Raw genomic sequence first — 46,012 nt, 5'->3', positions numbered from 1 at the left:
GTCATCACTCCTGATGGAGAATTCTATTTTATTAAAGAGCTCGTGGGAAGAATACGAAATCTAAAAATAGAAATTTACCCTAATGACCATAACCCACCTCATTTTCACGTGAAATCAAGTGATAATTCAATTAATGCTGTTTTCAGGTTAGATAATTGCCAATTAATAAAAGGTGATTTAAAAAGTAAGGATAGAAAAAGAATTGAAAAATTTTTTGAAGATGAGACCACCAAAGATTTGATGAAAGAAATGTGGAATAAATCAAAGACTGACGACAGAAAACTGAACTAAAGGCCAGAAGGCAATAACTTATAGCCGAGATATTTAGAATAAAAACAACACAATCTACACTCTACACCCCCGTATAATTCGCCGGGGTAATCTGCTTCAACTCCGTTTTAATGGCATCCGAAACCTCCAAGGTCTCAATAAAATCCGCAATGGACTTTTGGGTGATTTTTTCATTGGTTCGGGTTAAGCCCTTTAGGGCTTCGTAGGGATTGGGATAGCCTTCGCGACGCAAAATCGTCTGGATGGCTTCGGCCACCACGGCCCAATTGTCCTCTAAATCCTGCTCAAATTTGGCTTGGTTCAACACCAATTTGTTCAACCCTTTTAAAGTAGATTGGAATCCTACCAAAGTATGCGCAAAGGGAACGCCCACATTTCGCAATACAGTGCTATCCGTTAAGTCCCGCTGCAATCTGGAAATGGGCAGTTTGGCGGACAAATGCTCAAAAACAGCGTTCGCCAGGCCCAAATTTCCCTCGGAATTCTCAAAATCGATGGGGTTTACCTTGTGCGGCATGGCCGATGAACCCACTTCCCCTTTTTTGATTTTCTGCTTAAAATACTCCATGGAAATATAGGTCCAAAAGTCCCTATCCAAGTCAATAAGGATGGTATTGATGCGCTTTAAGGCGTCAAAAAGGGCCGCCATGTGGTCATAGTGCTCAATCTGGGTGGTGGGGAAGGAGTGGTGCAAGCCCAATTTCTCCTGTACAAATTGCTTTCCAAAAGCTTTCCAATCCGTTTGGGGATAGGCCACTTTATGGGCATTGTAATTTCCGGTGGCGCCACCAAATTTGGCTGCGCTGGGTATATCATTCAATAAATTGAACTGCTCCTTGAACCGTTCCACAAAAACGGCAATCTCCTTGCCCAAACGGGTGGGGGAGGCGGGTTGCCCGTGCGTCCGTGCCAACATGGGAATGTTCTCCCATGCCGCGGCCAGTTCCTTCAACTTTTCGAATACCTCAAAATACGAAGGCACATATACATCGTTCATCGCCTCTTTGATGGAAAGGGGGATGGCGGTGTTGTTGATGTCCTGCGAGGTCAATCCAAAATGGATAAATTCCTTGTGTTTTTCCAATCCCAAGGCATCAAATTGTTGTTTGATGAAATACTCAACCGCCTTTACATCGTGGTTCGTGACCTTTTCAATCTCTTTGATGGCCTGCGCATCTTTCGAAGTAAACTCTTGATAGATTTTCTGAAGTTCAGGGAATTTTTTTGTGTCAAAATCGGCCAATTGTGGCAGTGGAATTTCACAAAGCGCGATGAAATATTCAATTTCCACCTGAACTCGGTACTTGATGAGGGCCTCTTCGGAAAAATAATCCTTCAGGCTTTTGGTCTTGCTTCTATACCTGCCATCAATGGGTGAAATGGCGTTGAGTTGTGTTAGGGACATTTCTACGAACAATTTTGAAAGTTGCAAAGATACTTAAACCCATGGAGTTTAGCGGCCTATTTGGGCTAACTTGTCCAGTGTTTTTTTGGCCCGGTTTTGATACCCGGTGGTCCCCGATGCATAGGTGTCCTCCAAAATCAGTCGTAATTGTGGGTGCACCCAGTCAAATTTTAGCCCCAAATAGTACAGACTGGTCATGGAAAAGACCTTGGGGGCCATGTTCATGTCACTGATAAGCCAATCAAAACAGGCGGTCATTATTTTTTCCAATTGTTCGTCTGAGACTACCTTTTGAAAGGCTGGGTCTTTCTTTTTGAAATAGGCCACGCACACCATTTCACAGACACAGGCCACGGCTCGGATGGTAGCTTCGGATTTTAAGCTGCCCAATAGTTCTGTAAATTCGTTGAAAAAAGGTAACAAGTAGTCCAGTTTCTTTTGCATCAGATGTCGAAACGTCCAACTAGCGTTGAAGGTGCCTTCCTGTTCTTCCAGCAAAATTGCTTCGAGGAGTTCGCCCACCAAGTCAGGGTACTTTACCAATTTGTTGACGAGTTGGTCCACATCGGCTTTGGAAAGTCTTCCCGATTTCAGGGAAATATGCAGTTCTTCTTTGGTCACAATGGCGTATCTTTATAGGAAATCTTGAGTGATGAAAATAGTGAAAAAAATAGCAATTGCATTGTTGGTCATCTTTGTCTGCATGCAGTTTATCAGACCTGCCAAAAACCAAGCGGAAGGTAATTATGTCGCGGCTTTTGAATCGGAGACCCAACCCAGTACCGAAGTGAAAACCATTTTAAAAAGTGCTTGCTACGATTGCCATAGTGCCAATACCATTTATCCTTGGTACAACAATATCGCCCCGGTTTCGTATTGGTTGGCCGACCATGTTGAGGAAGGCAAGGAACATTTGAACTTTTCGGATTGGGAAAACTATACCGTAAAAAAGAAAGACCACAAGTTGGAGGAACTGGTTGAAGAAGTGGAGGAAGGTAAAATGCCTTTGAAGGAATACACTTGGACCCACCACGCTGCACGATTGGACGAATCCCAGAAAACTGCGTTGATGGATTGGGCCAAAGCGGCTAGGACCAGTTACGAATCAGCTCTTCAACAAGAATAGGGACGCCTTTTGCAGCTGTTTCTGCCCGTACCGTAAGATTGTCAAAATCTGATTGGCGCACGGTGGGCTTGGGGTCCACAAAATGAATTGGAATTTGTTTTGGGGCATAGTGGATCAGTCCAGCGGCGGGATACACCTGCATGGAGGTGCCGATAATGATTAAAATATCGGCTTGTTGGGTAATGCGGGCCGCGGTTTCCATCATGGGCACCATTTCTCCGAACCAAACGATATGGGGCCGCAATTGATGCCCATTTTCATCCAAATCACCCAAGACCAAATCGGTTGTCCAATCCAAAATATAAGTCTCATCCCGGATGCTACGCACCTTGAACAACTCGCCATGGAGATGCACCACATGAGAGCTTCCTGCCTTTTCGTGGAGATTGTCCACGTTTTGGGTGACAATGCTTACGTCAAAGTGTTGCTCCAAGTTGGCGAGGGCCAAATGTCCCGCATTGGGGCGAACCTCCAATAATTGTCGTCTGCGTTGGTTGTAAAACTCCAATACCAATTCCGGGTTTTTGGCAAAACCATGGGGCGAAGCCACTTCCATGACATCATGGCCTTCCCAAAGTCCGTCAGCATCCCTGAAGGTTTTTAGGCCGCTTTCGGCACTCATTCCGGCCCCGGTAAGTACGACTATTTTTGGTTTGGGCATTTTAAATAAATATTTTCAAACTATAGGTTCGATTTTTTAAAAGGAGATAATTATTTCGTACAATTCAATTTTTGCAACCAACAATAGGTTGTTTACTTGGAATATTGATTAAAAAAGTCTTCAACATCTCTAAGGTCATGTACGCCTAATATCCAGCAAACTTCGGACAAATCTGAAAAGTCCAATCCACCTGCCGAAATAGCCTCGTTGTTGTAACGCCCTTCTTTTCCATTATAGGTGTTGGACAAATCAATGGCATGCTCCCAAATTTCAATCACTCTAGGATTGGTCATATTCTTGTTCCAACTGGTGTGCTCAGCATCCCTAAACCCTGGAGTTCCGTTTCCCACCGCATTACCATCAGGAATCTTTATGTAATCTGAATTCTTTTTAACGAATTCAAGGCTTTCGGGAGAAGTAGATTCTTCATTCCAATTACTATGTTGAACTACATGAATGCGTTCCTGTGTACTAATTTCAGGAAAATCAGCATGAACCGCCTTAATTAGTTCTGCAGTAAAATCTGATTGACCGGCTTCCGCTATCCATATATCCCCTTGTTTATCAAAGGTTGACTTGATTATGGTTTTGACACGTTCAACGGCTCGTTTTGTGTTAGTATGGGCATCGGTCCAGTTGTCGCCAAAAGCGAGTTGAAATAAGCTGTTTGGTGGAACATACAGCCCATCTTGAATGCCATAAGTGCCAGCAACTGCGTGGTAATTTAGGCCATTGAAACTTGAATCGGCCAATAATGTGGCAAAAGCAGCAATGGTATGAAGATCATCAACATCGGTTTTGCAATCAAATTGCGCCAATAATAAGTCCTTTTTTATATCGAAACTTTCCCTTTCTGAATTGCCATTATCCACAAATTTATTTGTGAAAGAAAGGAAAAGAGCAATAATGCCAATGAATGTGGGTATTTTTAAAACCATCATCCTTTTTTTTATTGTTTCCAATTTTCCCATGATTTCCCCTATTACTTGATTTAGCCCCAAGATAGCAAATCCATTTTTTAAGAATCCACGTTTTTAAATTTTCCTATCTTGTTTTTATGTTTAACGATGACTTGCTCACTTATCTGGAAACCTACCTCACCGAAGAACGGAAACAGCGTTTTTTGGAGGTGTTGAAGCACAGGACCAAGCTGCTTACCGTGGCCATTGAGGATGTGTTCCAGATGCACAACACCAGTGCCATTATTAGGAGCTGTGATGTTTTTGGCATCCAAGACGTCCATGTGGTGGAAGACCGTTTTGGAAAACGGTTGGACAAAAATATTGCAATGGGGGCAGAGCAGTGGGTGGATGTGCATCGGTATCGGACTACGTCCGAATGCATAGACCAATTGAAAAGCGACGGCTACAAAATCATGGCCACCACGCCCCATGACGGTTCCCAATTGTTGCATGACTTTTATCCCAAGACCAAAACCGCACTCTTCTTTGGCACCGAAAAAGAGGGACTGAGTGAAGAAGTGATGCAAAAGGCCGATGGGTTTCTCAAGATTCCCATGGTGGGCTTTTCGGAAAGCTTGAATGTTTCGGTCTCTGCGGCCATCATTATCCAAGATTTGGCCCAAAAAGTGAGGGATTCCTCATTGGATTGGCAGTTATCCGATATTGAAATTTTGGAAAAGCGATTGGACTGGACCAAAAAGTCGATTAAAAATGTGAAGGGCATTATCAAAAGGTATTTGTCCGATTAAACTTTTTTGTATTTTTAGCTGTTAACCAATCACTTACGATCATGACAACACTACTCTACATTTTGGCAGGCCTTGTGCTGCTAATCCTTATTTTGGCCCTTATAGCGCCAAAAACGTACAATGTTTCCCGCTCTATTGAAATTGCCAAACCCAAGTCCACGGTTTTTACGTATTTGAGGTCGCTTAAAAAACAGGGTGAATGGTCGCCTTGGGGCAAACGTGATCCCAATATGGAACAAAAATTCACGGGCACGGATGGTGAGGTCGGCTCCATGAACTACTGGAACGGCAACAAGGAAGTAGGCGAGGGAGAGCAGGAAATCACCAAAATTGTGGAGGGAGAACGCATAGAATCTGAACTTCGATTTTTAAAGCCATGGAAATCCACTTCGGATGCCTATATCACCACTGAAGATGTGGATGCGAATACCACGAAAGTAACATGGGGCTTTTCAGGAAAAAACAAGTTTCCCATGAGTATTATGATGTTGTTCATGAGCATGGACAAAGCTGTTGGGAAAGATTTTGAAGAAGGCCTTTCCAACCTCAAAAAGCAACTGGAAAAATAGGTTTTTGGGTTACTCCACCAGTTCCAAAAGGGCAATATCAAAGTCATTTTCCAAAATGACCTTGCCGTTGGCAACGGTCACTTCGGTTTCGGAGTAGGTATCATATAGTTTGGTGCCATCCCCAAAGAATCCCTTTACCCAAAGTGATTTTTTACCTTTAGGTAAATCAAGTCCAACCACCACTTTGTCTCGATATTTGCCATTATCATACGTTCTGGAGAATACATAGGGCGATTTGGCCAGCCTTTTGTGCTTTCCGGCCCCAATGGCAGGGTGGTTTCTTCGGAATTGTCCCAATTTTTGCCAGTGTTTATGGATTTTTTGGATTTCAGGGACACTGTCCAGTTCTTCCCAGTTCATAAAAGAGCGTAAGGTGGCATCGCCCTGGGTGCCTTCAATAATGAGACTTCGTGAGGTTTCATCGCCATAATACACCTGGGAGGCCCCGGGTGTCAACAAAAGTACATTGGCGGTGCGATAGGGTTTTTTCCGTTCCGGGTCAAAAGGAGCACCGTCATCATGGGAGGTTAAATAGTTCAGCACACTTTTGTCCTTTAATTTGGTATGAAGGAGCCCACTGTATTTTTTGAAAATGCTCTCATAACTTTTGTTGGCATCGGTCTTCAACTCAAAATTGATAAGACTTTTAAAGCCGTAATCGAAGAAATCCACTTTTTTGTCCCCAAAATCAAAATTGCGCCCTCCGGAAATGCCGTAATTGTACACTTCCCCGACCATATAAAAGGGATTGTCGTCCAAAATATGCTTCTGGTGTTTTTTCTTCCAGGTTTCAAAGGCGTAGTTGGCTTCTTTGTGCAGCTCTTCCCATGCGTCCTCGTTGACGTGCTTTACAGTATCCACCCGAAATCCATCCACACCATAATCATTGATGTAGTCCGTTAACCATTTGATGATGTAATATCGGGGTGCCCTGGGATATCCGGTTCGTTCAAAGAAAAGTTGCAGTTCATCCAACTCCTTGCTCAACCGACCCTCTTCTTTCCATTTGGCCAATAACGCATCAGGGAGTTCCACATTCTCATCGGATTCGGTAAGAATATCGGGCAGGTTTTCCACCAAAGTACAAGCGGTGGTATTTTCATAGGTGGTGAACTCGCATGTGGGGCCGGTCCGCACCCAATTTTCGGGCCATACCGGGTCTTTTTCCGTTACTGGGCCTGTATGGTTGAGCACTACATCCAAAAGAATTCGAATGCCTTTGGCATGAGCGGCCTTTACCAAGTTTTCCAAATCGGCCCGTGTGCCAAAATTGGGGTCAAGCGAAGTCCAATCCTTGGTCCAATACCCGTGATAGGCGTAGGTGTTTCCGGTACCTTCATCCGTGGCGCCATGCACTTGTTCCACCAATGGGGTGAGCCAAATGGCATTTATGCCCAAATCCGTAAAATAGCCGTCTTCAATTTTTTGGGTGACGCCAAGTAGGTCACCGCCTTCAAATCCCCGGAGTACTCCAGTTTCCTCGGTTCTTTCAAAATGAAGATCGTTATTGGGATTTCCGTTGTTGAAGCGGTCCGTCAAGAGAAAATAGATGTTGGCACCCTCCCAAACAAAGGGCACTTTCTTTTTGGGCACTTCTTGTTCAACTACCTGCTCTGCTGTTTGCTGCTTTTTTTTAACTTCCTTGCAGCCAATAAAAAAGGGTAGGAAAGACATGAGAACAAGTAGTTTTTTCATGTTTTGGGATTTTGTTTAAAGCTATAAAATGAATACGGAATTCTAAAATTTATTTAGAGCTTCACAACATCAACCCAAAAAAAAGAAAAACCATTAAGATTTAATTTCGATTGAGCACTTTATACTCCTCATAACAGCTAGAGATGGCATCCAAAATCTGGAGATCATTGGCGGTGGCGATAAAGGATTTGGAATAATTACAGTTGTTGAGGATGTCCTCAATATCCACTTTCTCCAACTGAAGCAGTTCGGTAAGGGTTTCGCGGTCAAATTTGGATGCGAGTAGGTTCTTGATCTCGTCATCCTCTTTCATTTGCCGCAATTTGCGCATTTGTTTGGGTTTCTTGCCAAAGAGGTTCCGCAAGAGATCCGCCGGATTCAGAATGGCCCCCAACACCTTCGTTACCGCACTGGGACTTTTGCTCCCGGCTTCATAACTGGTGTTGAGTCCGGAAATACTATATTGGTATGCGGTGTTGACGGGAAGGTTCTTCACATCAATTTCCAGATACCCGGTAAGTTGATACGGGCTTACGATCACCTCTTCCAACGCATAGGCCAGCTCGGTCAAGGCTATTTTGGTGTCCTTGATCTTGAACATATCATTGGTGACCCGCACTTTTTGTGATTTAAAACCCAAATAACTCAGGTATAGCGTATCGTTGACCGCGGCTTCTATGGTAAATTTCCCATTTTGGTCCGTAATGGTTCCTATCACCTGATTCAGGTTGATGACGTGCACACTTTCCAAAGGAAAATCTGTCTGCGCATTCACCACTGTAACGGTCAGCTCTTCCAAAGCGGGTCTTTCATCCTCATTTTGGGCCAAGCATAACAAAGGGATAATGGAAAAAAATGTAAGTAGAATTCTTCTCATGCAATCTTTGTAGGTATAAAAGTACTAAACAAAGAAAAATAAACAGGAGACCCTTGGCTTTTAATATAGAATTAACTAATAAAACCCTTGTCTTTTTTTGCCTCCTTTTTTACCGTAACCTCCCTTTTTGCCCCCTTTGAACGATTTATTTCCGCCACTTTTTCGGCTGCCGCGATTTCTGTCACGCTTGCGGCCACCTCCTTTACCTGAACCTCCGGGATTTTTGGACACTTCAACATTGATAAAGCGGCCATCCACCTTAAATTCAGAAAAGGTCTGAAGGATAAGATCGGTAAGTTGCGCATCTGAGTTGAAGAAGGAGAAACTATCCTTGGTATCCACATTGTAAATATCCTCTTTTTCAAGGTTTAGGGTATCTCTGAGAAAATCTTTCAGCGACATCCAATCATAACCGTCCCTTTCCCCAATGTTGATAAAATAGCGAACGGAACCACTGTTGCCTGTATCAGCACCTCCTTTTTGTCCACGTTCACTTGTACCACTGTCAGAAGTGTTCAAGTCCTTGGTCTTGCTGTAGTAATTGGTAAACTGTGTAAACTCAACAGAAACCATTTTTTTAATCAGCTCATCGCGATCAATCCCTTCCAGCACATCATTGATGGCCGGCAAATAGGGATCGATTTCCTTGTTGATTTTGGTATCTTTGATCCTATTGGCCAAGTGGTACAATTGAATCTCACAGATTTCAATGCCCGAGGGTATCTTTTTGGCAACAAATTCCTGCTTGACGATTTTTTCAATGGTCTTGATTTTCCGTAGCTCGGAACGGGTAACAATGACCATGGAAATTCCGGATTTTCCAGCTCTCCCTGTTCGTCCGCTTCGGTGGGTGTAGGTTTCTATCTCATCGGGAAGTTGGTAGTTGATTACGTGTGTGATATCATCCACATCGATGCCTCGTGCGGCAACATCCGTGGCCACCAACATCTGCACTTGTTTTTTCCGAAAGGCATTCATTACCAGATCACGCTGATTTTGGCTCAAATCCCCGTGCAATGCCCCGGCATTGTAACCATCCTCGATCAATTTTTCAGCGACACGTTGGGTATCACGTTTGGTTCTACAAAAGACCACCGAAAAAATACCCGGATTGGCATCTGCTAAACGCTTTAGGGCAGCATAGCGATCACGGCCACCCACCACATAATATTCGTGTTGTACCGTGGAAGCTCCAGCGTTCTTGGTCCCAACTGTAATTTCAACGGGTTGGTGCATGAACTTTTTGGCTATGGTAGCCACCTCCTTGGGCATGGTTGCCGAAAACAACCACGTCAGTTTTTCTTTGGGGGTGTTGGACAAGATATCTTTGATATCCTCAAAGAAGCCCATGTTCAACATTTCATCGGCTTCATCCAAAACGCAATAATCAATTTTGGAAATATCCACCATCTTTCGGCCAATCATATCCTTCATCCGTCCTGGCGTAGCCACAACAATTTGTGCACCTCTCTTGATTTGTTTGGCCTGCTCGGTAATACTGGCGCCACCATAAATGGCCACAGTATTCAGTCCTTTTACATATTTGGAATAGAGCTTGAGTTCGTTGGTGATTTGCAGACAGAGTTCACGGGTCGGAGAGAGAATCAATCCTTGGGTGGTTCTGCTGTCAGCTTGTATTTTTTGGATCATGGGAAAACCAAAAGCGGCGGTTTTTCCGGTTCCTGTTTGTGCCAAGGCCACCAAATCGGTGTCTTGTTCCAATAAAATTGGGATTGATTTTTCCTGTACTTCTGATGGGGTTTCAAATCCAAGATCGGAAATAGCATCCAATAGGGGTTTATCCAACCCCAAGGCTTCAAATTTTGTCATAGCGGTGTATACCTTAAATCGCAAATATGTTGTGTTGCATAGAGCGATTCCTGTATAACCTTTGAGCCCATCGCAACACCTTGCCCATACCGGCGGCGTTAATAAAGCGGCAAATGTACGCTAAATTTATACGGTGGCTACTATAAAGTCTTGTTTTTTAAAAAGTTTACCAATTTTTCGATAGCCCTGCCACGATGGCTTATGGCATTTTTGGTTTCTGGTGGGAGTTCCCCAAATGTTTGGGTAAACCCTTCGGGTTTAAAAATGGGGTCATAGCCAAACCCACCTGAACCATGCTCCTTTGTAGTGATGGTACCTTCCACAATGCCGTTAAACCTATGGCTCTGTCCCTGAAGGTTTAGGTGGATGACGGTCTTGAAATGGGCATTTCGATTCTTTTCCCCTTCCATTTCCTTAAGCAGCTTGGCCATGTTTTCCTTGGCATTTTTCTGTTCTCCGGCATATCGGGCCGAGTACACCCCGGGATTTCCGTTCAACACATCCACCAAAAGCCCGGTATCATCCGAAAAACAATCCAAACCATAGGTTTGGGTCACAAAATCGGCCTTGATTTTAGCGTTTTCCTCCAAAGTCTTTCCTGTTTCCGGGATTTCATCATAACACTGAATGTCTTTCAAAGACAAAAGCTCGATGGATTCGGGCAAAAGCTGCTGGACTTCCTTTAGTTTATGGTCGTTATGGGTGGCAAATACAAGTTTCAAGTGGAAAGGGGTTCTATTTGAGTTTCAAAAATAGTAATTTCGAGGAGCAAACGTTACACTATGAAATTTTGGATGCCACCAGTTTTTGTGATGATAATTTTTGGAGGATTAATGTATGCACTGGCAAAGTTCCTTCCCGTTGGGGATTTTGATTTTTTCGGAAGAAGAGAGCTGGCCTATTTTCTTTTTGGGTTGGGTTTTTTGGTCATTTTGGTGTCATTGATCCAGTTTGGTAGACAACACACCACCACGGATCCGCTTCGTTTGGAAAAGGCAAATAGTCTGGTCACAAATGGCATTTATAAATACTCTCGGAACCCCATGTATTTGGGCATGCTGTTGTTTTTATTGGCTTTCGGACTCATGTTGGGGAATGCCTTTAACACACTATTGGCTGTTGGTTTTGTGTATTGGATGAACCATTTTCAGATTAAACCGGAGGAAGAGGTGCTCTTGGAGAAGTTTGGCCAGGAGTATAGTGTCTATTGCAAGTTGACCCGAAGGTGGTTTTGATGGTTGGAAGTCCGAAGTCGGAAGTCGGAAGTTAGTTATTGAGTTATTCGGTTGTTTTGTTATTCGGTTTTTGTCAAAAGAGATGTTGGAAAAGAGAACATAGACCTTTAGTTATTCAGTTATTGGCAACGGACTATTGGATTATTGAACTTTAAACTTGAAACTTGAGTTTTGAACTTGTACTATAAGCCTAATTGCAAAATGATGCTTTTTGGGTGCTATTTGAAACAATTTCAAAGGGATTTTTGATTTATCCATAAATGTGTAAGGTTTTTGATAAGTTCCGATTATAAGGATAGAATTTATGTTTAATTTTGTCCCTTAATTTTTTGAAGATGTCCATGGTGGAAACAGGGCGCAAATATGTGTTTGATTTTGACAGTACCCTTACCAGGGTAGAGGCGTTGGATGTGTTGGCGGAAATGACCCTCCAGGGAAATCCCAAAAGAGAGGAGATTGTAGCTGAAATTCAACACATTACCAATTTGGGGATTGATGGGGATATATCCTTTACGGAATCCTTGGAAAGGAGAATCCGATTGTTGAACGCCAATAAAAGCGATTTGGAAAATTTGGTGGTGGAACTCCGACAAAAGATTTCTAAATCCATCGCTTCAAACAAGGACTTCTTCCATGAATTTTCCGAAGATATTTATGTGATTTCCTGTGGTTTTAAGGAATTTATTGACCCTATTGTTGCGGAATACAATATTCCTTCGGACCGCGTATATGCCAATACATTTACCTTTGATGAAACGGGAAACATCACCGGTTTTGATGAGGCCAACGTGTTGGCTTCCCATAACGGGAAAATTGAGTGCTTAAAACGACTTGACTTGGACGGCGAGGTTCAGGTCATAGGGGATGGCTACAGCGATTATGTGATGCGCGAAGCCGGAATTGCCCACAAGTTTTTTGCTTACACTGAAAATGTGCACCGTGAAAAGGCTGCGAACAACGCCGACCATGTTGCACCTAACCTAGATGAATTTTTATTTGTGAACGATTTGCCAAGAAACCTATCCTATCCCAAGAATAGAATCAAGATCCTTTTACTTGAGAATGTACACCCGGCCGCTTTTGAGAACCTATCCGAAGAAGGCTTTTCTGTTGAACTTGTAAAACACAGTCTCCCCGAAGAAGAACTCATTGAGCGTATCAAAGGGGTGCATGTTTTGGGAATCCGTTCCAAGACCCAAGTGACCCAAAAAGTATTGGATGCCGCCAATAAATTGATGGTAGTAGGTGCGTTTTGTATTGGAACTACCCAGATTGATTTGGAATACAGCAAGAAAAAAGGGGTAGTGGTCTTCAATGCACCATACAGCAATACCCGTTCCGTGGTAGAGCTTGCCATAGGTCAGATTATCATGCTTATGCGTAATATCTTTACCAGAAGCACGGAAATCCATAACGGCGAATGGAACAAGACGGCAGCCAATTCCCGGGAGGTGCGTGGAAAAAACTTGGGTATTGTAGGCTACGGAAATATTGGAAAGCAAATGTCCGTTTTGGCCGAAGCCATGGGCATGCGGGTCTATTATTACGATGTTGCCGACCAGCTGGCCCTGGGTAATGCGGTTAAATGCAACACTTTGGAAGACTTGCTGTCCATTTCTGATGTGGTTACCCTGCATGTGGATGATAACAAGGCCAACAAAAACTTTATCAGTGAGCGGGAAATCAACCAAATGAAGGATGGGGCCATGCTCATTAACCTGTCCAGAGGTTTTGTGGTGGACATTGATGCGTTGGCGGAAGCCCTGAAAAATGGAAAACTGGGTGGAGCTGCCATTGACGTGTACCCGTCAGAGCCACGAAGCAATGGCGAATTTTCAACTCCATTACAAGGATTGCCCAATGTTATTCTAACCCCACATATTGGGGGAAGCACAGAAGAGGCCCAGCGCGATATTGCGGATTTTGTTCCCAATAAGATCATGGATTACATCAATTCAGGAAATACGGTGGATGCCGTGAATTTCCCAAATATCCGACTGCCCAAACAGAACAAGGCGCACCGTTTCTTGCACATCCATAAAAATGTTCCGGGAATCATGGCCAAGATCAATGAGGTGCTCGCCAAATACGGCTTAAACATTTCAGGGCAGTACCTGTCCACAGACCCAGATGTGGGCTATGTGATCACAGATTTGGACAAGGAGTACGACAAAGAAGTGGTCAAGGCACTGAAAAATGTGGAAAACACCATTAAGTTTAGGGTACTTTATTAATTGCAAGAGACTAGAAACCAGGAACTAGAAACCGTCCATCAAACAAAAGTACAAGTTCAAACTTCCGACTTCCCTGCCTGCGGCAGGCAGACGACTTCTGACTTCCAATGACTCAGTAGGCAGTAAGCAGTAAGCAGTAACTGAATAACCCATTACAAGAGACAGGAGTATGTCTTGATTCTTGAATCTTTAAGCGGAGCGGTCTATTGTCTCATCTAACTTATTGATGATGATACGGTTCGTTCCGTAAAATGGTGAAGCCACGATAAAGCTGTTCCACCAAGAACACACGTACCATTTGATGTGAAAAGGTCATTTTGGACAAACTGATTTTTCCATTGGCCCTTGCATACACCGATTCGCTGAAACCATACGGACCACCGATTACCAAAACAAGGTTTTTGATGCCGCTGTTCATCCTTTTTTGGAGGAATTGGGAAAATTCCAGCGAAGTATATTGCTTTCCCCGTTCATCAAGAAGAATCAGGACATCGGAGGATTGAAGTTGACCTAAAATCAGTTCTCCTTCTTTTTCCTTTTGTTGTGCTTCAGAAAGATTTTTACTGTTCTTTATATCAGGGATAATGTGGAACTGGAACTTTATGTAATGCTGCAACCGTTTCTCATAAATCGATATAAGTTGTTCTAGCTCAACACTATCCGTTTTTCCAATGGCAATCAATGTAATCTGCATGTCCAAAAATACTGTTTAAAGTGAAATACAACCCCATAGATATTGTAGAGAAGGAGCAATGTTTTTACTATTTTCGTTAAAACCCCAATGGGATGATATCCGAAAAACAATTCCAAAACGAACTTGATTTGATCATTGCCAACGCCATCAGGGAGGATGTGGGCGATGGTGATCATAGCTCATTGGCCTGTATTCCTTCAACGGCTACCGGAAAGGCAAAATTGTTGGTCAAGGACAAAGGTATTATTGCCGGTGTTGCATTTGCCAAGCAAGTGTTCCACAAAGTCGACCCAAAGCTGAAGGTTGAAGTGTTGATGGCAGACGGCAGCCCGGTGGAGCATGGAGACATTGTTTTTTATGTGGAAGGAAGCTCGCAAAGCATTTTAAAAGCGGAACGATTGGTACTGAATGCCATGCAGCGCATGAGTGCCATTGCCACCAAGACCCAACACTACGTGGCGCTTTTGGCGGGCACAGGCACCAAGATTTTGGATACCCGAAAGACCACTCCAGGAATTAGGGCTTTGGAGAAATGGGCTGTGAAGATTGGAGGAGGGGAGAACCACCGATTTGCACTGTACGACATGATCATGCTCAAGGACAACCATATTGACTTTGCTGGGGGCATCACCAAAGCCATTCAAAAAACACAACAATACCTAAAAGACCACCAAAAAGACCTGAAAATCATTGTAGAGGCCCGGAATTTGGATGAGGTTCAAGAAATTCTGCAATCCAAGGGAGTGTACCGTATCTTGTTGGATAACTTCAACTACGAAGACACCAAAAAAGCGGTCAATTTGATTGGGAATCAATGTCTCACAGAGTCTTCAGGAGGAATCAACGAAGGCACCATCCGGCAATATGCCCAGTGTGGGGTGGATTACATATCCTCTGGTGCGCTTACCCATTCCGTGCATAATATGGACCTAAGTTTAAAAGCCGTATAATGTCCAAAGTTATAGAAGAGCAATTGGAAAAGATTCCGGTCGTCAATTGGATGGTCCGGTTATTTAAAAAGATAAGGCTCAAGGCTTTTGAGGGGCTCTCTTTCTATGATTTGATGGAAATGTACCTACTGGGCATTGTGAGAGGTGCCCTTTCCACCCGGGCCAGTTCCATTGCGTTCAGTTTGTTTATGGCACTGTTCCCTTTACTTATTTTTTTGGTGACCATGATCCCGTTTGTGATTCCCTACGTTAGCGTTGGGAATGAAAATTTCGATGCGCAATTCTTGGTGTTTTTGGAGTCGTTTTTGCCATCTGCCACAGGAGACTACTTTGGCGATATTTACCAACAGATCAAAGATCAAAAACAAGGAGGACTGCTTTCATCAGCCTTTTTGGTTTCCATTTTTTTGATGGCCAATGGGGTGAACGCCATTTTTGGAGGATTTGAAAACTCGTACCATGTGGAACTCACCCGGAATTTTTTTCGTCAATATGCTTACGCGTTAATGGTTGGACTGATTCTTTCCATACTATTGATCGTTGGGGCGGTGGCTTTTGTGTACTTTGAGTTTTACATTGTGGAATACACCAGCGAATATCTCGGGAAAACCTTCGGGTATGATGTTGAAAAAGGGGATACTCTTGGTATTCAGATCGCCAAAATATTATTTTTCATCTGCCTCTCCTATCTGACCACCTCCATTCTGTATTATTTCGGAACCGCTGAGGGCAGAAAGGCACGCTTCTTTTCCATTGGGGCATTAATGACGACCTTATTGTTCCTGCTGACCTCGTACCTCTTTGGAATTTATGTGGAAAAATTTGCCAGATATAACGAACTTTATGGAGCTTTGGGGGGATTGCTGATCTTAATGGTTTTCATATGGTTGAATTCCAACATTCTATTATTGGGGTTTGAGCTGAATGCAACCCTTAATTCACTAAAAAAACAACATGAAAAACAACAGGATGCCCAATAAATTGATACTGCTTTCATTTTTTCTGCTTCTTCAAACCGCATGGGGACAGACCGTATTCGGAAAATGGAAAACAGTGGATGACCGCAATGGAATAAACAAAGCAATCATTCATGTGTATAAAGAAGACGGGCTTATGCAGGCCAAAGTTGTCAAAATTTTGGAAGAGGGAAAGGAAAATGCCCTTTGCACCAAGTGCGATGGAGAACTCAAGGACAAGCCCATTGTTGGCATGAAGATCATGGACGATTTTGAAAAGAGCGGCAAGGGAGAATACAAAGGAAAGAGGTTGTTTGATCCAGAGCAAGGCATGACCTTTCGGGGAAAGGTATGGCTGGATGATGAAAATGAGAATCGGCTAAAAGTTAGGGGCTATTTGGCATTTTTGTACAGGACACAAACCTGGCATAGGATACTGGAAGAGTAAGAGTAAGTGTATGGATTATTTTTTAGACGTTGTCCTGCCCATTCCTCTGGAACGTCTTTTTACCTATAAGATCACCCCACAGGAAGCAGATTTTTTACACCCTGGCATGCGGGTGGCCGTTCCTTTTGGCAAGACCAAGATTTATACCGCATTGGTGTATCAGGTTCACAGCAATGCCCCAACTGCCTACGAAGCCAAGGAAATCTACCAGATTTTGGATGAAACACCTTTGGTCAACCCATTTCAGCTGAAACATTGGGAATGGATAGCCCAATATTACATGTGCACTTTGGGTGAAGTCATTCGGAGTGCCCTGCCCAGTGCTTTTATGTTGGAGAGTGAAACCTTGGTGCTGCCCAACAAAGAAGCTGACATTGATGAAATGGAACTCAAGGATGATGAGTTTTTGGTATATGAGGTCCTTCAGCACCAAACCGCATTGAAAATTGGGGAAATAAGTGACATTGTCGATAAAAAGCATGTGTTGTCCTTGGTCAACAGACTGGTGCAAAAAGGCGTGGTGAACCAAAAAGAGGAGTTGTATGAACAGTACAGACCCAAATTGGTCAGATATGTGAAACTCTCCGAAGTGTATGATGACGAGGGCCAACTGGAAGCATTGCTCAACGAACTTTCCCGGGCACCCAAACAGAGTCAGGTAGTGCTGTCCCTTTTTCAGATACGGGCCAAAAACAACAAACCCATCCCCATTGAAGACCTTGAAAAAGAAAGTGGTGCTTCACGGGCGGTGATCAAGGCACTCATTGATAAGAATATTCTAGAAGAATATCAAATCAGAAAGGATAGGGTGGATTACAGGGAAGAATCCGAGGAATCTGAAAATATTGACCTAAACGAACATCAAGCCAAAGCTCTTGAAGACATAAAAACCGGGTTTGACCAAAACAAACCCGTCCTGCTCCATGGAGTGACATCATCCGGGAAAACCGAGGTCTACGTTAAACTGATTGAGCAATGTTTGGATCAAGGAAAGCAAGCACTGTACCTATTGCCTGAAATTGCATTGACCTCCCAATTGATCAATCGACTGCGACATTATTTTGGCCATAAAGTCTCAGTGTACCATTCCAAATACAGCATTCATGAGCGCGTTGAGGTCTGGAACAATGTATTGGCCCAGGCCGAAAAGGCGCAGATTGTTATTGGGGCACGCTCTTCGCTGTTCCTTCCGTTTTCCAATTTGGGATTGGTGGTGGTGGATGAAGAGCACGAGAATTCCTTTAAGCAATTTGATCCCGCCCCACGATACCATGCCCGGGACGCTTCCATAGTCTTGGCTTCCCTGCACAAGGCCAATATTGTGTTGGGGACGGCCACGCCAAGTATTGAGAGTATGGATAATGCCAAAAAAGGGAAATATGGGTATGCTTCCATCCAATACCGCTTTGGAAATGTGTTGATGCCGGACATCAGCCTGGTGGATATTAAAGAAGCTACCCGCAAGAAACGAATGAAAGGGCATTTTTCTGAAATTTTGCTCAAAGCCATTGAAGAGACCTTGGAAGAAGGGGAACAGGTGATTCTTTTTCAAAACCGAAGGGGTTTTGCCCCAGTGGTGGAATGCACTACCTGTGGTCATGTGGCCCAGTGCCCCAATTGCGATGTGAGCCTTACCTTTCATCAGCATAGAAACCAACTGCGGTGCCATTATTGTGGCTATCACATGGCGTTACAGCAAGCTTGTTTGGCCTGTGGAAGTGCTACTTTGGATAAAAAAGGGTTTGGAACGGAGCAGATTCAGGAGGAACTCAGCCAGCTTTTCCCCAAAGTGTCCGTGGGGCGGATGGATTTGGATACCACCCGAGGTAAATATGCCTATGAAAAAATCATTTCGGCCTTTGAAAACCAAGAGATGGATATTTTGGTGGGCACCCAAATGGTCACCAAGGGATTGGATTTTAGGAATGTGAGCTTGGTGGGCATCATGAATGCGGATTCCATGTTGAATTTTCCCGATTATCGAGCCCATGAACGCAGTTTTCAAATGCTGACCCAGGTGGCGGGTAGGGCAGGGCGGACGCAGAAACGGGGAAGAGTGCTCATACAAACCTATAATCCATATCATCAAATTCTGCAACAGGTCACCACGAACAACTACGACAAAATGTTTGCGGAGCAACTGTATGAGCGGGAGCAGTTTAAATACCCTCCTGTGGTGCGTATCATTAAAGTGACTTTAAAGGCAAGGGATTTCAATACATTGAACGAGGCGGCCCAGTGGATGGCCGGTTCACTGCGAAATGTGCTGGGGCAACATATTTTAGGGCCAGAATATCCTCCCGTGGCACGTATCCGAAGGGACTATCTGAAGAACATCCTGATCAAGATCCCCAAAAAACAGTCGTTGGCACAAACAAAAAATAGCATTAAACGGATTGAAAAATCCTTTAATGCTATTTCCAAGTATAAAAGTGTAAGACTGGTCTACAATGTGGACCACATTTAATTATACATTGGCCAGTGCTTCGGCCAACTCAGTCTTTTTGTTTCTACTCAACGGAATCTGTCTTCCCCCTACTTCAACATTTTTACTGTTGAATTTTTCAATCTTCTCCAGATTCACAATATAGGATTTATGGATGCGTAGAAATTTATCGGCCGGCAATTGCTTTTCGAAAGATTTCATGGTGGAAAGGATTACGATGTTGGCTTCATCTGTCACCAACTTAATGTAATCTCCCAATGCCTCGATCCATTTAATATCGTTTAGGATAACCTTACGTTTTTTAAGGTTGCTCTTTACAAAAATATGTTCTTCATCTTCATCAACACGGTTCATCTGCTCGTATTTGGCCACGGCTCTTTTTACAGAGGCTTCAAAACGGGCCAAAGTGATGGGTTTGTGAAGGTAATCGGTTACGTCGTAATCAAAAGCTTTGAGTGCGTAATCAGGTTTTCCTGTAATAAGGATAACCTGTGGTGGGTTCTCTAGGGCCTCCAAAAGGTCAAAACCGCTTATAATGGGCATTTCAACATCCAAAAAGATCAAATCGACTTCATGGTTCTTAAGGCCATTTTTGGCTTCAATGGCATTGCTGTACTCAGCAACTAAAGCAAGATGTGGATGATTGTTGACCAATTTTGCAACAGCCATGCGCTGCATGGAGGAATCGTCTACAATTATACTTTTTAATTTCATAGAATGGGGTGATTTGTAGGGTTTTAAATCATCGGCAAATTACATAAAAAAGACGTTTAAGAGCAACAAAAGATGTAAACATGGTCTATTTTGTTGTGTATATTGCCATATACGTTATGTATGTTTAAAGGGTTCGGTTTTGTTGATAACTCTTGTACTTAAACGAAGTTTTTTTAGTTTTCTTGCAGGGTGAAGGAAATATCACTAATTTTGCGCTCCTTTAAAATATATAATATGAACCATTACGAAACTGTTTTCATTTTAAATCCCGTTCTGTCTGAAACACAGATAGAGGAAACAGTCAAGAAATTTGAGGATTTCTTGATTAAGAATGGTGGCAAAATGGTCTCCAAGGAAGATTGGGGACTTAAAAAATTAGCCTATCCCATTCAGCACAAGAAAAGTGGTTTTTACCACTTGTTCGAATTCACCGCTCCAGGCGAGGCCATTGGGCCTTATGAGTTGGAGTTTCGAAGAGATGAGCGCGTTATGCGTTTTTTGACCGTTAAACTGGACAAGCATGCCATTGCTTGGGCCGAAAAAAGAAGAACCAAATTAAAAGCAAACGCATAGGGTTATGGCATCTATTGAACAACAAGCAAAGTCAAAGAAAGACGGGGAAATTAGATATTTGACCCCGCTTAACATTGAGACCAGCAAACAAAAGAAGTATTGCAGGTTCAAAAAATCAGGCATCAAGTATATAGATTACAAAGACCCGGATTTTTTGATGAAATTGGTAAACGAACAGGGTAAATTGCTTCCCAGAAGACTTACCGGTACTTCCTTGAAATACCAAAGAAAAGTGGCACAGGCCGTGAAGCGTGCACGCCACCTAGCGTTAATGCCGTACGTTGGCGATATGTTGAAATAAAAAAATACCAGAGAATGGAACTTATTCTAAAAGAAGATGTACAGGATTTGGGATTTAAAGATGATATCGTTTCCGTAAAGAACGGTTACGGCAGAAACTTTTTAATCCCTCAAGGATTGGCCACCTTGGCCACGCCTTCCGCCAAAAAAGTTTTGGCAGAGAACCTTAAACAAAGAGCCCACAAAGAGAAAAAGATCATTGATGCGGCCAACAAGACAGCGGAAGCCCTAAAACAATTGGAAATCCGTATTCCAGCCAAGGTTGGAGCGGGTGATAAATTGTTCGGTTCCGTGACCACAATTGATCTAGCGGCCGCGTTGGACAAGGAAGGGCACCAAATAGACAGAAAGTTTATCAATATTAAAGGAGGGGCCATCAAAAGGGTAGGACCTTATGAGGCTGTCATCAGACTTCACCGAGAAGTTGTTGTTGAATTTCCTTTTGAGGTGATAGCTGAAGCGAAGTAAATACTGGTTTTCAGTCAATACTATAAAAAGAGCCATGCAAAGCATGGCTCTTTTTTGTGATATCCGTATGCTTGAATATCTCCCTATTGCTGTACTTGCGTCAAAATGGTTTTTAAGCGGCCTTGAAGCTCAGTATCGCTTTGCAAAGCCATGGCTATAACTTGGTAGCGTTCCAGACTCATGCCTTCATTGCTGATGACTTCTTCAATTTGTTCGGTAAAACCAACCTGTAACTGTTGTATTTCGCTCATTAATTTCCCAAATCGTTCTTTTTCTTCGTCGCTGATATCAACTGTTTTGTCTGCGGATGCTGAGGCTTGGTACAACTCATTGAACCTATCGGTCTCAAAACCATTTTCCTCAACCGTTTCCATAACCTTCTGTTGTGCCGCTCTATTTACTTCTTGGATGCCTTGGAACGCAGAGGCAATCTTGTTCAGTTCAGCATCGGACACCTCTACCTGTTCTTGGGCGCTTAGCGGAGAAATAGCGCCCATCCCAATGGCTAATAGACAAACAAATAAAGTTTTACATGGTTTCGAAAATCTCATTCTAAAAATATTTTTATATAGGTTATTTTTCGAAACTACAATAAATTAAGGCGCTTCCCAAAATAAGGCTGTTAACTAAAACTTAAGGAGAATACGGTTAATTCTGATGGCTGACCGCTTTATTGGACCAAAAAAGGGAATGTTCTCCATGTCCTTTTTTATTTTTGCAGCATGAAATGAGCCAGAGGAATATGAACTTGATGTAAATGTTGAGCGAATTACATCTGACCTTTGAAAATAGAATACAACAGATGAAATATAAAAGACTTTCAAAAGAACAATTGGAGGAGTTGCACCCCGAGTTCATTAATTTTTTGGCCACACAGTCCATAACGGCAGAGGAGTGGAAAACCATTAAAGAAGAAAAACCGGCAGTGGCCGAAGAGGAAATTGATGTGTTCAGTGATCTCATTTGGGAAGGTGTGCTTTCCAAGGTGGAGTATTTGGAAAATGTTTCTGAACGACATATGCATCTTTTTCATTTGACCGATAAGGAAATGAAACTCCTTTCGGTAAAAGTGATGAATCCCGAGATTGATTTGCGTACCAAAGTGGGCTTTGATTGGTTCAAGCGTAACTTTCAGTCCGATTTTGTGGAATATCTCACCGCCTCAAAGGCCTATGGAGAGGATAAAAACGCGGATAAATTTGAAATCATCAAACAGGGAGCGGTCATTACCAAAGGAGAGCTCTACCAGTGGTTTGAGCAGATTATGGAGTGACCATGTGAATATATAGACATTAGATTTAGCGTCGGGGTTTGAATTTCAATGTCATCCTGAAAGAGCGAAGCGATTGAAGAATCCCATCCGCGGTATATTACCAACTTTTATCAAAAAGCACCAAAAAAAAAGGACTCCCTTACGGAAGCCCTTACTTGTTTATATTAAATGTTAGGCTGGTATTCATCTATTTCAAAATAACGCATTACCTCATGGTAATCATTGGCGTCCACCCCAAGGCCTTTTAAGGAAGCCATAACATCAGCTTGGGATTTGCCTGCTAAATCTGTGGTTGGGATAAGAACGATGTGTACCTCAGTCAAAGTATCTGACCAGCCAGGACCTACATCAAAACCATCATAATCAGACATGGTTATAAGGACGGCCCCTGTGGCAAAAGTTACATCGTACTGTAAATCCAAGAACTCAACTCTTCCAGGAATGGATATATAGGTGCCCCCATCACTCAAATAAACTAAGACCGCATGGGTGGCCAAAACTTCTTGGGTCAATGCGGCAAGTTCTGGATATGTGGCAGTATCCAGTGTTACAGGATTTGTGCCTTCCACAACAGCGCTTACATCCACAATAATGCGTCCTGCAGTAGTGCCTTGTCCATCTGCACCTTGGCAATCCAAGGCATCCACAACTTGGTCGCCATTTACGTCTTCGGTATATTCTCCAGTCATATTGGCAATACCATCACCGTTCAAATCCCAACAATTGATTCCATCGGCTCCATCAGTACCATCAACACCATCCACGCCATTCGTTCCATTTGTTCCATCCTTTCCGTCAATTCCGTTCTTTCCTGGAGCTCCATCTTCTCCATCCGAGCAAGAAGTGACAAGGGCCATGGATGCTACCATACAGCCCAACACAAATAATCTTTGTAGTTTCATAATTTAATTTTTTTGTTATTATTTTTTACAGATTAGGCAAATGTAGAAGCCATTAAGGTCCTAATTTGACCTTGATTGACGGATGCACCTTTTGGGTTGACCAAATGGCTGTATTTTATAACGGATTAATTTTCGAGGGATTTTTCTTGTTAATAATGGTGTGCGATAGATCCGAAACTTCTTTTTAAAAAAGGATGAGCCATAAACCTTCACCTTTCACCTTTCACCTTTCACCCTTCACCCTTCACCTTTCACCCTTCACCCTTCACCTTTCACCTTTCACCCTTTCCCCTTTCACCCATCACCCAAAACCGTATATTTGCACGAGAATTTAAAAGTACATGGCACAGAAACCATCCATACCCAAAGGAACCCGAGATTTTTCGCCCGCTGAGGTGGCCAAGCGCAACTATATCATCCAGACAATAAAAACGCATTTTGAAACCTATGGTTTCCAACCCATTGAAACCCCTTCTTTTGAAAACTCCGAGACCCTAATGGGAAAATACGGGGATGAAGGAGATCGGTTGATTTTCAAAATCTTGAACTCTGGGGATTTTATCTCAAAAGTGGATGATGTGACCTACAGTTCCAAGAATTCTGCCTCCCTAACTCCAAAAATCTCCGAAAAAGCACTGCGTTATGACCTTACCGTTCCCTTTGCCCGCTATGTGGTGATGCACCAAAACGAAATTGATTTTCCCTTCAAACGCTACCAAATTCAACCGGTTTGGCGTGCGGACCGTCCCCAAAAAGGGCGTTTCCGTGAGTTTTATCAGTGCGATGCGGATGTGGTGGGAGCGAATTCACTTTTGCAAGAGGTGGAATTTGTACAATTGTACGATGCTGTTTTTACCGATTTGGGGCTGAAAGGCACCACCATTAAAATCAACAATCGTAAAATTCTTTCCGGAATTGCCGAGGTGATTGGCGCCAAGCACCTCCTAATCGATTTTACGGTTGCCTTGGACAAGCTCGACAAAATAGGCGAGGAAAAGGTTAAGGCCGAGATGTTGGAAAAAGGCATCTCTGAAACTGCCATTGCCAAAGCCCAGCCCTTGTTTTCCATGTCAGGTTCAGCCGCCCAGCAGTTGGAAGAACTCAAAAATTTGCTTTCAGATTCTGAAATTGGCCAGCAAGGGGTGGCCGATTTGGAAGAAATCATCAATACCGTTGAAGCAGTTGGATTGCAAACGGCAACCCTACAATTGGATGTGACCCTTGCCCGTGGTCTCAACTACTACACTGGGGCCATTTTTGAGGTTTCCGCCCCAGAAGGGGTCAGCATGGGCTCCATTGGCGGCGGTGGACGTTATGATGATTTGACCGGTATTTTTGGGTTGAAGGATGTGAGTGGTGTGGGGATTTCCTTCGGACTGGACCGTATTTATTTGGTTTTGGAGGAATTGAACCTCTTCCCGGACAGCTTGGACACTTCCTTGGACATACTTTGTCTTAATTTTGGAAAAGGAGAAGGTCTTGCAAGCTTAAAACTGGTATCATCCCTCAGAAAGTCAGGGCTACGCGCCGATTTGTATCCTACGGATGCCAAAGTGCAAAAGCAGTTCAAATACGCCGATAAAAGAGGAGTTCCCTACGTGATTCTTTTAGGGGAACAGGAACTTACCCAAGGTAATTTTGTGGTCAAGAACATGAAAACAGGAGACCAAAAGGCCTATAAATTGGATGAAGCCAAGCAGTTCGCTGAAACCGTCAAAGCCGCTTTTTGATTTCCTTGATGATGGTCTTGTAATACTCGGTACCATGGGGAACATATTTCCCCGTATTGGCCATGCCCCAAGTTTCGTCAGCAAATTGGAGCAAGGGAATCAAATCCAAGGCATCCACTTCGCTGTCCTGTTTGGTCAAATTGCTTAACGGCACTTGGAGCTCGCACAAAAAAACATGGTGGAACTCGGCATCAATAAAATGTTTGGAAATTTTGTGGACTGCTTTAAAACTACCGATAGGTTCCAAATCCGTTTCAGAAATGGGTAGACCAACCTCTTCGGCAACCTCGCGTACAGCAGCCACTTTCAGGTCTTCCCCAGACGCTACGTGACCTGCCACGGAAACATCCCAAAGTAGGGGGTGGGTAGCCTTGTGTTTTCCCCGTTGTTGAATGAGAACCCTGCCATCTTTGGTGTACAGCCACACATGGACCGTGGGATGAAACAGCCCTTTTCGGTGCGCTTCGGATTTTAAACAGGATTGCCCCGTGGGGTTTCCCTGCTCATCCAAAATGTCCACCCATTCATCCATAACACAAAAATAGCAATTCGTCACCCTGAACTTGTTTCAGGGTCCCATTAATTTTGAAAAGTAGGTGTGAGATGCTGAAGCAAGTTCAGCATGACGTCAAGTCAGCAATATTGTCACATCGAGCGCAGTCGAGATGTATATTAAGTTCTCGACTGTTCTTTCGACTGCCCCTTCGACTACGCTCAGGGTACAGATCAAGATGACAGCTCGAACTGACGCTTATTCCCTTAATCAAAATAACTGAACGTCTCCCCTTCCTTAATGGTCAACAGCGTTTCGTAGATTAAACGGATCACATTTTCCACATCATCTTTATGAACCGTCTCCACCGTGGTGTGCATATAGCGCAAGGGAAGTGAAATCAACGCAGAGGCCACTCCACCATTACTGTAGGCAAAAGCATCCGTGTCCGTTCCGGTATAGCGGGAAGCCGCCAACCGCTGGAAGGGTATTTTTTTGGCTTCAGCAGTTTCCAAAATACGTTCCCTGAGCTTGTTCTGTACTGCAGGCGCATACGAAACCACGGGCCCGGAACCGATCATGGTCTCACCCTCTTTCTTTTTGTCGATCATTGGGGTGGTGGTGTCGTGGCACACATCGGTAACAATGGCCACATTGGGCTTAATGGTCTGTGTGATCATCTCAGCACCACGCAATCCAATCTCTTCCTGCACCGAATTGGTGATGTACAACCCGAAGGGTAGTTTCTGCTTGTTTTCATGGAGCAAACGGGCCACTTCGGCAATCATAAAGCCGCCAACCCGGTTATCCAGTGCGCGGCACACAAATTTATCCTTGTTCAGTATATGGAATTCATCGGGGTAGGTGATGACACAACCCACGTGGACGCCCATTTTCTCAACTTCTTCCTTGTCCTTGGCCCCTATATCGATGAAAATGTTCTCAATCTTCGGCGTTTCTTCCTTGGCCTTGTCCCGTGTATGGATGGCCGGCCACCCGAAAACACCCTTTACAATGCCATTTTTGGTATGGATATTCACCCATTTGGAAGGCGCAATTTGATGGTCGCTGCCCCCATTTCGGATGACATAGAGCAAACCATTGTCAGTAATATAATTCACATACCAAGAGATTTCATCGGAATGTCCCTCAATGACCACTCTGTATTTTGCATCGGGATTAATAACAGCCACCGCGGTTCCGTAGGTATCCGTGATAAAATCATCAACATACGGTTTTACATAGTCCATCCATATTTTTTGCCCTTCCCATTCATAACCCGTAGGAGAGGGATTGTTCAAATATTTTTCAAGGAACTTGAGCGATTTCTCATTGATAATTTTTCCTGCTGCCATGTGATTTATTTAGTCCACAAACATACTAATATTCACTTTTATTTAATAACCAAATCATACCTTTATCTTTACATTTGGCAAGACTTTTGAGAAATGAACCGGATGAGCCGTACAAGTTTTCTTGTTGTTTTTTTTGCGTTTCAAGCCTTGGGTTTTTCACAGGAGATTGAAAACGATTCTGTGTTGAACCCCAACGATTCCATTGCGGATTATTACGTTCGGTTTGAAGGGGATTCCATTCTGCACAGCTCTATTGAACTGGAAGAGGTCTATATTTTTGGCAAGCTGGAGTTTGCTGATAGAAATGAAAGGCTCAGGTACTACATACTCCGCAGAAAGACCTTGAAAGTCTATCCGTATGCAAAAATGGCCGCGGAACGCTTGGTGGAACTGAACGATAGTTTGAAGCACATCAAAAAAAGGCGGCACCAACGCAAATATACCCGGAAAGTGCAAAAGTTTATTGAGGAGGAATTTTCGGAAGAACTGAAGAAATTGACCCGTACCGAAGGGCAGATTTTGGTGAAACTGATCTATCGCCAAACGGGGACAACGGCTTTTGATCTAGTGAAAGAACTCCGAAGTGGTTGGCGGGCCTTTTGGTACAACACCACGGCGAGTTTGTTCAAAATCAGTCTTAAGGAAGAATTTCATCCAGAAAACATACACGAAGATTACCTGATAGAGGACATTCTACAGCGTGCATTTGCCGGCAATCGGTTGGAACGGCAAGAATCGGTGTTGGATTATGACTATGCCCAGTTGAGCAACAAATGGAAAAATTCGCATCCAGACCCTGAAAATTAATCCTTGGATTTCTTACCGAACACCGCATCCATAACAATGTTCACGGACCGAAAGCCCAAATAGATGGCCAAACCCGCAACGAAGATGCCCAAAATCAAGACAGGAATATAAAGAAAGTGCCCCTCATTTTTAAACGCTTCATAAATCAAAAAAGGGCCTAAAAACATAGCGGCCACGGTAAAACCAAACGATTTTAACCCCTTTACCAAAAGTTCCTTATCTGTTCGCCTCATGGGACCAAAGTAGGAATATTAGCTTATATTTAGAGGATATCGCATAAAAATTGACCATGGAACTATTCGTTTTGGGGGTGGTGGTGCTTTTCATCATTGTTGCTACGGTAAAGTTTAAAATGCATCCTGTTTTTTCCCTGACCTTGGCCGCGGTGGCGTCAGGATTTCTTTTGGGACTGACCCCCCAAAGCATTATGACCACCATAGGGGAGGGATTTGGCAAAACACTTTCCGGTATTGGGTTGGTCATCGCCTTTGGAACGGTGATTGGAATTTATTTGGAGAAAACAGGCAGTACCCAAGTGCTGGCCAATAGTATTTTAAAGGTGATCGGTTTAAAGCGTTCCCCCTTGGCCATTAATTTAGCCGGATTTGTAATTTCAATTCCGGTGTATTGCGACTCAGGGTTTATCATTCTTTCCTCCTTGAACAAGGCCATCAGCAAAAAAACGGGCATCCCGGCATTGGTTTTTGCCATTGCCTTGGCCACAGGATTATATTCGGCCCATGTATTTGTGCCCCCTACACCGGGGCCGTTGGCTGCGGCGGCCATAATGGAAGCCGATTTGGGATTGGTGATGACCTTGGGGCTTTTGGTTGCCATTCCAGTTTCCATTTCAGGTTATTTTTGGGCCCGATTCATTGGCAAATCCCTAAAAGAAGATGACACCACTGAAGCAATGGAGGAAAAGGAAGAAGTTCCTTCATCCGTAAAACCGTTCCAAGCATTTTTGCCCTTGGTTGTCCCTATAATTCTGATAGCCATGAAATCGTTTGTCAATTACCCAACACACCCTTTGGGTGAGGGTTGGTTGTTTATGATGTTTGATTTCTTTGGAAGCCCCATCATTGCCTTGCTTGTTGGGGTCTTCTTTGCGTTTTCATTAGGCAGGAAAACACCTTCCAAAGAAAAACAGGGATGGATGGCCGAAGCTTTTAAACAGGCGGGTGCCATTGTGTTGATTACGGGAGCAGGAGGTGCCTTTGGTGCCATTCTACGAACCATTGATATTGCTTCCATCATTGATTTAGAGTCGGGCTCTGGGGTAGGTGGACTTTTGATTGCCTTTGTGATCGCCACTGTTTTAAAAACAGCACAGGGATCGTCCACGGTGGCCATTATTACCACATCAGCCATTGTAGCGCCTTTGTTGGAAACTTTCGGGTTGGTGTCCCTTACCGATAAGGCCTTGGCGGTATTGGCCGTTGGTGCCGGGGCCATGACGGTTTCACACATCAATGACAGTTATTTTTGGGTGGTGTCGCAATTTTCCAACATCAATGTAAAGACGGCTTTGCGGGGCCATACTTTGGGAACCTTGTTGCAGGGCATTACCGGTATTTTAATGGTTCTCTTGCTTTACTTTCTTGTTTGATGCCAAAGACTATTCAATGGTCAAGCTACTTGAAAATTCCTGTGCCACGGCAAAATAGCCCAAAGCATAATCGTTGGGTCGTTCCACATTGTCAAAAATGTCGATGTTGTCAAGCCCCGTAATGTCAAACACGTTCCCCCGAACTGTAGCCACAGGGGTTTCAAATACTCCGCCATTATTCTGTGTTTGCTCTACCAAAAGGTCCATGTAATTGTAAAAATCTTCGGTGGCACCCAAAATGCTTACGTTAATATCGTTTCCTGCCTGTAGTTTATCATCATAGAAATAGGAAAATCCGAATTGTTGGCCTTGGAAAAACTGGTCATCAACGGTTTGAAAATTGCCAAACCCAAAATCAAAAACGTAGAAGTTGGCATAATCTGGATTATCGGTTATAGTTACAATGATCTCCGTATCTTCTTCACCAAAAAGGGTACTCCTGCCTTGTTCCAAATTGTCAATCGGGACAGTAGGGGCATATTCGGTACGGGCATAATAGAATTTGTCTTTATGCGAAATCTGGAGTACAAATACGGTCCCTAGCTCAGCACTTTCGGTCCGTATGCGTTGATCTGAAGAAAAGTTGGGGTCTGGGACATAAATCCCTGTACCGGGCTCTTCCTCGGTCAATGAAGAAAAGGCGAAGTTCACAAACTCACCGAACTCGTTGGGAACCCCATAAGCAATCACAGCACTTTCAACTTGGGTGGGGGGATTACTCTCAAAGAAGTTGCTGGTTTCCCGCATCCGTATTCTAACATCAATGAACTCCTGACTTTTGTCCACCCGCAAAAGCCCATCCACAATAAGCCTCGGCTCGGTTTCCGGCAAATCCACATCCACAACGTCTTCGCAAGACGTGAAGAGAAAAATGGTTCCTATGATAAAGATTGCTTTTTTCATGTGCTAGAATCTAAAATTATAGGTTATGGCCGGGATGATTCCAAAAATAGAGGTCCGAATCGCTTCGTTTCTTCCTGTATCCTCGTTTTCCCGAAAGTTGATGGATGCTGCATTTTTTCTACTGTACAGGTTGTAAATACTAAAAACCCACTCGGATTGCACTTTTTTTCGTTGGTTGCGTTTTGGGGTCAATATGGCGGAAACATCCAAACGATGATAATCTGGAAGTCGTTCTTTGTTCCGAAGCCCATAATACGGGACCGTAAGCCCTTCAAATTCAAATTGACCAACCGGATAATTGGTGGGTTGACCTGTTTGGAAGATGAAATTTGCGTTAAAACTCCACTTTTTATTGAGGTTGTAACTTCCGTAAATGGAAAGGTCATGTCTTTTATCATAGGGAGTACTGTACCATTCCCCTTGGTTGATTCCCGTTTCCAAATCGGATCGTCCAGTGTCAATACCAAGATTCCTGCCCGGGGTTTTTTGCTCCGATTTTGACCACGTATAGGCCAACCACCCCGTTAAGCGACCTTCGTTCTTACGAATAAGAAATTCCAGCCCGTAGGCTCTGGCTTGGCCGTTTAAGATAATCCGTTCTATGGCATTGTTGGCAATAAGGTTGGCACCATCAATGTAATCTATCCGATTGGCAATATCCTTGTAAAAACCTTCGGTTTCAAAACTGTAATCGCCACCCTTAATGTTTCTGAAGTAACCCAAAGCATATTGGTCCAGCAACTGTGGCTTTACAAAGGGGCCACTGGGGGTCCAAACATCCAAAGGTGTTGGGGAACTGGTATTGGACAACAAGTGAAGGTACTGGGCCAAACGGGTGTAACTGGCCTTGATGGAGCTTTGGCCCTTAAAATTATAGGAAGCGGAAATCCTTGGTTCCAGGTTAAAAAATTTCTTTAAGGTGCCACCTCTACCTGGATTGATGGTATCTATGGGTGTAGCTTCCCTGTACACAAGCGTAAAAGGGTCGAACTCGACAGGATTGTCATTTTCATACACATAGAATTCATCCTGCCCCAATCGGTTAAATTGGCTTGCCCTTAACCCATATTCCACGCTCAGGTTTTCCGAAATTTGATGCTCAATATCTATATAGACGGCATTTTCATTGGCGTATTTTTTGGTGAGCTGCTCTTCCAGAATGCCAGAATCTGGACTATTGGGCTGTATCCTACCAGGATTGAAGACATAATAGGTATTGTTGAGACCGTAATTGATTTGTAGTTTGTCATTGATGTAATGTTTCAGGTCGTACTTCAGGTTGAAGTTTTGGATTCCAGAATTCCATTCAAACCCCACAAAATCAAGTTCCAAGCCATAAAAATAATCGGAATAGATAACGGAAAGGTTGGAAAACAACCTATCAGAAAACAAATGGTTCCACCTGAAATTTCCAACAGCATTACCGTAGGTGTTCACAAATCTATCACTGATACTGAACAAATCCCGTCCAAAATACCCCGAAAGAAAAATACTATTCCGGTCATTGATCTTATGGTTGATTTTTGTGTTCAGGTCATAGAAGTACGCTTTATTGTCCACATCGAACAAGGGTAGGAACAAATGGGCATACGAAGCCCTTCCGCCTATCAAAAACGCGGTTCTATCCTTTAGGATAGGCCCTTCCAACAGCAGTCTGCTGGCAACGGCGCCAATACCGCCATTTACTTTAAAATCTTTGCTGTTCCCTTCTTTTTGAAAAATTTCGAGCACCGAGGACACCCTTCCACCGTAGCGGGCAGGAATACCGCCCTTGAACAGTTTTACATCCTTGATGGCATCTGGATTGAAGACAGAGAAGAATCCAAATAAATGCGATGAATTGAAAACAGTTGCCTCATCCAAAAGAATAAGGTTTTGGTCCGCTGCACCGCCCCGCACGTTGAACCCGGAAGAGGCTTCGCCCGCATTGGAGACTCCCGGTAAAAGCAACAAGGATTTTATGACGTCCGATTCTCCCAATACCACGGGAATCTGCTTAATGGTCTGGACGGCCATGGTGTTGACGCTCATCTGGGGTTTTCGGATATCGAGACGCTCCACGTCATCGGTGACCACAACCTCCTCCAGTTCCTCGGCTTCTTCCAGCAAACTGAAATCCCGTTTTGTGTTGGAATCCAAGTTGATGGTTTCCCGAATATCCTGAAATCCCAAATAACTGACCACCACATTGTATTCACCCTGTGGAAGGGTAATGGAATAAAAACCATATTCATTGGTAGTGACCCCGGTGTTTATATCAGGAAATGCAATGGTGACCCCTATCAAGGTCTCATTGCTATTGGCTTCTGAAATGGTACCGCTAAGGGTGAATTTTTGTTGTGCCTGGGTAAAAACACCGAAAAGGAGTAGGCCAAGGCTGATGACAAAATGTCTATTCGGCATTTTTAAGATTTCCCTAAAAATACACATTATATGTGTAGTTGGAAAAAATTAAAAAAAGAACAAAATCCGTACTTTCTTAACCTATGGAATCCAGTATTTTGTTTAACGTTTCACTGGGGCGCATGGCTTGGGATGCCATCTCTGCACTGGGCAAATAATACCCTCCAATATCAACTGGCGATCCTTGGGCATCAATCAATTCCTGGGCAATTTTAGCTTCATTGACGGACAGGGCTTCATGCACTTTAGCGAAAGTGGCTTTCAATTCCCCATCTTCATTTTGGTTGGCCAATTGTTCGGCCCAATAGAGTGCCAAATAGAAATGGCTGCCTCTGGTGTCCAGTTCGTTCACTACCCTGGATGGGGATTTGTCGTTGTCCAAGAACTTCTCGGTTGCCTTGTCCAAAGCTTCTGCAAGGATCAGGGCCTTTTTGTTTTTGTTTTTTTCGCTGTAGAATTCCAAAGAAACCCCCAAAGCCAAAAATTCGCCTAAAGAATCCCATCGCAAATGGCCTTCTTCCAAAAATTGTTCCACGTGCTTGGGAGCGGAACCACCTGCACCGGTTTCAAACAATCCGCCGCCATTCATTAAGGGGACAATGGAGAGCATTTTGGCACTGGTGCCCACTTCCAAGATAGGGAAGAGGTCCGTTAGGTAATCCCGGAGTACATTTCCGGAAACTGAGATGGTATCTTTTCCATCCTTGAGTCGTTTCAGCGTAAATTTGGTGGCTTCAATTGGGGATAGGATCCTAATATCCAATCCGTCTGTGTCATGGTCTTTAAGATACAGATTGACTTTTTTGATCAATTCAACATCATGGGCCCTGCTTTCGTCCAACCAAAATATGGCAGGAATATTGGTGGCCCTGGCACGTCCTACAGCCAATTTCACCCAATCTTGAACGGGAGCATCCTTTACCTGGCACATTCTCCAAATGTCACCTTGATCAACTTTGTGTTCAATCAGGGTTTCACCGGTGGATTGGCTGACCACTTTGATCACACCTTCCTTTGGAATTTCAAAGGTTTTATCGTGTGAGCCGTATTCTTCGGCTTTTTGCGCCATGAGCCCTACATTGGGTACGGTTCCCATGGTGGACGGGTCGAATGCCCCGTGTTCCTTGCAGAAATCGATGGTAGCTTGATAAATTCCTGCGTAGCTGCTATCAGGAATGACGGCCTTGGTATCTTGAAGCTCTCCATTTTTATCCCACATTTTTCCTGAATTCCGAATCATGGCGGGCATGGAGGCATCAATGATGATATCACTGGGCACATGGAGGTTGGTAATCCCTTTTTCGGAATTTACCATGGCTAGGTCAGGTCCTTTTTCTATGGTTTTTTGAATGGCTCCTTCAATTTCTTTATGTTGATTTTCCGGAAGCTTTTCAAGTTTGTCATATAAGGTTTCCAGACCATCGTTGGGATCCACGCCGATTTTTTCAAAAGTGTCCCCATATTCTTTGAAGAGTTCCGAGAAATATACTTTTAGGGCATGGCCAAAAATAATGGGGTCGGAGACCTTCATCATGGTTGCCTTAAAATGGAGGGACAACAACAGATTATTTTTTCGTGCATCGGCGATTTCTTTGGACAAAAAGTCGACCAATGCTTTTCTGCTCATCACGGTGGCGTCAATAACCTCACCTTTTTGTAGCGCAAGGTTATCCTTTAAAACGGTTGTGGAACCATCCGCTCCCATCAATTCAATGCGGACTTCGTCTGCGCCTGCGAGCGTGAGCGATTTTTCATTGGCCCTAAAATCGCCATGGGACATGGTTGCCACATGGGTCTTGGAATCTGAAGACCACTCACCCATGGTATGTGGATTTTTCTTGGCGTAATTTTTTATGGCTTTTGGAGCCCTTCTGTCTGAGTTTCCTTCGCGGAGAACCGGGTTTACAGCACTTCCTTTTATTTTGTCGTATTTGGCCTTAATGGCTTTTTCTTCATCATTTTTAGGCTCATCTGGATAGTTGGGAAGGTTATACCCCTTCTCTTGCAATTCCTCAATGGCCTCTTTCAATTGAGGGATGGATGCGCTGATGTTGGGCAATTTAATGATGTTGGCCTCTGGGGTCTTGGCCAATTCGCCCAGGATGGCAAGGTCATCGGTGACCTTTTGATCGTTGTTGAGATATTCTGGAAATACCGCAGCAATTCTACCGGCCAAGGAGATGTCCTTGGTTTCTATGGTAATGTTTGCGGTTTCGGTATAAGCTTTTACAATGGGTAGGAAAGATAATGTAGCTAAGGCAGGCGCCTCGTCTGTTTTCGTATAAAAAATTTTGGCCATTTATGTGTATTTGTTTGAGCGGTGCAAATATACAATTTATGGACGGTGAACTTATAATGAATCTACTAAAAGTAGGCAGGAAAACTTGAAGAATCTCTAAAAAAACAAAAGCCATATCCATGTGCGAACATTGATATGGCTTTCTATAAAGGACTAAAAGATTTGTTTTGTGTTGCTACAAAACCGCAATCCGAAGATTGCATCTGTTGCCCTTTAGACGTTTGCTCTACTCGATTCATTTAATTTTACAACCAAACTCTATCTCGCAAAGTGTCCTGATAATTTCCTAAATCTTATCAAAACGGGAAATTGCTCTCCCATCCGCACATAAAATTTACGAACTCTCCTTGTGGCCCGCCGAAGCGTCTCCCCAATTCAAGATTCCTTTGTGATCAGTAGTGTTACCAATTAAAAGGGAAATTTTCAGTTTTTAAAGAACGTCAACTCTAAAACCGAAACATGGACTTGACTTGCATCATTTTCATATTTCTTCTACTAAAGTAGTCCAAAGAATGAAATAAGCAAATTTTATAACAGATTAAAAATCAACAAGATGTAAACCGAGGTTATTAACAATTGTTCATAAAAAAAAGCACCTTGAAGAAGGTGCTCTCTGTTCTGTCTTGGAATATGGTTTATCCCCTAACTTCTTTAATACGGGCCTTTTTACCGGTAAGACCTCTAAAGTAGAAGATTCTAGATCTACGTACTTTACCTTTTTTGTTTACTTCAATGCGTTGCAAAGCGGGCATGTTGATGGGGAAGATTCTTTCCACCCCAACGGTACCGGACATTTTACGAATGGTGAAGGTTTCGGTGGCACCGCTTCCCCTTCTTTGGATCACAACTCCTTTGAAGAACTGGGTACGGGTTTTTTCACCTTCCTTAATTTCATAGTACACGGTAATGGTATCACCGGATGAGAATTTTGGAAATTCTTTTTTTGGAACAAATTCGTCTTCAACAAATTTTATTAAGGATTCCATGGCTTATTTTTTAATGTTTACCAAGACCAACTTTCACGTATTTCGTCAGAGGTTGATTTTGAGATTGCAAAAGTAATGCAATATTTAGAAATAGCAAGGTGTTTTTTGTTTTTTGAACGGCCTATGAATTTTGAGACTGTTTTTTTACCTGTTTTGCCGCAAACAAGAGCAATCCAATCGCAAAAAGGATGTAAGGGAGGGGCGTCAACAAACTCCCCAAAGCGTTGACCTTGACAACAGATTCGGAGCCTCCTTGGGTAGAGAATGTAGTCCCTAACATAATGACCAATGAAAATACAATGGACAGAACACTGCCGGAAAACATAAGTATGGTTGCCAAGTTTTTCTGTTTCGTGAGTAGAATGCCACAAGCCAATACAAGAATAAGTTTGCCCAAAGTGCTCAAGCCTCCTCCGATCATAAAATAAGCTTCATAGTTTTCCATAAAATTATTTTAAAAGGTCCGGTCTTCTTTCTTGTGTTCGTTCCAAGGCTTGCTCTTCCCGCCATTTTTCAATCTTAGGAAAATCCCCACTCAACAAGATTTTTGGAACTTCCATTCCTTTGTATTCCGATGGACGCGTATACACCGGGGGTGCCAATAGATTATCTTGAAAAGTATCCGTTAGGGCGGAGGTCTCATCGTTTAACACCCCGGGAAGCAATCTGATCACGGCATCACACAAAACGGCAGCCGCCAATTCTCCTCCGGAAAGTACATAATCCCCAATGGAAATCTCACGGGTCACATGCATGTCCCGTACCCGCTGGTCAACCCCCTTGTAATGTCCACATAAAATAATGAGGTTCTTTTTCAGGGAAATCTGGTTGGCTATACCTTGGTTAAGGGTTTCGCCATCCGGGGTCATGTAAATGACTTCGTCATAGTCCCTTTCTTCCTTAAGTTGGGAGATGCACTTGTCAATGGGTTCCACCATCAGCACCATACCAGCCCCGCCACCAAATTGGTAATCGTCCACCTGTTTGTAGTTTCCTTTGGAGTAATCCCTAAGGTTGTGGAGATGCACTTCGACCAAACCTTTTTCGATGGCCCTTTTGAGAATGGAGGCCTCAAAGGGACTCGTCAATAGCTCGGGCAGTACTGTTATGATGTCTATTCGCATGGGTGCAAGTGAAAATGCCTAAAAATGGGCTAGGCGTTTGAATCTTTCCAAAAGTAATGAATGTGGCCCGTATCTTTTTCCCAATCCAAACGTTCATATAATTTTTGGGCGGGATTGTCCACCGCAGTCTCCAAGGCCAATCCTTTGTAGCCCATTTCTTGGCAATGCAATTTGGCTTGATTCAACAATGCCTCTCCTACGCCTTTCTTTCGATATTCTGGGGCGACATATAGATCGTTTAGAATATAGGAGGGCAGGAGCGATACCGATGAAAAAGTCTTGTACAGTTGGGTAAACCCTACGGGTTCTTCATTTTCAAGAACGATAAAGATTACGGTTTCATCGTTTGAAAAGCGTTCTTTTAAAAAACCTCTTGCCGCTTCCAAATCCGAAGGCTGTTTGTAGAACACCCTGTAGGCATCAAAAAGAGGAACTATTAGCTCCAAATCTGAAACGGTTGCCTTTTTGATGGTCATTTTGGCTTTAATTTTAAAAGGCTCCCTTTCGGAAGCCTTGACTTTATTTTTTCTGCTTGTTCAATTCGTCCTGCAACTGACGGCTTATTTTTTGCTCGCGCTCCAAGGCCCTTCGTCTGTGCTGTTCGTATTCCTGTTCCAAATCGGCCAAGGCTGCCTTGGCTTGTTGGGTCAAGAAATTACTGTTCCTAAAACGGTAAATGAAGAACAGTAGGAACAACAAAAGCGCAAAAATGATGGACCAGAGAATAAAGTTGTAGGTTCCTTTGCTGATCAAGGCTCCAAAAAAGGAAATGCTGTCCTTTTCCTCGGTCACCGAGTTCAGCTTAGTGGTGGTATCCTGCAGCTTGGCATTAAGGTCCTCTATTTCGGCTTTATTGGCAGCAATAGTGGCCGAAAGGTCCTTAATGGATTTGTTGGCCGTATTGATGGAATCAAAAACGTTGCTCTTTACTTCGTTCAAGCTGGCCAGACGGATCACTTCATAGGGAACCCCATTTCCAGACCTATAGTTGGTGGACTTTCTTTCCATGTCCTCAAACTGACCTTTTATGGTCATGTCTTGATTTTCCGAGGTTTCCTCTTGTGCAAAAGATGAAAAGAAAGGTGCAAGTAGGGCTAGTGCAATTAAAAATCGTAAATGCTTCATGGTCAATATATTCTCGTAAATAATTTAGATTAAGGGTAGGGCGAAATTACACCAATAAACCTAAAATCAAAAGAAAAACCTATTTACTGGGTAGGTGTGCCCACTTTTCCCAATTCTTAGTAATAGGTATAACGCCTAACCTTGGCTATATATTTCGCCAATCTTATGACTTGGTGCGAATAGCCATATTCATTATCATACCATATATAAAGCACCACACTTTTTCCGTCCGAGGAAACAATCGTGGCCTTGCTATCATAAATGGAAGGGGCGGAGGTGCCTACAATATCCGTGGAAACCAGCTCATTGCTCAGTGAATATTTAATCTGTTCCACCAAATCGCCTTCCAGGGCATATTTCTTTAAAATGGTATTGATACTTTCTTTTGAGGTCTTGTTTTTTACCTCTAAATGTAGAATGGCCAATGAACCATTTGGCACGGGCACCCGAATGGCATTGGAGGTCAGCTTGCCCTTGAGCGAGGGTAGGGCCTTGGCAACGGCAGACCCTGCACCTGTTTCTGTCACGACCATGTTCAGTGCGGCGGCACGTCCCCTTCGGTACTTGCTGTGCATGTTATCCACCAAATTCTGGTCATTGGTATAGGCATGGATGGTCTCCAAATGGCCCTTTTTTATCCCGAGGGAATCCTCAATGACCTTTAGAATGGGGGTAATGGCATTGGTGGTACAGGAAGCTGCGGAATAGATTTTTGTCTTGTCCGGGTCAAACTCCTTATGGTTGACACCATGCACTATATTGGGGACTTCTTTTCCTGGGGCAGTAAGCAACACCTTGCTGGCACCTTTGGATTCTAAATGCTTGGAAAGCGACTCTTTATCCCTGAAAGCACCTGTATTGTCAATGATCAAGGCACTATAAATTCCGTATTTTGTGTAATCGATATCTTCGGGTTTGTTGGCACTGATAAACTTTACCGTGGTGCCGTTAATGATGAGGGCTTGGTTTTTGGCATCCACGTCCACGGTTCCCATAAACTGTCCATGCACGGAGTCGGTTTTTAGTAGCGCGGCGCGTTTTTCCAAAACCTCTTGGTTCAATTCCCCTCTAACCACTATGGCCCTGAGGCGCAATTGGCTTCCCCTTCCGGTCTTGGCCATAAGTTCCCGGGCCACCAATCGCCCTATGCGCCCAAAACCATACAGCACCACATCCTTGGGCTTTATTTCCTTGGTCTGCTGGGCATCCTTCAGCTTATCCACAACAAAAGCCTTTACGTTGAGGTGGTTGTTGTCGTCGGAATGGTATTCGTAGGTAAGCTTTCCAATGTCCAACTTGGCAGGTGGTAAATTGATGTCGTTTATGGCCCTCAATATTTCAACAGAGTCAAAAATGGAGATGGGCTTTTGCACAAATTCCCCAGCATACTCGTGCAGGTTGATGATATCGCTTACATTCTTATCGATAATCTGGTTTTTGAAAAGGACCACCTCAATGGCCTTGTCGTACCAAAGGTCACTGATGATTTTTATAAATTCGGTGGTTGCCTTTCTTCTATCAGCCTGAAAGGCAAGCTCTTTTTCATAGGATTTGATTTCTCCCATAGTTGTTTGTTTGTATTTGTTGAGTTGTAGTTGGGGCTAAATTAGCTATTTTCAAACGTTTTCGTAAAAGAATTTGGGCACAAAAAAACACCCAAAAAAGGGTGTTTTTAAGTGTGAATCCTTCACTTTATATTAGAAGATGATATGCTCTTTTTCACCATTCTCGTTGATCATGGTAAAACTGGTCCTTCCGAATTGTGAAACTTTTCCGAACTGCTCTTCCGCGTCCTCAATGTTATCTATATCTGTGTCATTTACCTTTATAATGACCTTGTTGCGCAAGTCGTATCTACTATATCGTTCTGGAACATCAATGATTTTTACACCTTTGGAAATACCAAACTTTTTCTTGTCCGCTTTGGAAAGGTTCTTTACCAAGAATCCCGTAGCGGGAAGGAGAACGGTCATTTGTTTTTTGAGGGTAACATTTTTGGTGAAGTTTTTGCCATCTCGATCAATGGTCACTTTTACAACATCCCCGGGTCTTTTGGAAGAAAGATAGCCCGACAGTTCGGAGAATTTATGCACTGTAATGTTATCCACCTGTTTTATGATGTCGCCTGATTGTAAACCGGCCTCATCAGCTCCTGATTCCTCGGTTACGTCCGACACATACACCCCTTCCAGGTCATCAACGCCAAGTTCATTGGCCACTTCGGGGTTAAGGTCACCACCTCTGATCCCCAAAAGTCCTTTCTGAACGTCCCCATATTCCATAATGTCCTCCACCACTTTTTTGGCCGTGTTGCTGGGCACGGCAAAGGCATATCCCACATAGGAACCGGTCTGGGAGGTGATGGCGGTATTGATTCCGATCAGGTCACCATTGGTATTGACCAATGCCCCACCACTGTTTCCAGGGTTAACGGCGGCATCGGTCTGAATAAAGGATTGGTTTCTGCCCAAAGAACGGGCTTTGGCACTTACAATTCCTGCGGTCACGGTTGAGGTCAAATTAAACGGGTTCCCAACAGCGAGCACCCATTCCCCGATCTTGGTATTGTCTGAATCCCCAAAAGCCAAATAGGGGAGTGCTTCTTCCGCATCAATCTTCAATAGGGCAATATCAGATTCCGAGTCGGCGCCGATTACCTCTGCTTCATAGGTTCTGTTATTGTTTAGGGTGACCTGTAATTGGCTGGAATTGGCAATTACGTGGTTGTTGGTCACAATATAACCGTCTGGGGTTATGATTACACCGGAGCCTGACCCTACCTGAGGGGTTTGTTGGCGTTCAAAACCGTAGAAGAAATCAGAAAGGCTGCTTGGCCCTTTGCTGATGGTCAGGTTTTTTACGTGGACCACGGAGTTCACCGTTTTTTCCGCAGCCAGGGTAAAATCAACTTCATTGATACCAGCCCCTTTGGCTGAGCTTGGTATGTTACTTGTGGTCAGGAATGGAGTTTCCTGCTCGGAAGGCACCCATTTATAATGGTCTTTTTCAAAAAATAATTTGTACGATCCCAGTGTAATTGCGCCTGCAAATACGGACACTAGGAGCAAACTGCCTATTTTCTTCATAATTCTTTATTTTTTTAACATTCAGTTTCAACAAAATTAAAGGAATTCATTTTTTGGCTTTGTCGGTTTAACTCCCTTTTAACTGCAAAAAAATCCTTAAAGAATACGCTATATTTGTTCCTTTGTAGCGATTATGAAACTGCAGTTTTTCAAATATCAAGGAACAGGGAACGATTTTGTGATCATCGACAATCGCCAGAATATATTTCCCAAAAACAATACCAAACTGGTCGCTCAGCTGTGTGATAGGCGCTTTGGAGTGGGGGCGGATGGCTTGATTTTGCTCGAAAATGACAAAATGTCGGATTTTAAGATGGTCTATTACAATGCTGATGGTGGTGAAAGCAGCATGTGCGGCAACGGTGGACGGTGTTTGGTGGCCTTTGCCCATTATTTGGGTGTCATAGGCAATGAAGCCACATTTACAGCGGTTGACGGATTGCACCATGCCAGCATTGAAGGTGATGTGGTCAATTTAAAAATGGTGGATGTAGATGAAATCCGTGAAAAAACCAACTATACCTTTTTGGACACGGGCTCGCCTCACCATGTGCAATTGGTTGAGGACCTCAAGAATTTTAACGTGTTCAAAGAAGGCGAAAAGTTGCGCTTTGGGCTTTATGGCAAAGCTGGAAGCAACATCAACTTTGTGGAACAATCAGATGCAGATACATTTCAGGTGCGCACCTATGAAAGGGGGGTGGAGGATGAAACCTTTTCTTGCGGTACTGGGGTCACTGCGGTGGCCATCGCCATGCACAAATCGGGAAAAACAACTTCCAATACCGTAAAGATCAGCACGCCTGGCGGGGATTTGTCCATCAGCTTTGAACAAAACAACGGGCACTACACCAATATTTATTTAAAAGGACCCGCTGTTCAGGTCTATAAAGGAGAGATAGCATGCTGAATCTTAAAGGAAAACAGGTGCGTTTAAGGGCTTTGGAGCCCAATGATTTGGAATTCCTCTACCAATTGGAGAACGATACCTCCATTTGGGAAATCAGCGGCACCTTAAAACCCTATTCCAAGAAAGTCCTAAAACTTTATTTGGATAACGCCCATCGGGACATTTACGAAGTAAAACAGTTGCGTTTGTGCATTTGCAACACCCATGATGTCTGCATTGGCTTGATTGATTTGTTTGATTTCGACCCAAAACACGGCAGGGCTGGAATGGGGATTGTCATTGCCAATCCTTCAGACCGAAACAAAGGAGTGGGGGCGGAGGCCATGAAACTCATGTGTGATTATGCGTTCTCAACGCTCAATTTACATCAGTTGTACGCCAATATTTTGGAGGAAAATAAGGCCAGCATCCATCTTTTTGAAAAAATGGGGTTTGAAAAAGTCGGGGTGAAAAAAGAATGGATACGGACCAGCACCGGATTCAAGAATGAAATCATGTTTCAAAAGATAAATACGAATGCATCTTAAAAAAGTACTTTGGGCAACAGCTATTTTGGGGCTTTTGATCTGTGGGTTCATCGCCTACCAGATCTATAGCGCCATTTTCAGTCCAAACACCCAATTTAATAATCAAGAGGCTTTTGTGTACATTACATCAGATGCCACCTTTTCTGAGGTCAAAGATTCTTTGGAGCCTTTGTTGAAAGATCTGTCCACTTTTGAAGCAGTGGCCCAACGAAAGGGATACATTACCAATATTAAGGCGGGAAAATATGCCCTAAAAAAGGGGGTGAACAACAATGAGATCATCAACACGCTCCGCAGTGCCAATTTACCGGTAAATGTGTCCTTCAATAACCAGGAATCCTTGGAATCTTTGGCAGGGCGTATATCGGAACAGATTGAAGCGGACAGTCTTTCATTGCTTCAAGCTTTTAATGACGCTGGTTTTTTGAATGAATCAAACTTTGATGAGGACAGCAAATTGGGCATGTACTTGCCGAACACCTACGAGTTCTTCTGGAACACCGATGCAGAGGACTTCAGGGATCGTATGTGGAAGGAATATCAACGATATTGGAACGAGGAGCGGTTGCAGAAAGCCAAAGATCTTGACTTAACTCCTTCCCAAGTCATTGCCTTGGCCGCTGTGGTTCAAAAGGAAACCGCAAAAGTGGATGAGCGACCCCGTGTGGCTGGCGTATACCTCAATAGAATACGAAAAGGGATTCTGTTGCAGGCAGACCCCACCGTGATCTTTGCCATTAAAAAGCAAACGGGCAATTACGATACCATCATAAAACGGGTTTTGTACCGCGATTTGGAGATGGACTCGCCCTACAACACCTATAAATATGCGGGTGTTCCGCCAGGGCCGATCACCATGCCCGATATTTCATCCATTGAGGCCGTTTTGAACCCCGAAAAACACGATTACCTCTACTTTGTGGCCGATGTTTCCAACTTTGGCTACCATAAATTTGCCAAAACCTTGGCGCAACACAACCGAAATAAGGTGCAGTACATCCAATGGCTCAATTCCCAAAAGGTCCTTAGATAGTGCTCTTTACCGTTAATTTTCAGCACTTTAACGGATTTTAGGCCTCATTTAAGAAAATCTTAGGAGCTTTAGGGTAACCGTTAACATATCTCCCCCTATATTTGCCGGCCAAATTGATTTTTGATACGTATATGTATTGAGATCACAAATATGAACATTATGAAAAGATGGATAGGTTTTATACTACATCTTGCCATGATTGTAGTTTTGACGAGTTTTGGTACGTACACCGTAATGAAAAAAGTGGATGTGGAGATTCCAGATTCATTGAAGGTGACTACAAGCTTTGAAATACCCGCTCCCAAAGATTCCTTGGCATTGCAAGGAGTTGCAAAAATCACCCCTCCCTTTTTGGGAAAAGCCTACAATGGTTTTAAAGACGCCTTGGCTTTTAAAGAATCCCAAGGAAAATACCACGTTGTGAATACATTGGGGTATTTGGGAAAATATCAGTTTGGGGGAAGCACCCTAAGTTTGATGGGAGTTTATGATATCGACACTTTTTTGAACGACCCCATACTCCAAGAAAAAGCTTTTGACATTAACGTGGCCCGGAACAAATGGATTTTGCGACGTGACATCAAGCGCTTTTCGGGAAAACGGATCGGTGGAGTTGAGGTAACTGAATCGGGTATTTTGGCCGCGGCACATTTGGCCGGGGCTGGAAATGTAAAGAAGTATTTACGTTCCTACGGACAGGAAGATGTTGCTGATGCCTACGGAAGTAGCATTTCATACTACATGAAAAAATTCGCTGGATACGATACATCCAAGATTCCGCAAAGGAAGAATCCAAAAATATAGTGGCAAGGTAACAATTAGCGAAAGCCCAGAATTTTATTCTGGGTTTTTTTATGCCTGAATGATATAGATGGTAGGCCTTTTATCCAAGTCGATTTCAATTTCACTCCATTCGTGGGCACTTTTGGTCTGTATGAACTCGGTAGGGAGTGTAATGTCGCAAGCAATGCACAATCGCGTGCTCTTGTGCAGTATCTTGATGAGTTCCTTGAGCAATTTGTTGTTTCGGTAAGGTGTCTCCATGAATATTTGGGACTGTCCCTTTTCCCGGGAAAGATGCTCCAAATTTTTTATCATGGCCTTACGCTCTTTATGGTCTATGGGCAAATAGCCGTTGAACGCAAAGTTTTGGCCGTTCATTCCGCTGGACATCATGGCCATTAAAATAGAGGAGGGGCCTACCAAAGGAACCACTTGGATCCTTTTTTCATGGGCCACACGAACCACCGCGGCCCCGGGATCTGCAATTCCAGGGCATCCCGCTTCCGAAAGCACGCCAATATCATGCCCGTGAATACAGGGATCCAAAAAAGAAGGAATCACCTCGGGCTTGGTGTATTTGTTCAAACTTTGTATGTGCAGGCTGGGTTGTGGTTTGTTGGGGCTCACTTTTTTGATGAAACGCCGGGCCGTCTTTTCATTTTCCACAATATAGTGGTCAATTTTTTCAATGGTTCCCTTAAGGGAAATGGGCAATACCTCCAGGGGAGCATTATCGCCCAATGTAGTGGGAATCAAGTATAATTTGCCCACCACCAAACCAGGTTTAGCTTGTTCCTGCGTTTCTTCCATAAGATCAATTTAGTTTTTTCGCAATTGCCTCGCAAGCCAAATCGATCATTTGATACACATCTTCAAATCCATCTTCATCGCCATGGTAGGGGTCGGGAACTTCATGGATGCCCACATTGACTTCGCTGAGCAACAATTTTATTTTTTCGGCTTCTTGTTGATTTCGGGCCAAACTGGCAATATCAGAAAAGTTGTTTCGGTCCATCACGTAGATGAAATCAAATTCATCAAAATCCGTTCTGGAAAACCGTCTGCATTTTTGGGCACTGATGTCCAACCCATATTTTTGGGCCACGGCAACCGATCTTGGGTCGGGAGGGTTTCCCACATGATACCCAGCGGTACCGGCGGAATCCACTAAAACGGTATCGAAATCTACTTTGGATTGCAGAATGCCTTCGGCCAATGGTGATCTGCAAATGTTTCCCAAGCAGACCATCAAAACTTTGGTTTTCATGAAGTAGAAAAGGAATTACGGGAACCCGTTGTGCAATTTTCTATTTTACCTTTATTATTATTGACTATGATCATAAGATGTTAAAATAGCATAGGTTTTCGTCACCCTGAATTTATTTCAGGGTCACATTTTATATGTATTGGATGAAAATATGTGATGGGATGCTGAAACGAGTTCAGCATGACGCAGTTTCCAATAGATTGTTGCTTCAAAA

At 43.5% G+C, this 46,012-nt stretch carries 48 protein-coding genes; 21 read left to right on the top strand and 27 right to left on the bottom strand.

Annotation, left to right across the window (positions count from 1 at the left end):
- On the top strand, positions 1-291 hold a 291-nt coding region (locus A7D14_RS14970), incomplete at its 5' end, for a DUF4160 domain-containing protein (protein WP_067036347.1).
- 61 nt (positions 292-352) lie between these two features.
- On the opposite strand, the gene purB is transcribed toward A7D14_RS14970, so the two are convergent.
- Together purB and A7D14_RS14960 are read right to left on the bottom strand one after the other, a co-directional pair.
- A complete protein-coding gene (gene purB, locus A7D14_RS14965) occupies positions 353-1,696 on the bottom strand; it encodes an adenylosuccinate lyase (RefSeq protein ID WP_067036344.1) in 1,344 nt (447 codons plus the stop codon).
- A gap of 48 nt (positions 1,697-1,744) precedes the next feature.
- The gene (locus A7D14_RS14960; RefSeq protein WP_067036340.1) at positions 1,745-2,317 is read right to left on the bottom strand and encodes a hypothetical protein; all 573 of its coding nucleotides are present in this window, start codon (positions 2,315-2,317) and stop codon (positions 1,745-1,747) included.
- A gap of 31 nt (positions 2,318-2,348) precedes the next feature.
- On the opposite strand from A7D14_RS14960, the gene A7D14_RS14955 reads away from it, so the two are divergent.
- Positions 2,349-2,822 (top strand): heme-binding domain-containing protein, encoded by a 474-nt coding sequence (locus A7D14_RS14955; protein WP_067036337.1) that lies wholly within the window; start codon positions 2,349-2,351, stop codon positions 2,820-2,822.
- Here the strand turns inward: A7D14_RS14955 and A7D14_RS14950 are convergent.
- Positions 2,785-3,483 carry an SIR2 family NAD-dependent protein deacylase gene (locus tag A7D14_RS14950; protein ID WP_067036334.1) on the bottom strand — a complete coding sequence of 233 codons (699 nt, stop codon included), beginning with the start codon at positions 3,481-3,483 and terminating at the stop codon, positions 2,785-2,787. The genes A7D14_RS14955 and A7D14_RS14950 overlap by 38 nt on opposite strands.
- A gap of 92 nt (positions 3,484-3,575) precedes the next feature.
- A complete protein-coding gene (locus A7D14_RS14945) occupies positions 3,576-4,421 on the bottom strand; it encodes a hypothetical protein (protein ID WP_067036362.1) in 846 nt (281 codons plus the stop codon).
- A 119-nt stretch (positions 4,422-4,540) separates the two neighbouring features.
- Here A7D14_RS14945 and A7D14_RS14940 point away from each other — a divergent pair, with 119 nt between their 5' ends.
- Together A7D14_RS14940 and A7D14_RS14935 are read left to right on the top strand one after the other, a co-directional pair.
- On the top strand, positions 4,541-5,194 hold the full coding sequence (locus A7D14_RS14940; RefSeq protein ID WP_067036331.1) for a TrmH family RNA methyltransferase: 654 nt from the start codon (positions 4,541-4,543) through the stop codon (positions 5,192-5,194).
- A 41-nt stretch (positions 5,195-5,235) separates the two neighbouring features.
- Positions 5,236-5,763 carry an SRPBCC family protein gene (locus tag A7D14_RS14935; RefSeq protein WP_067036328.1) on the top strand — a complete coding sequence of 176 codons (528 nt, stop codon included), beginning with the start codon at positions 5,236-5,238 and terminating at the stop codon, positions 5,761-5,763.
- A gap of 9 nt (positions 5,764-5,772) precedes the next feature.
- On the opposite strand, the gene A7D14_RS14930 is transcribed toward A7D14_RS14935, so the two are convergent.
- The 4 genes from A7D14_RS14930 to A7D14_RS14915 form a co-directional block, all read right to left on the bottom strand.
- Positions 5,773-7,458 (bottom strand): alpha-amylase family glycosyl hydrolase, encoded by a 1,686-nt coding sequence (locus tag A7D14_RS14930; RefSeq protein ID WP_067036326.1) that lies wholly within the window; start codon positions 7,456-7,458, stop codon positions 5,773-5,775.
- A gap of 100 nt (positions 7,459-7,558) precedes the next feature.
- The gene (locus A7D14_RS14925) at positions 7,559-8,335 is read right to left on the bottom strand and encodes a carboxypeptidase-like regulatory domain-containing protein (RefSeq protein WP_067036323.1); all 777 of its coding nucleotides are present in this window, start codon (positions 8,333-8,335) and stop codon (positions 7,559-7,561) included.
- Positions 8,336-8,410: 75 nt separating this feature from the next.
- Entirely contained in the window at positions 8,411-10,165 is a 1,755-nt protein-coding gene (locus A7D14_RS14920; protein ID WP_067036320.1) for a DEAD/DEAH box helicase, read from the bottom strand.
- Positions 10,166-10,305: 140 nt separating this feature from the next.
- Positions 10,306-10,887 (bottom strand): non-canonical purine NTP diphosphatase, encoded by a 582-nt coding sequence (locus tag A7D14_RS14915; RefSeq protein WP_067036317.1) that lies wholly within the window; start codon positions 10,885-10,887, stop codon positions 10,306-10,308.
- Between the two features lie 60 nt (positions 10,888-10,947).
- On the opposite strand from A7D14_RS14915, the gene A7D14_RS14910 reads away from it, so the two are divergent.
- Positions 10,948-11,400: a methyltransferase family protein gene (locus A7D14_RS14910; RefSeq protein ID WP_067036314.1), complete on the top strand. Its 453-nt coding sequence runs from the start codon at positions 10,948-10,950 to the stop codon at positions 11,398-11,400.
- Positions 11,401-11,741: 341 nt separating this feature from the next.
- Positions 11,742-13,634 (top strand): phosphoglycerate dehydrogenase, encoded by a 1,893-nt coding sequence (gene serA, locus A7D14_RS14905; protein ID WP_067036359.1) that lies wholly within the window; start codon positions 11,742-11,744, stop codon positions 13,632-13,634.
- Between the two features lie 220 nt (positions 13,635-13,854).
- Here the strand turns inward: serA and rlmH are convergent, their stop codons facing one another.
- A complete protein-coding gene (rlmH, locus tag A7D14_RS14900; protein ID WP_067036311.1) occupies positions 13,855-14,328 on the bottom strand; it encodes a 23S rRNA (pseudouridine(1915)-N(3))-methyltransferase RlmH in 474 nt (157 codons plus the stop codon).
- A 92-nt stretch (positions 14,329-14,420) separates the two neighbouring features.
- On the opposite strand from rlmH, the gene nadC reads away from it, so the two are divergent.
- From nadC to priA, 4 genes are read left to right on the top strand one after another with little or no spacing between them, the layout of a single operon-like run.
- Complete coding sequence (gene nadC / locus A7D14_RS14895) at positions 14,421-15,278, top strand: carboxylating nicotinate-nucleotide diphosphorylase (protein WP_067036309.1); 858 nt, start codon at positions 14,421-14,423, stop codon at positions 15,276-15,278.
- Entirely contained in the window at positions 15,278-16,258 is a 981-nt protein-coding gene (locus A7D14_RS14890) for a YihY/virulence factor BrkB family protein (protein ID WP_067036306.1), read from the top strand. The genes nadC and A7D14_RS14890 overlap by 1 nt, the downstream gene beginning before the upstream one ends.
- A complete protein-coding gene (locus tag A7D14_RS14885) occupies positions 16,233-16,682 on the top strand; it encodes a DUF2147 domain-containing protein (protein WP_067036303.1) in 450 nt (149 codons plus the stop codon). Before A7D14_RS14890 ends, A7D14_RS14885 begins: the two co-directional genes overlap by 26 nt.
- A gap of 10 nt (positions 16,683-16,692) precedes the next feature.
- A complete protein-coding gene (gene priA, locus A7D14_RS14880; protein WP_067036300.1) occupies positions 16,693-19,149 on the top strand; it encodes a primosomal protein N' in 2,457 nt (818 codons plus the stop codon).
- On the opposite strand, the gene A7D14_RS14875 is transcribed toward priA, so the two are convergent.
- A complete protein-coding gene (locus A7D14_RS14875) occupies positions 19,150-19,842 on the bottom strand; it encodes a LytR/AlgR family response regulator transcription factor (RefSeq protein WP_036385488.1) in 693 nt (230 codons plus the stop codon).
- A 234-nt stretch (positions 19,843-20,076) separates the two neighbouring features.
- Here A7D14_RS14875 and rpsF point away from each other — a divergent pair, with 234 nt between their 5' ends.
- From rpsF to rplI, 3 genes are read left to right on the top strand one after another with little or no spacing between them, the layout of a single operon-like run.
- A complete protein-coding gene (rpsF, locus tag A7D14_RS14870) occupies positions 20,077-20,415 on the top strand; it encodes a 30S ribosomal protein S6 (protein ID WP_067036297.1) in 339 nt (112 codons plus the stop codon).
- Positions 20,416-20,419: 4 nt separating this feature from the next.
- Positions 20,420-20,716 (top strand): 30S ribosomal protein S18, encoded by a 297-nt coding sequence (gene rpsR / locus A7D14_RS14865; protein WP_014031368.1) that lies wholly within the window; start codon positions 20,420-20,422, stop codon positions 20,714-20,716.
- A gap of 14 nt (positions 20,717-20,730) precedes the next feature.
- Positions 20,731-21,183 carry a 50S ribosomal protein L9 gene (gene rplI, locus A7D14_RS14860; RefSeq protein ID WP_067036294.1) on the top strand — a complete coding sequence of 151 codons (453 nt, stop codon included), beginning with the start codon at positions 20,731-20,733 and terminating at the stop codon, positions 21,181-21,183.
- 83 nt (positions 21,184-21,266) lie between these two features.
- On the opposite strand, the gene A7D14_RS14855 is transcribed toward rplI, so the two are convergent.
- The gene (locus A7D14_RS14855) at positions 21,267-21,680 is read right to left on the bottom strand and encodes a DUF4168 domain-containing protein (protein WP_176712432.1); all 414 of its coding nucleotides are present in this window, start codon (positions 21,678-21,680) and stop codon (positions 21,267-21,269) included.
- Positions 21,681-21,985: 305 nt separating this feature from the next.
- Here A7D14_RS14855 and A7D14_RS14850 point away from each other — a divergent pair, with 305 nt between their 5' ends.
- Positions 21,986-22,456, top strand: a complete 471-nt coding sequence (locus A7D14_RS14850; RefSeq protein WP_067036288.1) for a DUF6495 family protein — start codon at positions 21,986-21,988, stop codon at positions 22,454-22,456.
- A gap of 164 nt (positions 22,457-22,620) precedes the next feature.
- On the opposite strand, the gene A7D14_RS14845 is transcribed toward A7D14_RS14850, so the two are convergent.
- Positions 22,621-23,358, bottom strand: a complete 738-nt coding sequence (locus A7D14_RS14845) for a collagen-like protein (protein WP_141673420.1) — start codon at positions 23,356-23,358, stop codon at positions 22,621-22,623.
- Positions 23,359-23,699: 341 nt separating this feature from the next.
- Between A7D14_RS14845 and hisS the strand changes: the two genes are divergently transcribed.
- Entirely contained in the window at positions 23,700-25,088 is a 1,389-nt protein-coding gene (gene hisS, locus A7D14_RS14840) for a histidine--tRNA ligase (protein WP_067036282.1), read from the top strand.
- Here hisS and A7D14_RS14835 read toward each other — a convergent pair.
- Positions 25,072-25,620 (bottom strand): NUDIX hydrolase, encoded by a 549-nt coding sequence (locus A7D14_RS14835; protein ID WP_067036279.1) that lies wholly within the window; start codon positions 25,618-25,620, stop codon positions 25,072-25,074. The two genes, hisS and A7D14_RS14835, sit on opposite strands and share 17 nt — an antisense overlap.
- Positions 25,621-25,847: 227 nt before the next feature.
- Positions 25,848-26,936, bottom strand: coding sequence for a M42 family metallopeptidase (locus A7D14_RS14830; RefSeq protein WP_067036276.1), 1,089 nt, complete (start codon positions 26,934-26,936; stop codon positions 25,848-25,850).
- Between the two features lie 102 nt (positions 26,937-27,038).
- Between A7D14_RS14830 and A7D14_RS14825 the strand changes: the two genes are divergently transcribed.
- Complete coding sequence (locus A7D14_RS14825) at positions 27,039-27,743, top strand: DUF4294 domain-containing protein (protein WP_067036356.1); 705 nt, start codon at positions 27,039-27,041, stop codon at positions 27,741-27,743.
- Here A7D14_RS14825 and A7D14_RS14820 read toward each other — a convergent pair.
- Positions 27,740-27,976 (bottom strand): DUF6095 family protein, encoded by a 237-nt coding sequence (locus tag A7D14_RS14820; protein WP_067036274.1) that lies wholly within the window; start codon positions 27,974-27,976, stop codon positions 27,740-27,742. The genes A7D14_RS14825 and A7D14_RS14820 overlap by 4 nt on opposite strands.
- 56 nt (positions 27,977-28,032) lie before the next feature.
- Here A7D14_RS14820 and A7D14_RS14815 point away from each other — a divergent pair, with 56 nt between their 5' ends.
- On the top strand, positions 28,033-29,352 hold the full coding sequence (locus tag A7D14_RS14815; protein ID WP_067036271.1) for a GntP family permease: 1,320 nt from the start codon (positions 28,033-28,035) through the stop codon (positions 29,350-29,352).
- Between the two features lie 9 nt (positions 29,353-29,361).
- On the opposite strand, the gene A7D14_RS14810 is transcribed toward A7D14_RS14815, so the two are convergent.
- The 10 genes from A7D14_RS14810 to A7D14_RS14765 all read right to left on the bottom strand — a co-directional run bounded on the left by A7D14_RS14810 (position 29,362) and on the right by A7D14_RS14765 (position 41,278).
- Entirely contained in the window at positions 29,362-30,255 is an 894-nt protein-coding gene (locus A7D14_RS14810; RefSeq protein ID WP_067036268.1) for a DUF4249 family protein, read from the bottom strand.
- Between the two features lie 3 nt (positions 30,256-30,258).
- Positions 30,259-32,658: a TonB-dependent receptor gene (locus A7D14_RS14805; RefSeq protein WP_067036353.1), complete on the bottom strand. Its 2,400-nt coding sequence runs from the start codon at positions 32,656-32,658 to the stop codon at positions 30,259-30,261.
- Between the two features lie 76 nt (positions 32,659-32,734).
- Positions 32,735-34,957 carry an NADP-dependent isocitrate dehydrogenase gene (locus A7D14_RS14800; RefSeq protein ID WP_067036265.1) on the bottom strand — a complete coding sequence of 741 codons (2,223 nt, stop codon included), beginning with the start codon at positions 34,955-34,957 and terminating at the stop codon, positions 32,735-32,737.
- 635 nt (positions 34,958-35,592) lie between these two features.
- Entirely contained in the window at positions 35,593-35,943 is a 351-nt protein-coding gene (gene rplS, locus A7D14_RS14795; protein ID WP_036385464.1) for a 50S ribosomal protein L19, read from the bottom strand.
- A gap of 121 nt (positions 35,944-36,064) precedes the next feature.
- Entirely contained in the window at positions 36,065-36,388 is a 324-nt protein-coding gene (locus A7D14_RS14790; protein ID WP_067036263.1) for a hypothetical protein, read from the bottom strand.
- Between the two features lie 4 nt (positions 36,389-36,392).
- Positions 36,393-37,067 (bottom strand): tRNA (guanosine(37)-N1)-methyltransferase TrmD, encoded by a 675-nt coding sequence (trmD, locus tag A7D14_RS14785; protein ID WP_067036260.1) that lies wholly within the window; start codon positions 37,065-37,067, stop codon positions 36,393-36,395.
- A 29-nt stretch (positions 37,068-37,096) separates the two neighbouring features.
- On the bottom strand, positions 37,097-37,543 hold the full coding sequence (locus tag A7D14_RS14780) for a GNAT family N-acetyltransferase (protein ID WP_067036256.1): 447 nt from the start codon (positions 37,541-37,543) through the stop codon (positions 37,097-37,099).
- A 43-nt stretch (positions 37,544-37,586) separates the two neighbouring features.
- Positions 37,587-38,192: a tRNA (guanine-N1)-methyltransferase gene (locus A7D14_RS14775; RefSeq protein WP_067036253.1), complete on the bottom strand. Its 606-nt coding sequence runs from the start codon at positions 38,190-38,192 to the stop codon at positions 37,587-37,589.
- A gap of 116 nt (positions 38,193-38,308) precedes the next feature.
- Positions 38,309-39,757 (bottom strand): glyceraldehyde-3-phosphate dehydrogenase, encoded by a 1,449-nt coding sequence (locus A7D14_RS14770; protein WP_067036249.1) that lies wholly within the window; start codon positions 39,755-39,757, stop codon positions 38,309-38,311.
- A 132-nt stretch (positions 39,758-39,889) separates the two neighbouring features.
- Positions 39,890-41,278 (bottom strand): S1C family serine protease, encoded by a 1,389-nt coding sequence (locus A7D14_RS14765; protein WP_067036246.1) that lies wholly within the window; start codon positions 41,276-41,278, stop codon positions 39,890-39,892.
- A gap of 133 nt (positions 41,279-41,411) precedes the next feature.
- Here A7D14_RS14765 and dapF point away from each other — a divergent pair, with 133 nt between their 5' ends.
- The 4 genes from dapF (at position 41,412) to A7D14_RS14745 (ending at position 44,552) form a co-directional block, all read left to right on the top strand.
- Positions 41,412-42,188, top strand: a complete 777-nt coding sequence (gene dapF / locus A7D14_RS14760) for a diaminopimelate epimerase (protein ID WP_067036242.1) — start codon at positions 41,412-41,414, stop codon at positions 42,186-42,188.
- Complete coding sequence (locus tag A7D14_RS14755) at positions 42,182-42,715, top strand: GNAT family N-acetyltransferase (protein WP_067036240.1); 534 nt, start codon at positions 42,182-42,184, stop codon at positions 42,713-42,715. The genes dapF and A7D14_RS14755 overlap by 7 nt, the downstream gene beginning before the upstream one ends.
- Positions 42,705-43,748: an endolytic transglycosylase MltG gene (mltG, locus tag A7D14_RS14750; protein ID WP_067036238.1), complete on the top strand. Its 1,044-nt coding sequence runs from the start codon at positions 42,705-42,707 to the stop codon at positions 43,746-43,748. The genes A7D14_RS14755 and mltG overlap by 11 nt, the downstream gene beginning before the upstream one ends.
- Before the next feature lie 159 nt (positions 43,749-43,907).
- On the top strand, positions 43,908-44,552 hold the full coding sequence (locus A7D14_RS14745; protein ID WP_067036350.1) for a hypothetical protein: 645 nt from the start codon (positions 43,908-43,910) through the stop codon (positions 44,550-44,552).
- Positions 44,553-44,600: 48 nt separating this feature from the next.
- Here A7D14_RS14745 and A7D14_RS14740 read toward each other — a convergent pair whose 3' ends face one another.
- A complete protein-coding gene (locus A7D14_RS14740) occupies positions 44,601-45,341 on the bottom strand; it encodes an SAM-dependent methyltransferase (RefSeq protein WP_067036235.1) in 741 nt (246 codons plus the stop codon).
- Between the two features lie 4 nt (positions 45,342-45,345).
- Positions 45,346-45,798, bottom strand: coding sequence for a low molecular weight protein-tyrosine-phosphatase (locus tag A7D14_RS14735; RefSeq protein ID WP_067036232.1), 453 nt, complete (start codon positions 45,796-45,798; stop codon positions 45,346-45,348).
- Positions 45,799-46,012 lie beyond the last annotated feature (214 nt).

It is taken from the genome of Allomuricauda sp. CP2A (assembly GCF_001683915.1).
Classification (GTDB): Bacteria; Bacteroidota; Bacteroidia; order Flavobacteriales; family Flavobacteriaceae; genus Flagellimonas.
Note: the sequence above shows the minus strand (reverse complement) of the source record. Positions and strands in the feature narration are given on the sequence as shown.

Bases quoted from the DNA above. Each gene is read 5' to 3' on its own strand.
- A7D14_RS14800 (WP_067036265.1), bottom strand. From the start codon at position 34,957: ATGGCCAAAATTTTTTATACGAAAACAGACGAGGCGCCTGCCTTAGCT.
- dapF (WP_067036242.1), top strand. From the start codon at position 41,412: ATGAAACTGCAGTTTTTCAAATATCAAGGAACAGGGAACGATTTTGTG.
- A7D14_RS14945 (WP_067036362.1), bottom strand. From the start codon at position 4,421: ATGGTTTTAAAAATACCCACATTCATTGGCATTATTGCTCTTTTCCTT.
- A7D14_RS14830 (WP_067036276.1), bottom strand. From the start codon at position 26,936: ATGGCAGCAGGAAAAATTATCAATGAGAAATCGCTCAAGTTCCTTGAA.
- trmD (WP_067036260.1), bottom strand. From the start codon at position 37,067: ATGCGAATAGACATCATAACAGTACTGCCCGAGCTATTGACGAGTCCC.
- A7D14_RS14855 (WP_176712432.1), bottom strand. From the start codon at position 21,680: ATGGGCGCTATTTCTCCGCTAAGCGCCCAAGAACAGGTAGAGGTGTCC.
- A7D14_RS14755 (WP_067036240.1), top strand. From the start codon at position 42,182: ATGCTGAATCTTAAAGGAAAACAGGTGCGTTTAAGGGCTTTGGAGCCC.
- rlmH (WP_067036311.1), bottom strand. From the start codon at position 14,328: ATGCAGATTACATTGATTGCCATTGGAAAAACGGATAGTGTTGAGCTA.
- A7D14_RS14820 (WP_067036274.1), bottom strand. From the start codon at position 27,976: ATGAGGCGAACAGATAAGGAACTTTTGGTAAAGGGGTTAAAATCGTTT.
- A7D14_RS14910 (WP_067036314.1), top strand. From the start codon at position 10,948: ATGAAATTTTGGATGCCACCAGTTTTTGTGATGATAATTTTTGGAGGA.
- A7D14_RS14740 (WP_067036235.1), bottom strand. From the start codon at position 45,341: ATGGAAGAAACGCAGGAACAAGCTAAACCTGGTTTGGTGGTGGGCAAA.
- rpsF (WP_067036297.1), top strand. From the start codon at position 20,077: ATGAACCATTACGAAACTGTTTTCATTTTAAATCCCGTTCTGTCTGAA.
- nadC (WP_067036309.1), top strand. From the start codon at position 14,421: ATGATATCCGAAAAACAATTCCAAAACGAACTTGATTTGATCATTGCC.
- A7D14_RS14920 (WP_067036320.1), bottom strand. From the start codon at position 10,165: ATGACAAAATTTGAAGCCTTGGGGTTGGATAAACCCCTATTGGATGCT.
- A7D14_RS14845 (WP_141673420.1), bottom strand. From the start codon at position 23,358: ATGAAACTACAAAGATTATTTGTGTTGGGCTGTATGGTAGCATCCATG.
- A7D14_RS14890 (WP_067036306.1), top strand. From the start codon at position 15,278: ATGTCCAAAGTTATAGAAGAGCAATTGGAAAAGATTCCGGTCGTCAAT.
- A7D14_RS14735 (WP_067036232.1), bottom strand. From the start codon at position 45,798: ATGAAAACCAAAGTTTTGATGGTCTGCTTGGGAAACATTTGCAGATCA.
- A7D14_RS14805 (WP_067036353.1), bottom strand. From the start codon at position 32,658: ATGCCGAATAGACATTTTGTCATCAGCCTTGGCCTACTCCTTTTCGGT.
- purB (WP_067036344.1), bottom strand. From the start codon at position 1,696: ATGTCCCTAACACAACTCAACGCCATTTCACCCATTGATGGCAGGTAT.
- rplI (WP_067036294.1), top strand. From the start codon at position 20,731: ATGGAACTTATTCTAAAAGAAGATGTACAGGATTTGGGATTTAAAGAT.
- rpsR (WP_014031368.1), top strand. From the start codon at position 20,420: ATGGCATCTATTGAACAACAAGCAAAGTCAAAGAAAGACGGGGAAATT.
- A7D14_RS14780 (WP_067036256.1), bottom strand. From the start codon at position 37,543: ATGACCATCAAAAAGGCAACCGTTTCAGATTTGGAGCTAATAGTTCCT.
- A7D14_RS14950 (WP_067036334.1), bottom strand. From the start codon at position 3,483: ATGCCCAAACCAAAAATAGTCGTACTTACCGGGGCCGGAATGAGTGCC.
- A7D14_RS14770 (WP_067036249.1), bottom strand. From the start codon at position 39,757: ATGGGAGAAATCAAATCCTATGAAAAAGAGCTTGCCTTTCAGGCTGAT.
- A7D14_RS14925 (WP_067036323.1), bottom strand. From the start codon at position 8,335: ATGAGAAGAATTCTACTTACATTTTTTTCCATTATCCCTTTGTTATGC.
- serA (WP_067036359.1), top strand. From the start codon at position 11,742: ATGGTGGAAACAGGGCGCAAATATGTGTTTGATTTTGACAGTACCCTT.
- A7D14_RS14930 (WP_067036326.1), bottom strand. From the start codon at position 7,458: ATGAAAAAACTACTTGTTCTCATGTCTTTCCTACCCTTTTTTATTGGC.
- A7D14_RS14775 (WP_067036253.1), bottom strand. From the start codon at position 38,192: ATGAAGCATTTACGATTTTTAATTGCACTAGCCCTACTTGCACCTTTC.
- A7D14_RS14835 (WP_067036279.1), bottom strand. From the start codon at position 25,620: ATGGATGAATGGGTGGACATTTTGGATGAGCAGGGAAACCCCACGGGG.
- priA (WP_067036300.1), top strand. From the start codon at position 16,693: ATGGATTATTTTTTAGACGTTGTCCTGCCCATTCCTCTGGAACGTCTT.
- A7D14_RS14810 (WP_067036268.1), bottom strand. From the start codon at position 30,255: ATGAAAAAAGCAATCTTTATCATAGGAACCATTTTTCTCTTCACGTCT.
- A7D14_RS14850 (WP_067036288.1), top strand. From the start codon at position 21,986: ATGAAATATAAAAGACTTTCAAAAGAACAATTGGAGGAGTTGCACCCC.
- A7D14_RS14765 (WP_067036246.1), bottom strand. From the start codon at position 41,278: ATGAAGAAAATAGGCAGTTTGCTCCTAGTGTCCGTATTTGCAGGCGCA.
- A7D14_RS14940 (WP_067036331.1), top strand. From the start codon at position 4,541: ATGTTTAACGATGACTTGCTCACTTATCTGGAAACCTACCTCACCGAA.
- A7D14_RS14935 (WP_067036328.1), top strand. From the start codon at position 5,236: ATGACAACACTACTCTACATTTTGGCAGGCCTTGTGCTGCTAATCCTT.
- A7D14_RS14815 (WP_067036271.1), top strand. From the start codon at position 28,033: ATGGAACTATTCGTTTTGGGGGTGGTGGTGCTTTTCATCATTGTTGCT.
- A7D14_RS14955 (WP_067036337.1), top strand. From the start codon at position 2,349: ATGAAAATAGTGAAAAAAATAGCAATTGCATTGTTGGTCATCTTTGTC.
- A7D14_RS14745 (WP_067036350.1), top strand. From the start codon at position 43,908: ATGAAAAGATGGATAGGTTTTATACTACATCTTGCCATGATTGTAGTT.
- mltG (WP_067036238.1), top strand. From the start codon at position 42,705: ATGCATCTTAAAAAAGTACTTTGGGCAACAGCTATTTTGGGGCTTTTG.
- A7D14_RS14875 (WP_036385488.1), bottom strand. From the start codon at position 19,842: ATGAAATTAAAAAGTATAATTGTAGACGATTCCTCCATGCAGCGCATG.
- A7D14_RS14885 (WP_067036303.1), top strand. From the start codon at position 16,233: ATGAAAAACAACAGGATGCCCAATAAATTGATACTGCTTTCATTTTTT.
- A7D14_RS14790 (WP_067036263.1), bottom strand. From the start codon at position 36,388: ATGGAAAACTATGAAGCTTATTTTATGATCGGAGGAGGCTTGAGCACT.
- hisS (WP_067036282.1), top strand. From the start codon at position 23,700: ATGGCACAGAAACCATCCATACCCAAAGGAACCCGAGATTTTTCGCCC.
- A7D14_RS14825 (WP_067036356.1), top strand. From the start codon at position 27,039: ATGAGCCGTACAAGTTTTCTTGTTGTTTTTTTTGCGTTTCAAGCCTTG.
- rplS (WP_036385464.1), bottom strand. From the start codon at position 35,943: ATGGAATCCTTAATAAAATTTGTTGAAGACGAATTTGTTCCAAAAAAA.